This window comes from Streptomyces sp. NPDC058674, from assembly GCF_042716505.1.
In the GTDB taxonomy this organism is placed as follows: domain Bacteria; phylum Actinomycetota; class Actinomycetes; order Streptomycetales; family Streptomycetaceae; genus Streptomyces.
The window spans coordinates 69,775-126,807 of record NZ_JBHXSC010000007.1; the positions used below are offsets into that span (position 1 = coordinate 69,775).

The following is a 57,033-nucleotide window of genomic DNA, read 5'->3' on the forward strand; positions in this document are numbered from 1 at the left end:
ATCAAGGGCCAGAAGGGCGTCGCCAAGCGCGAGGGCCGTTCCGCCGAGAACGGCGCGGTCGTCTCCCTCATCGCCGACGACAACACCTCCGGTGTCCTCGTCGAGCTGAAGTGCGAGACGGACTTCGTCGCCAAGGGCGACAAGTTCCTGGCCGTCGCCAACCAGCTGGCCGCCCACGTCGCCGCCACCTCCCCGGCCGACATCGAGGCGCTCCTCGCGTCCGAGATCGAGCCCGGCAAGACGGTCCAGGCGTTCGTGGACGAGGCGAACGCCAACCTCGGCGAGAAGATCGTCCTGGACCGCTTCGCGCAGTTCACCGGCGGCTACGTGGCGTCGTACATGCACCGCACGATGCCCGACCTGCCGTTCCAGATCGGCGTTCTGGTCGAGCTCGACAAGGAGAACGCCGAGGTCGCCCGCGGCGTCGCGCAGCACATCGCCGCGTTCGCCCCGCAGTGGCTCTCCAAGGAAGACGTCCCGGCCGAGAAGGTCGAGTCCGAGCGTCGCATCGCCGAAGAGGTCACCCGCGCGGAGGGCAAGCCCGAGGCCGCCCTGCCGAAGATCGTCGAGGGTCGCATCAACGGCTTCTTCAAGGACGCCACCCTGCTGGGCCAGCCGTACGCGCTGGACAACAAGAAGTCCGTCCAGAAGGTCCTGGACGAGGCCGGTGTCACCCTGAAGCGCTTCAGCCGCATCAAGGTCGGCATCTGAGTCCGTCCGTACGCGACGGACACCGGACCCCGGTAGGGTCTGAAGCAGTCGTCCGCGCTCGCGCAGGGCGACCGCAGATCTGACGAGGAGGCCATTGCCGTAGAGGGAACCGCAAGGACCCACCGGCAATGGCCTTCTTCGTATGTGCACGAGGAGATCTCCATGAATCAGGGCGTGGACCCCCACACCGCATCCGACGACAAGAGCGACCAGGACAAGAAGGGCCGCCGCTTCATGCTGAAGCTGTCGGGCGAGGCCTTCTCAGGTGGCGGAGGGCTCGGCGTCGACCCCGACGTGGTCCACGCCATCGCGCGTGAGATCGCCGCGGTGGTCCGCGACGGCGCGGAGATCGCCATCGTGATCGGCGGTGGCAACTTCTTCCGCGGTGCCGAGCTCCAGCAGCGCGGCATGGACCGGGCCCGGTCCGACTACATGGGCATGCTCGGCACCGTCATGAACTGCCTCGCCCTCCAGGACTTCCTGGAGAAGGAGGGCATCGACTCGCGCGTGCAGACCGCCATCACGATGGGCCAGGTCGCGGAGCCGTACATCCCGCTGCGTGCCGTGCGGCACCTGGAGAAGGGCCGCGTCGTGATCTTCGGCGCCGGCATGGGCATGCCGTACTTCTCCACCGACACCACGGCCGCCCAGCGCGCCCTGGAGATCGACGCCGAGGCCCTGCTCATGGGCAAGAACGGTGTCGACGGCGTCTACGACTCGGACCCGAAGAAGAATCCGGACGCGGTGAAGTTCGACGCGCTCGAGTACAGCGAGGTGCTCTCGCGCGACCTCAAGGTCGCCGACGCCACCGCCATCACGCTGTGCCGCGACAACAAGCTGCCGATCCTCGTCTTCGAGCTGCTCGCCGAGGGCAATATCGCGCGCGCCGTCAAGGGTGAGAAGATCGGCACGCTCGTCAGCGACCAGGGAACCCGGACCTGAGCAGTCCGCTGCCGGGCCCGGCCGGGCCCGTCCGCCCCCGCCCGCCCGAACATCCATATCCGACATGCAGGAGCACGTGGTGACCGAAGAGATCCTCCTCGAGGCCGAGGAGAAGATGGAAAAGGCCGTCGTCGTCGCCAAGGAGGACTTCGCCGCGATTCGCACCGGTCGTGCGCACCCGGCGATGTTCAACAAGATCGTGGCCGACTACTACGGCGCCATCACGCCCATCAACCAGCTCGCGTCCTTCTCCGTGCCCGAGCCGCGCATGGCGATCGTGACGCCGTTCGACAAGAGCGCCCTGCGCAACATCGAGCAGGCCATCCGCGACTCCGACCTCGGTGTCAATCCGAGCAACGACGGCAGCATCATCCGGGTGACCTTCCCCGAGCTGACGCAGGACCGCCGCAAGGAGTACATCAAGGTCGCCCGCACCAAGGCCGAGGACTCGAAGATCTCGCTGCGTGCCGTCCGCCGCAAGGCGAAGGACGCCCTTGACAAGCTCGTCAAGGACAAGGAGGCCGGCGAGGACGAGGTGCGCCGCGCGGAGAAGGAGCTCGACGACACCACCGCGAAGTACGTCGCGCAGGTGGACGAGCTGCTCAAGCACAAGGAAGCCGAGCTCCTCGAGGTCTGATGAACGACTCTCCCTGGGCCACGGAGCCGGTTCCGGCGGGTCCCGCATACGATGCGCTGGTGGGCCCGCACACTCGGCCCATGCCCATCGTGCCCGATGCCGCCGGCCGTGACTTCTACGACCGGGAAGCACGCGATCGGGGGGCCGCCGCTGTCGGCGGCCCCCCGTTCCGCGCCGAGACGCCGCCGCAGGAGCCCATGCCCAGCCCCCCGCCATCGCAGGCCCCGCAGGCCGCCTCGCCCCCGCCGAAGAAGCGCGCGGGGCGGGATCTGCGTGCCGCCATAGGAGTCGGCGTCGGCCTCGGTGCGGTGATCTTCGCCTCGCTGCTGATCGTCAAGGCGGTCTTCGTCGGCGTCGTCGTCGTCGCGGTCGTCGTGGGCCTGTGGGAGCTCACCTCCCGGCTCCAGGAGAAGAAGGGCATCAAGGCGCCGCTCGTCCCGCTCGCGGTCGGCGGCGCCGCCATGATCATCGCCGGGTACGTCCGGGGGGCCGAGGGCGCGTGGGTCGCCATGGCGCTGACCGCGCTGGCGATCCTGGTCTGGCGGATGACCGAACCGCCCGAGGACTACCTCAAGGACGTCACGGCGGGCGTGTTCGCCGCCTTCTACGTGCCCTTCCTGGCCACCTTCGTGGCGATGCTGCTCACCGCCGACGACGGACCGCAGCGCGTGATGACCTTCCTGCTGCTGACCGTGGTCAGCGACACCGGGGCGTACGCGGTCGGCTGGCGCTTCGGCCGGACCAAGCTCGCGCCCCGCATCAGCCCCGGCAAGACCCGTGAGGGCCTCCTCGGCGCGGTGGCCTTCGCCATGGCCGCCGGCGCGCTGTGCATGGAGTTCCTGATCGACGGCGGTGCCTGGTGGCAGGGCCTGGTACTGGGCCTCGCGGTCGCGGTCAGCGCCACCCTGGGCGACCTGGGCGAGTCGATGATCAAGCGGGACCTGGGCATCAAGGACATGGGCACCCTGCTGCCGGGCCACGGCGGCATCATGGACCGGCTGGACTCCCTGCTGCCGACCGCTCCCGTGGTCTGGCTGCTGCTGGCGGCCTTCGTCGGCACGGGCTGATACCGTCCGGGCGGTTACCCTTGAAGGGCGCGCTGCTTCTGCGGCGCGCCTTTCGTCTTACGAGGAGTACCTGCCATGGCCCGCCCCGTCCCGGGAGAGCTCACCTTCGTCGCCCCTCGCGGAGTCAAGAAGCCGCCCCGGCACCTTGCCGACATGACCCCGGCCGAGCGTCGTGAGGCGGTCGCCGCGATCGGTGAGAAGCCGTTCCGGGCCAAGCAGCTCTCGCAGCACTACTTCGCCCGCTACGCGCACGACCCGGCGGAGTGGACGGACATCCCCGCGGCCTCCCGCGAGAAGCTCCAGCAGGAGCTGCTGCCGAACCTGATGAACGTCCTGCGGCACATCTCGTGCGACGACGACACGACCCGCAAGACCCTGTGGAAGCTGCACGACGGCACGCTCGTCGAGTCCGTGCTGATGCGCTACCCGGACCGGGTCACCATGTGCATCTCCTCCCAGGCCGGCTGCGGCATGAACTGCCCGTTCTGCGCCACCGGCCAGGCGGGGCTGGACCGCAACCTGTCCACCGCCGAGATCGTGCACCAGATCGTCGACGGCATGCGCGCCCTGCGCGACGGGGAGGTCCCGGGCGGGCCCGCCCGCCTGTCGAACATCGTCTTCATGGGCATGGGCGAACCGCTGGCCAACTACAACCGCGTCGTGGGCGCCATCCGCCGGCTCACCGACCCGGAGCCCGACGGCCTCGGGCTGTCGCAGCGCGGCATCACCGTCTCCACCGTGGGCCTGGTCCCGGCGATGCTGCGCTTCGCCGACGAGGGCTTCAAGTGCCGCCTGGCCGTCTCGCTGCACGCGCCGGACGACGAGCTGCGCGACACCCTGGTCCCCGTGAACACCCGCTGGAACGTCCGCGAGGTCCTCGGCGCGGCCTGGGAGTACGCCGAGAAGTCCGGCCGCCGGATCTCCATCGAGTACGCCCTGATCCGCGACATCAACGACCAGGCCTGGCGCGGCGACCTGCTGGGCAAGCTGCTCAAGGGCAAGCGCGTCCACGTCAACCTGATCCCGCTGAACCCGACGCCGGGCTCGAAGTGGACCGCCTCGCGGCCCGAGGACGAGAAGGCCTTCGTGGAGGCCATCGCCCGGCACGGCGTGCCCGTGACCGTACGGGACACCCGCGGTCAGGAGATCGACGGCGCGTGCGGCCAGCTCGCTGCCTCGGAGCGCTGACGACCGTTTCTGATCGATCACATTCGGCCACGGGGTACCCTGTGGCCGAACCAATTTCATATTCCGACAGGGGAGCGCCACAGCGCTGAGAGTGCGGTAACCGCCACCGCAGACCCTCTGAACCTCGCCCCGGTCATTCGGGGTAGGAAGTTCGGTCACCACTCAAGCTGTTGCGCCCTGCCCGGCGTCCGCTCGTACGGAGCGCCGGGCAGGGCCGCGTCTTCTCCTGGACATCCCAGGAGGAATTGACCAGTGAGCACCACCAGGAAGATCGCGGGCGCCGCGCTCGCGGCCGCGCTGGGCGTCACCGCGCTCAGCGCCTGCGGCGGCGACGCCGAGGACTCGTCCGCGGGCGCGGGCGACGCCCCCGCGTCCAAGACCGTCACCCTCGTCTCGCACGACTCCTTCAACGTGACCGACGCGGTCCTCAAGGAGTTCGAGCAGGAGAGCGGCTACACCGTCAAGAAGCTGAAGTCCGGAGACGCGGGCGCGGCGCTGAACCAGGAGATCCTCACCAAGGGCTCCCCGCGCGGCGACGTCTTCTTCGGCGTCGACAACACCCTGCTCTCGCGCGCCCTCGACAACGGCATCTTCACCCCGTACGAGGCCAAGGGCCTGGGCGAGGTGAAGCCGGAGTACCGGCTGGACGCGGAGCACCGGGTCACACCGGTCGACTCCGGCGACATCTGCGTCAACTACGACAAGCAGTACTTCGCCGACAAGAAGATCGCCCCGCCGCAGACGCTGGACGACCTGATCAAGCCGGAGTACAAGGACCTGCTGGTCACCGAGAACGCCGCGACCTCCTCGCCCGGCCTCGGCTTCCTGCTCGCCTCCGTCGGCAAGTACGGCGAAGACGGCTGGAAGGACTACTGGAGCAAGCTCAAGGCCAACGGCGTCGAGGTCGTCGACGGCTGGGAGCAGGCCTACAACGAGCGGTTCTCCGGCTCGGCGGGCGGCAGGAAGGCCAAGGGCGACCGCCCGCTGGTCGTCTCCTACGCCTCCAGCCCGCCCGTCGAGGTGCTGTACGGGGAGCCGCAGCCGGCCGAGGCCCCCACGGGCGTTTCCACCGGTACGTGCTTCCGCCAGGTCGAGTTCGCGGGCCTGCTGAAGGGCGCGAAGAACGAGGCGGGCGGCAAGGCGCTCCTGGACTTCCTGATCAGCAGGAAGTTCCAGGAGGACATGCCGCTCCAGATGTTCGTGAACCCGGTGACGAAGGACGCGGCCCTGCCGGAGCTGTTCACCAAGCACGGCGTGGTGGTCGAGAAGCCCGAGGCCGTGGCTCCGGAGACCATCGCGAAGAACCGTGAGCAGTGGGTCAAGGCATGGTCCTCGCTCGTCGTGAAGTAGGAACTCCCGTGGGCCCGGGGGCGGCGCCGGGGGGCGCCGCGCCGGGTCCCGGTCCCCGTGGAGGCGGGCGGGCCATGGCCGTGCGGCTCGGCCTGATGGCCGTGCCCCTCGCCTTCTTCGGGCTGTTCTTCGCCTACCCCGTCGGCGCGATCGTCGGGCGCGGGCTCACGACGGACGCGGGCTGGCAGTTCGGCCGGGCCGCCGAGGTGCTCGCCCGGCCGGACATCGCCGGCGTGCTGTGGTTCACCACCTGGCAGGCGCTCGCCTCGACCGTCCTCACGCTGCTGGTCGCGCTCCCCGGCGCGTACGTCTTCGCGCGCTTCGCGTTCCCCGGCAAGCAACTGCTGCGGGCCGTGGTCACCGTGCCGTTCGTGCTCCCCACCGTCGTCGTCGGCACCGCGTTCCTCGCGCTGGTCGGCCGCGGCGGACTGCTGGACGAGCTGTGGGGCGTCCGGCTCGACACCACCGTGTGGGCCATCCTGCTGGCCCACGTCTTCTTCAACTACGCCGTGGTCGTACGGACCGTCGGCGGCCTCTGGGCGCAGCTCGATCCCCGCCAGGAGGAGGCCGCCCGGGTGCTGGGCGCCGGACGGTTCGCCGCGTGGCGCCGGGTGACGCTGCCCGCGCTGGGCCCGGCGGTGGCCGCCGCCGCGCTGATGGTCTTCCTGTTCACCTTCACCTCCTTCGGCGTCGTGCAGATCCTCGGCGGTCCCGCGTACTCCACCCTGGAGGTGGAGGTCTACCGGCAGACCGCGCAGCTGCTGGACCTGCCCACCGCCGCCGTGCTGACGATGGTGCAGTTCGCCGCGGTCGGCCTGATCCTCGCCGTGCACGCCCGGACCGTGCGCAGGCGGGAGACCGCGCTGCGCCTCGTCGACCCCGGGGGCACGGCGCACCGGCCGCGCGGGTGGGCCCAGCGGTCCCTGCTGGGCGGGGTGCTGCTGACGGTGGCCCTGCTGATCGTCCTGCCGCTCGGGGTGCTGGTCGAGCGGTCCTTCGACGCCCCCGGCGGGTACGGCCTCGGTTTCTACCGGGCCCTCCAGGACGCCGGCGCCGGCGGCGGGACCTTCCTGGTGCCGCCGGTCGAGGCGATCTGGAACTCCCTGCGGTACGCGCTGACCGCCACCGCCATCGCCCTGTTCGTCGGGGGGCTCGCGGCGGCGGCGCTGACCCGGCGCGGCGGCAGCTTCGTGCGCGGCTTCGACGCGCTGCTGATGCTGCCGCTCGGGGTGTCCGCCGTGACGGTGGGCTTCGGCTTCCTGATCACCCTGGACCGGCCGCCGCTGGACCTGCGGACCTCGTGGATTCTGGTGCCGCTGGCACAGGCCCTGGTGGGCGTGCCGTTCGTCGTCCGGACCATGCTGCCGGTGCTGCGGGCCGTGGACGGGCGGCTGCGCGAGGCCGCCGCCGTCCTCGGCGCGTCCCCGCTGCGGGCCTGGCGGGAGGTGGACCTGCCGCTGGTGCGGCGGGCGCTGCTGATCGCGGCCGGCTTCGCCTTCGCGGTGTCGCTGGGCGAGTTCGGCGCGACCGTCTTCATCGCCAGACCGGACCGTCCGACGCTGCCGGTGGCCGTGGCGCGGCTGCTGGGGCGGGCCGGCGAGCTGAACTACGGGCAGGCGATGGCCCTGAGCACGATTCTGATGCTGGTGTGCGCGGTGTCTCTGCTGGCGCTGGAGCGGCTGCGCCCCGACAAGACCTCCGGAGAGTTCTGATGGCACTGCTGCACCTGGACGGGGTGTCGGTCCGCTTCGGTGAGCGCGCGGTCGTGGACCGCGTCGACCTGGAGGTCGCCGAGCACGAGACCGTGTGCGTGCTGGGACCGAGCGGAAGCGGCAAGTCCACCCTGCTGCGGGTCGTCGCCGGACTCCAGCCGGTCTCGGCCGGCCGGGTGCTGCTCGGCGGCGCGGACCAGGCGGACGTGCCTGTGCACCGGCGCGGGGTGGGCCTGATGTTCCAGGACCACCAGCTCTTCCCGCACCGGGACGTCGGCGGGAACGTCGCCTTCGGCCTGCGGATGCGGGGCCCCTCCCGGGGGGTGTACGGGCCCCGGGTCGCGGAGCTGCTGGAGCTGGTCGGGCTCCCGGGGGCGCAGGGCCGGGCGGTGGCCTCCCTGTCGGGCGGTGAGCAGCAGCGGGTCGCGCTGGCCCGGGCGCTGGCCCCCTCGCCGCGGCTGCTCATGCTGGACGAGCCGCTGGGACAGCTGGACCGGGGGCTGCGGGAGCGGCTGGTGGTGGAGCTCCGGGGGCTGTTCTCCCGGCTCGGCACGACGGTGCTCGCCGTCACGCACGACCAGGGCGAGGCCTTCGCGCTGGCCGACCGGGTCGTGGTGATGCGGGACGGGCGGATCGCGCAGGCGGGGACGCCCCTGGAGGTCTGGCAGCGGCCCGCGTCGGAGTTCGTGGCGCGCTTCCTCGGCTTCGAGAACGTGGTCCCGGCGACGGTCTCGGCCGGTGCCGCCGCCACCCCGTGGGGCAGGGTGGCGGTGCCCGCGGGCTCGCCGCAGGGGGAGCGGCAGGTCATGATCCGCCCGGCCGGGGTGCTCCTGGCGCAGGACGGGCTCGCGGGGATCGTGGAGTCGCGCACCTTCCGCGGCACCCACGTCGCCCTGCGGCTGCGCCCGGAGGCGGGGCCCGTGCTGGAGGCGGAGTGCGGCCTGGCCGGGGCCCCCGCCGTGGGCGACCGCGTCAAGGTGGCCTTCGCCGCGTCCGAGGTCGTCGTACTGCCCGCGCCGTAGAGGCGTCCGGCGGCCGCGGTCCGGCGGCCCGGGCCCGGCGAGGCGGGCGATGCGGGCCGAGGCGGCGGATGCGGGCGGCGGACGCGGGCCGCTCCCTACGCGCGGATGCCGTCGCAGGCGATCGCCAGGTGCCGCGGCCCGCGCAGGACCGCGTTCTGCCGGTACGGCGGCGGGTCCTCCAGCAGGCGCGGATTCTCCAGGCGGCGGGCCAGCTCGCCGAGGGCCAGTTGCGCCTCCTGCCGGGCCAGCGGGGCCCCGAAGCAGCTGTGGATGCCGCTGCCGAGGCCGAGGTGCTGGATGTCCTCGCGGTCCGGGTCGAAGCGGTCCGGGTCCTCGTACCGCTTCGGGTCGCGGTTCCCGGAGGCCAGGATCAGCCAGAGGGACGCGCCCTTGGGGATGGCGACGCCCGCCACCTCGATGTCGGCGAGCGTGGTGCGGTGCGGGATCAGCTGCACCGGCGGCTCGTAGCGCAGCAGTTCCTCGACGACGGGGACGGACAGGCCGGGGTCCTCGCGCAGCCGGGCCAGCACGTCCGGGTGGCGCAGCAGGGTCAGCATCCCGTTGGTGATGAGGTTGACCGTCGTCTCGTGCCCCGCGATCAGCAGGAGCGCCGAGGTGCTGAGCGCCTCCATCGTGGTCATGGACCCGTCCGGGCCGTCCGCGGTCGCCAGTTGGGACAGCATGTCGTCGCCCGGGTTCTTGCGCCGCTCCTCGATCAACCCGGCCAGGTACATGCCGAGTTCCATCCGGGCGTCGGTCGAGCTCCTGCCGCGTTCGGACGGGTCGGCGTCCGGGTCGGGGTCCAGACTGGCGGCGATGGCCTCCGCCCAGACGTGGAAGCGCGGTTCGTCCTCGGGCGGCACCCCGAGGAGCCGGCAGATGACCGACACCGGGAACGGGTAGGCGAACTGGTCGACCAGGTCGACGCGGTCGAAGGAGTCGGCGGCGGCGATGCGGTCGATCAGGCCGGTGACGATCCCGCCGAGCTCCGTGCGCATGCCGTGGACCTTGTGCGGGGAGTGCGGCGGGCCGAACGGCCGGTTCGTCATCCGCCGCAGCCGGTCGTGGTCCGGCGGGTCGAGCCTGAGGAAGGACGGGGGCAGCGCCGTCTCCTCCTCCGCGCCCCCGCCCAGCGGGTCGTCCCCCGTCTGCCTCAGGTTGCGGGAGTCGGAGCTGATGCGGGGGTCGTGCAGGAGGCTGCGGATCTCGTAGTAGGTGCTGACGACGTACGGGCCGTCCCCTTCGTGGGACACCGGCGTCTTGCGGAGCTCCCGGTACAGCGGATACGGATCCGCCCGGTTCGCGTAGTCGATGATCTCCCGCAGGATGGCTTGGGTCATGACAGGTCCTCCTCGCGGACCTCGGGGGAGGGCCGCGCCGGGGTCAGTGGTGCGCGGGGACGAACGTCATCCTCCGGTCGGCGGGCGAGTAGCCGCTCAGGGTGATGGTGGGACCGTGCGTGGGCACCGAGGGGTCCGGGAAGTCCGCGGACACCGCCTTGTGCCCGTCCGACCTGCGGTCCATGGTCTCGAACGGCACGGGGAACGGCGCCCCCGTCTCGATCTGCTCCTGGTAGAAGGGCAGCCAGCGGCAGTTGTCGAAGGTCACCGCCGCGATCACGCGGTCCTGGTAGCCGTAGACGCCGACGAAGCGGCGCTCCTCGCGGGACCCCTGGGTGATCATGATCTCGGTGCCCATCGGCGGCACCCCGACGGACTTGATGTTCACGCCGAACTGGGACGACCAGAATCCCGGCACCCACAGGTGCGGCAGGCGGTCCGCGCTCTCGCTGAGCATGTTGTGCGCCGCCGTCTCGGCCTGGGCGACGGCGTTGCCCCAGTGCTCCAGGGACAGGAACTGGTATCCGAAGAGCGCGTGCGGGGAACGGGCCACGTCACCCGCCACATAGATGTCGTCGGTCACGATCCCCCGGATGTCGAAGGCCCGGCAGCCCGCGTCGCAGGCGATGCCGCGGGGGCCGGCGCCCAGCCCGGACCCGGCCAGCCACTCGGTGTTGCGCTGGGCACCGAGCGAGACGACCACCACGTCGGCCTCGACGGCGCTGCCGTCCGAGAGGTGGGCGGCGCGGACCCGCCCGGAGGGGTCGCCCTCCAGGCCGGTCACCATGATTCCGGTGCGCAGGTCGACGCCGTTCTCGCGGTGCATCTGCGCGGCGACCTCGCCGATGACCCCGCCGAGCGCCCCGACCAGCGGCGCCGCACCGCGCTCGGCGACGGTGACAGGCAGGCCGCGTTCCCGGCAGGCGGAGGCGATCTCGGAGCCGGTGAAGCCGGCGCCGATGACCAGGACCCTGCGGGGGCCGGCCGCCAGGGCCCGCTCGAGGGCGGCCCCGTCGTCGCGGGTGCGCAGGACGAAGACCCCGTCGAGCGCGCCCTCCTCCTCGTTCGGCCAGGGCCGCGCCCGGACGCCGGTCGCGATCAGCAGGCGGTCGTACTCCACCTCGTCGCCGTCGCCCAGCCTGACCCGGCGCGCGGCCATGTCCAGGCCGGTGGCAGGCACCCCGAGCCGCCATTGGGCGTCGACGTCCCGGCGGCGGGGGAGCGCGGTGTGCTCCGCGGTCGCCCTGCCCAGTAGGACCTGCTTGGAGAGCGGGGGCCGGTCGTACGGTTCGTACGGCTCGTCGCCGATCATCGTCAGCGAGCCGGCGAAGCCCTTCTCCCGCATCGTCTCGGCGGCCCGCAGGCCTGCCAGCGAGGCGCCTACGACGACGATGCGGCCGTCGCGCCTGAGGCGCTCCAGGCTTCCGTCACCGCTCACCTCGCGCCTCCCGGTGCCGGCAGGCGCCCGGCGGCGGCCGGTGCGGCTTCGACGAGGATCGCCCCGACCGGGCAGGCGGCGACGGCGCGCGCGACGTCCTCGCGGTGCTGTTCCTGCGCATCCGGGTCGTACAGCAGCGACTCGTCACCGTGCATGGTGAACACGTCGGGAGCCAGGAACGCGCACTGGGCGTACCCCTGGCAGCGATTGAGGTCGACGACGAGCCTCATGAGTCATCAGCCCTTCCGTGGCCCGATTCCCCGAGTGGTCGCGTCCCCCTCCTCAGCATGCGCGAGGGCACCGGAGCACGCTACCGGATGCCGGCGCGCACGATGTAGAGGCCCACGACCAGGGCCCACGCCGGAAGGATCAGCTCGGACCAGGGGACGCCGGACCCGATGACGAGCAGGACCAGGCCCGTGACGTAGCCCAGCAGGGCCAGCGGGCGCGGGAAGATCCCCAGACGGCGTCCGATGGTCGAGGTGGCAAAGACGAACACGGCCGCCATGCGCATCGCGTAGGTGGTCAGCAGCGTGTAGGCGTACTCGCGGCCGAAGACGGTGTCCGATCCCTCGTCCAGCACGGTGCCCGCCGCGCCGGCGGCGATGAAGAGGGTGGCCACGAAGACGAAGCCGCTGCCGAGGAAGACGGTCGACACGAACCTGTCCTCGGCCTCACCGGCATGGGCGCGCAGCGCGCCCATGAACCACAGGAAGAAGATGCCGGCGAACGGCACGATCTCCAGGGCCGTCCGCACCGCCCAGCGGTCCCCGGGATCGACGGCCGCGGTCGCGCCCCCGCCCGAGGGCAGGGCGATGCGCATCAGTACGATCGCCGCCCCGAGGAGCAGCGCGAAGGCGATGCCGGCCGTGCCGGCGGCCCCGGGCGTCCGCAGCCGCTCGCTCGTGGACTCCATGCACCTCTCGCTCTCTCCCCCGTCCAGCAAGCGGCAGCCGCGGCGCGGCCGCCATCAGGGGGCGGCCGCACGGGTGAGAGGGCGTACGGGCGGACGCGCCCCGGCGCCGCCCCAGCCGGGGGACGGGGCCGTGCGCCTTGGTCGGGGACTACCGGACCGGGGACTACCGGACCGGCACCGGGACCGGGGCTTCCACCTGCTCCTCGGCGCCCTCGTGCTTGCCGTACCAGGCGACGGCCACCGCACCCGTCACGGCCAGGACGAAGCCGAGGACCGCGAGCCAGGCCAGGCCCGGCCGGGAGGCGTCGCCGAGCCACAGGACGCCGATGGCACCCGGGAGCACCGTCTCGCCCACGACCAGGGCGGCGGTCGCGCCGTTCACCGAGCCGATCTGCAGGGCGATCGTGTGCAGGTACATGCCGCCGAACCCGGCCGCCAGGATGGCGTAGAGCGCCGGGTCGGAGAGCAGCGCGCCGAGGTCGAAGGGGTCGATCCCGTTCAGGATGCGGACGCCGACGCCGAGTGCGCCGAAGCCCAGCCCGGACAGCAGGCCCGCCAGGATCGCGGCCCGACCGCCCAAGAGGCGGACGGCGACCGTGCCGCCCACCATCAGCAGGAGGGTGATTCCCAGCAGCCACCAGTGCGTGGACATCGGCGCGTGGTGGCCGCCCTCGTGGCCCGCCGCCGTCGCCAGCAGGACCAGCGCCGTGCAGACGACGCCGATCGAGGTCCACTCCTTGCGGCTCAGCCGGATGCCCAGCATCTTCACGCTGAGCACAGCCGTGATCACCAGGTTGGCGCTGATCACCGTCTGGGAGAGGAACAGCGGGAGCATCCGGGCCGCCAGGGCGCCCAGCCCGAAGCCCACGAAGTCCAGGATCGTGCCGACGATGAACTCCCAGGTCATCGCGGCTTTCGCGGTGGACGACAGATTCGGGCCGCCGTGCGCGGTGACCCCGGCCGCGGCCGGGGACATCCGGGCGGCGCGGCGCGATCCCACGGCTTGCAGGACGGATCCCGTGCCGTAGCAGATGGACGCCGCGACAGCGGTCAGCAGGCCTATGAGCACCCGAAGGCTCCGTTCACGTCTGGCAGATTTTGCGGTACCACTGCCAGACGTCAGAACGGGCCCGGAAGTTGCCTCGCGGGGTCAGCGCATTGACGCGAGCGCCGCCGGAACCTCGTCGACGGAGTCGACCAGGGTGATCCTGGCCTCCATCGCACGGCCGCGCGCCAGCGCCCGCAGCAGCGGCCACACCGGCAGGTGCTCGGTCCAGTGCTCACGGTCGACCAGGACCATCGGGGTCGGCTCGCCCCGCGACGCGTAGTAGTTGGGCGTCGCGTTGTCGAAGACCTCCTGCACGGTGCCCGCGGCGCCGGGCAGGAAGACCACGCCCGCCGTGGACCGGGCCAGCAGCCCGTCCTCCCGGGTGGCGTTCGCGAAGTACTTGGCGACGTGCCCGGCGAAGGCGTTCGGCGGCTCGTGCCCGTAGAACCAGGTCGGGATGCCCACCGAGTCGCCGCCGGCGGGCCACCGGTCCCGTACGGCGAAGGCGGCGCGGGCCCAGTCGGACACCGACGGGACGAACGACGGGGCCTTGGACAGCAGCTCCAGGGCTTCCGGCAGGGCCTCGTCCGGGGCCGGGGCCAGGTAGGCACCGAGGTTGGCGGCCTCCATCGCGCCGGGGCCGCCGCCGGTGGCCACGGTCAGCCCGGAACGGGCCAGGGTCCGGCCCAGCTCCGCCGCGCCGCGGTAGTCGGCGCCGCCGCGGGACATGGCGTGGCCGCCCATCACCCCCACCACCCGGGCACCGGCCAGGTGCTCGTCGAGGGCGTCGGAGACCGCGTCGTCGTGGATGGAGCGCAGCATCGAGGAGAAGACGTCGCCGTCCGACTTGGTCTCCTGGAACCAGGAGTACGCCAGCGCGTCCGGGGTCGCCTCGTAGCCCGCGGGCAGGCCGGCGAAGAGCTCCGCGGGCGTGTAGAGGAGACCCCGGTACGGGTTGAACGGCAGGTCCGGGACGGGCGGGTAGACCAGCGCCCCGTCGGCGCGGACCTTCACCGCGGCGTCGGGCTCCATCGGGCAGCCCAGGAACACGGCCGCCGAGGTGTCGGCGGCCAGCAGGGCGAACGTCCGCTCCAGCAGGTTGACCGACTGGATCCGGTAGCCGCTCAGCGAGCCCCGGGCCGCTACCCGGTCGAATTCGTCGAGCGTCTCGATCTCGATGTCTGCGTTGACCATTCGGCCCACACTAAGGGCTGCTCGCGTCAGCGGGTCAAGGCCATCGACGTCAGCTGCGCCACACCCCAGCTGAGCGGGACGCAGACGGCGATCAGCGCGGTGGCCCGCAAACTCGCGGCCGTACGCAGGACCTTGGCCGGGGCGCCGAGGTCGCGCAGGGCCTCGCGGCCGGGGGCCCGGGACTGCCGGGCCTCCACCGAGGATGTGAGAAGGCTCGCGGTCGCGCACAGCGCCACCAGCGCGGCGGCCGGTCCCGTCAGCGGGCCCAGCGGGACGAGGAGCCCGCCCCCGTCGCGCAGGGCCGGCGCCGTGAGGGCGCCGGCGCCGACGGCGCACAGCATTCCCAGCGCCGGCCCGAGGCGGCTCGCCTGCTCCTGGAGGCCCCGGCCGGCCAGCAGCCGCGGTGCGCCCGGGCGCACCGCCTGCACGAGCGTCCCGCAGGCGTAGGCCAGACCGGGCCCGGCCAGCACGAGGCCGACCGCGGTCAGGGACCAGCCGACGAGCATTCCGGCGCCGCCCCGGCCGGCGAACGCCTGGGTGGCGAGCCCGCACGCGGTGAGGGTGATGCCCCAGGGCAGGCCGGTCTGCGGGGCCAGCGGGGCGTGCGGGCGCAGGCAGAGGGCGGTCGCGGCGGAGGCGGCCAGCGGGACCAGGGCCAGCAGGGTCAGGGCGGCGGCGACGGGCAGCGGCCGGTCCGCGTGGAGCAGGCGCGCCCCCGCGCCGTCGAAGGGCAGCCCGGCCAGGTCCCCGCGCAGGTGGAGGAAGGCGGCCAGGGCGAGGGCGCTGCCCAGGGCGCACGAGACGGCGGTGGAGATCGCCGCGACCAGGACCCGCCGTACGGGCCCCAGCCCGGCGGCGTCCAGTCCCTCGGGGGGACGGGTCGCGGGGTCGGTGCGGGCCACGGCGACGGCGAGCTGGACGGTGGCGGCAAGCGGGACCAGCGCCCACAGCAGCCGGAGGAACGATCCGGCGGGGCGGTCCAGGGCCCCGGCGAGCACGTACAGCAGCAGGAACCCGGTGCCGGCCGACGCCGCGGCGACGAGCAGCCGCCGCAGCTGGACGAGGGGCCGGGAGCCGCGGGCTAGGCGGAGAGCGAGCACGCGGCCTGGTCCTCCGTGGTCTCGGAGCCGGGGGAGGCCGGGGAGCCGGGTGAGCCCGCCGCGTCCGCGCCGGCGGCCTCGGCGACCGCGGCGGACCGGCCGTCGAGCAGGGCCAGGCGCCGGTCGGCGGCGGCCGCCGTCTCCTCGTCGTGGGTGGCCAGCAGCACGGTGATCTCGTGGGAGCGGGCGGCGCTGGTCAGCGTACGGAGCAGCAGGGTCCGCTCGGCCCGGTGCAGCGGGGCGGTGGGCTCGTCGGCGAAGATCACCGCGGGCTGGTTGACCAGGGCCCGGGCCAGGGCGACCCGCTGGGACTCGGCACGGCTCAGGGCGGCGGGCCGCTTGCGGGCGAAGGCGCCGATGTCGAGGCGCTCCAGCCACTCGCAGGCGGCGTGCTTGGCGGTGCGGTGGGAGACCCCGGCCATGAGCAGGGGCAGGGCCGCGTTCTCCCAGACCTTGAGCTCGGGCAGCAGGCGCGGCTCGGGCCCGATCCAGCCGAACCGGTCGCGGCGCAGGCGCTCCCGGGCGAGGGCTCCCATGGTGTGCACCGGGACGCTGTTGAACCAGACCTCGCCCTGCTCGGGCGGCAGCTGCCCGGAGAGGCAGCGCAGCAGGGTTGTCTTCCCGCTGCCGCGCGGCCCGGTCACGGCCAGGATCTCGCCCTGGCCGACTGCGACGGAGACGCCGATGAGGCCGGGGGAGCCGCTGTGGGAGTAGTGCAGGGAGCGTGCCCAGAGCACGTCGTTGTCCGGTGGGGCCACCATGGCGTACACCTCTTCGGTCGACTGCGGATCGGGACCGGACCGGCCCGGCTCCCCCGTCCGGGGGAACGAAGGCGGATGCCGATCGGTCACTGGCGTCGTAGAGAGATGTAAAGAGATGAACGTCTTGTCTGTGGACAGCACACGGCCCGGACCCTCCTGTTCTCACTCGAACGGACGATCCGGGCCGTGTGGCGGGGCGTTCTAGAGCTTGGTCCACGCCTCGGTGAGCACCGAGCGCAGGATCCCCTCGATCTCGTCGAAGGTGCCCTGGTCCGCGATCAGCGGCGGGGCCAGCTGGATCACCGGGTCGCCGCGGTCGTCGGCCCGGCAGTAGAGGCCGTTCTCGAAGAGCGCCTTGGAGAGGAATCCGTAGAGCACGCGCTCCGTCTCCTCGTCCGTGAAGGACTCCTTGGTGCTCTTGTCCTTGACGAGCTCGATGCCGTAGAAGTAGCCGTTGCCGCGGACGTCGCCGACGATCGGCAGGTCGTGCAGCTTCTTCAGCGTCGAGAAGAAGGCGTCCTCGTTGTCCAGCACGTGCTGGTTGAGGCCTTCCTTGTCGAAGATGTCGAGGTTGGCCAGCGCGACCGCCGAGGAGACCGGGTGGCCGCCGAAGGTGTAGCCGTGCAGGAAGGTGTTGTCGCCCTTGTAGAAGGGCTCCGCGAGGCGGTCCGAGATGATGCAGGCACCGATCGGGGAGTAGCCCGAGGTCATGCCCTTGGCGCAGGTGATCATGTCCGGCACGTAGTCGAACTTGTCACAGGCGAACATCGTGCCGAGGCGGCCGAACGCGCAAATCGTCTCGTCGGAGACGAGCAGGACGTCGTACTCGTCGCAGATCTCGCGGACCCGCTGGAAGTACCCGGGCGGCGGGGGGAAGCAGCCGCCGGCGTTCTGCACCGGCTCCAGGAAGACGGCTGCGACGGTGTCGGCGCCCTCGAAGAGGATCTCCTGCTCGATCTGGTCGGCGCACCAGCGGCCGTAGGCCTCGGGGTCGTCGCCGTAGATCGGGGCGCGGTAGATGTTGGTGTTGACCACCTTGTGCGCGCCGGGGACCAGCGGCTCGAAGGGGGCCTTCAGGGCCGGAAGGCCCGTGATGGACAGCGCGCCCTGCGGGGTGCCGTGGTAGGCGACCGCACGGGAGATGACCTTGTACTTGGTGTGCTTGCCCTGGAGCTTGAAGTACTGCTTGGCGAGCTTCCAGGCGGTCTCGACGGCCTCGCCGCCACCGGTGGTGAAGAAGACCTTGTTCAGGTCGCCGGGGGCGTAGTGGGCGAGGCGCTCGGCGAGCTCCACGGCCTTGGGGTGCGCGTACGACCAGATCGGGAAGAACGCGAGTTCCTGCGCCTGCTTGTAGGCGACCTCGGCCAGTTCCTTGCGGCCGTGACCGGCGTTGACCACGAACAGTCCGGCGAGACCGTCGAGGTAGCGCTTGCCCTTGTCGTCCCAGATGTAGGTGCCCTCGCCCCGGACGATGGTGGGGACGGGTGCGTTCTCGTAGGACGACATGCGGGTGAAGTGCATCCACAGGTGGTCGTACGCGGTCTTGGAGAGGTCCTGGCTCACGGTTATCGGGTTCCCCACATGTAGGTCTGCTTCTTCAGCTTCAGATAAACGAAGCTTTCGGTTGATCGCACGCCGGGGAGCGCGCGGATCTTCTTGTTGATCGTCTCCAGCAGGTGGTCGTCGTCCTCGCAGACGATCTCCACCATCAGGTCGAACGATCCCGCGGTCATCACCACGTACTCGCACTCGGCCATCGCCGTCAGGGCGTCGGCCACGGGGTCGAGGTCCCCCTCGACGTTGATGCCGACCATCGCCTGGCGCCTGAGGCCCACGGTGAGCGGGTCGGTGACGGCGACGATCTGCATGACGCCCTGGTCGAGCAGCTTCTGCACGCGCTGGCGCACGGCGGCTTCCGACAGGCCGACGGCCTTGCCGATCGCTGCGTAGGGACGGCGGCCGTCCTCCTGCAGTTGCTCGATGATCGCCAGGGACACAGCATCGACCGAAGGGGACGGTTGTCTGTTCCTGGAATCTGCGCTTCGACTGACCACGACCACACTGTGCACGAGGAGTCGTCTGTTCCGCAAGACGGAACCGATGAAATCCGTTGTTTGCGTGCTCGGATCTCACTGATTTCGTAGTTCGTGGCATCCGGGCCTGTCGAATGCCTCCGCCGAGGAGCTAGGCTTGGGATTCGTCTCAATCGTTGGACATGTGATCAGGAGTGTGGCTGTAGTGACCACCGAACTGCGTCGTCTGCGCAACTACATCGGCGGGGAGTTCAAGGCCGCCGCCGACGGGCGGACCACCGAGGTGGTCAACCCCGCCACCGGCGAGGCGTACGCCACCGCCCCGCTCTCGGGCCAGGCCGACGTCGACGCGGCCATGGCCGCCGCCGCGGCCGCCTTCCCGGGCTGGCGCGACACCACCCCCGCGGAGCGCCAGAAGGCGCTGCTGAAGATCGCGGACGCCTTCGAGGCGCGCGCGGACGAGCTCGTCGCCGCCGAGTCGGAGAACACCGGCAAGCCGCTGGGCCTCACGGCCAGCGAGGAGCTGCCGCCGATGGTGGACCAGATCCGCTTCTTCGCCGGCGCCGCCCGCCTGCTCGAAGGCCGCTCGGCCGGCGAGTACATGGACGGGATGACCTCGATCATCCGCCGGGAGCCGGTCGGCGTCTGCGCCCAGGTCGCGCCGTGGAACTACCCCATGATGATGGCCGTGTGGAAGTTCGCCCCGGCCATCGCCGCGGGCAACACCGTGGTGCTCAAGCCCTCGGACACCACCCCGGCCTCCACCGTGCTGATGGCGGAGATCATCGACTCGGTCCTGCCCAAGGGCGTCTTCAACGTCGTCTGCGGCGACCGCGAGACCGGCCGCGCCATGGTCGAGCACCGCATCCCGGCGATGGCCTCCATCACCGGCTCCGTGCGCGCCGGCATGCAGGTCGCCGAGAGCGCCTCCAAGGACGTCAAGCGCGTCCACCTGGAGCTGGGAGGCAAGGCCCCGGCCGTGGTCTTCCAGGACGCCGACATCGCCAAGGCCGTCGAGGACATCGCGGTCGCCGGCTACTTCAACGCGGGCCAGGACTGCACCGCCGCCTGCCGCGTGCTCGTGCACGAGTCGATCCACGACGAGTTCGTCTCCGCCCTCGCCAAGGCCGCCGCCGACACCAAGACCGGCCGGCCCGACGACGAGGACGTGCTGTACGGCCCGCTGAACAACCCGAACCAGCTGAACCAGGTCGCGGGCTTCATCGAGCGCCTCCCCGCCCACGCCAAGGTGGAGGCGGGCGGCCACCGGGTCGGCGACAAGGGCTACTTCTACGCCCCGACCGTCGTCTCCGGCCTCAAGCAGGACGACGAGATCATCCAGCACGAGGTCTTCGGCCCCGTCATCACCGTCCAGTCGTTCACCGACGAGGCCCAGGCCCTGGAGTACGCGAACGGCGTCGAGTTCGCCCTCGCCTCCTCCGTGTGGACCAAGGACCACGGCCGGGCGATGCGGATGTCCAAGAACCTCGACTTCGGCTGCGTGTGGATCAACACCCACATCCCGCTCGTCGCCGAGATGCCGCACGGCGGGTTCAAGAAGTCCGGCTACGGCAAGGACCTCTCCGCCTACGGCTTCGAGGACTACACCCGCATCAAGCACGTGATGACCTCGCTCGACGGCTGACCGGCCGCATCGGCCAGAGCACAGCGTTGAGGGGGCGGGCAGTAGACAACATGTCTATTGCCCGCCCCCTCGTGTTCCCCCGAGGCTGTGGCCATGCCTCAACTCGCCTTCTCCCGCCGCGCGGCGCTGCGCGGCCTCGGTGCCGTGGGCCTGCCGGCCGTGCTGACCGGCTGCGGGGTCCCCGCCGCCTACGTCCCCGAGGGCCGGCGCGGGGGCCCCGACCGGTCCGAGCGGGACCGGAGTGTCACCTTCTCCAACTGGCCGCTGTACATCGACACCGACGACGAGGACGAGACCCGGCGGCCGACGCTGGAGGCCTTCTCGGAGCAGACCGGCATCGAGGTCCGGTACACCGAGGAGATCAACGACAACGACGAGTTCTTCGGCAAGGTCAGCCCGGCCCTGATGAACCGGCAGGAGACCGGGCACGACCTGGTCGTGGTCAGCGACTGGATGGCCGCCCGCTTCGTCCACCTGGGCTGGGCCCAGAAGATGGACCGCTCGGCCCAGTCCAACGTGGCCCGCCACCTCGACCCGCAGCTGCGCTCCCCCGCCTTCGACGAGGGCCGACTGCACACCGTCCCCTGGCAGTCGGGGATCACCGGGATCGCCTACAACCGCAGGGCCCTGGGCCGGGAGATCAAGTCGGTCAAGGACCTGTGGCAGCCGGACCTGGCGGGCAGGGTGACCCTCTTCTCCGGCCTCGACGAGTCCTACGCCCTGCTGATGCAGGGGGACGGCGTGGACGTCACGGCCTGGACCGAGTCCGACTTCCACCGGATGTGCGACCGGGTCGAGGCGATGGTGAAGAAGCGGCACATCCGCCGCTTCACCGGCAACGACTACACCTCCGACCTCGGCAAGGGCGACGTCCTGGCCTGTCAGGCCTACTCCGGCGACGCCATCCAGCTCCAAGCCGACAACCCGGACATCGAGTTCGTGGTCCCCGAAGAGGGGGCCGAACTGTGGGCGGAGAGCCTGCTGGTCCCCAATCTGGCCCGGCACAAGGCCAATGCCGAAGCCCTGATCGACCACTACTACGCCCCCGAGGTGGCCGCGGAGCTGGCCGCGTCCGTCAACTACGTCTGCCCGGTTCCGGCGGCCCGTGAGGTCCTCGCCGGCTCCGACGACAGGGAGACCGCCGAACTGGCCGAGAACCCGCTGATCTTCCCCGACGACGGGATGCGCAGGCGGCTCGCCGTGGCGCGGGACATCTCCTCCGCCGAGCGCCGCTCCCTGGCCAAGCGCTGGAACGCGATCGTCGGGCTCTGAGCTGCGGGCAGTGCAGAACTGAACATGTTCAGGAATTCTGCTGAACGTGTTCAGAAATGCGGGTAGGCTTCCTTGCATGAGCGAGAGAAGCGCCCTTCAGCGGCGCATCCGTGCCTGGCTGTTGCTGTTCCTCGTGTGTCTCGTCCTCAGCGGACTCACCGCCTTCCCCCTCGTCAGCGAGGTCCGCCTCGGGAACTCCCTGGTGGACAACGCGTGGCTGCGACGGGTGGGCGACGGACTGGACCGGGCCGACGCCGACTACCCCTTCCTGCTCTACGGCACCGACTGGCTCGCCTTCGCCCACCTCGTCATCGCCGTCTTCTTCTACGGGGTCTACCGCGACCCCGTCCGCAACATATGGATCGTCGAGGCCGGCATGATCGCCTGCGCCGGTGTCGTCCCGCTGGCACTGATCTGCGGCCCGATCCGCGACATCCCCTTCGGGTGGTCGCTCATCGACATCTCCTTCGGCGTCTTCGGGGTGATCCCCCTGCTGATCCTGCGCCGCGCGATCAAGCGGCTGGAGGCCCTGCCGGCCACCCCGCGGGCAGCCGCCTGACCGGCGCCGTCCGCCACCGGGGAGCCGCGTGCCGCGGGCGCTCGGCGAGCCGGGGTGTCACCGGCCGAACTCCGCGCGCACGTCCGCCAGCGCATCGACCCGGTTCGTGGTGACCGCGTCCACCCCGGCGGCGATGAGGGAGCGCATCGTCCGCTTCGTGTCCGCCGTCCAGGCCGACACCAGCAGGCCGTCCCGGTGGAGGGCGCCGGTCAGCTCCCGGCTCACCAGCCCGAAGCGGTAGTTGAGCCAGCGGGGCCGCACGGCGTCGATCAGCACCCGCCGCGGCGGCGACAGCGTGGTCCAGGTCAGCGCGATCTCCGCGCCCGGATCGGCGGCGCGGACCGCCAGCATGCTGTTCGGTCCGGCGCAGTAGTACGTCCGCTCGCGCGCCCCGCACGCGCGGACCAGGTCCACGACGGTCCGCACCGCCTCCGCCGAGGCACCCGGGAGATCGATCATCACCCGGCCCGCGCCCGCCGCCATCAGGGCCTCGCGCAGCGTCGGCACACCGCCCCCCACGAGCTCCCTGAGCTGCGGGGCCGTGACCGCGTCGAGCCGTACGTCGTGGCCCCACAGCCGCCGGAGCGACGCGTCGTGCAGCAGGACCGGCACCCCGTCGCGGGTCAGGCGTACGTCGACCTCGACCGCGTCCGCCCCGCGGGCGAAGGCGGAACGGATCGAGGGGAGGGTGTTCTCACGGACACGGTAGGGATCGCCGCGGTGGCCGACGGCAGTCAGAGTGCGCATGACCCCCATTCTCAGGGGGACTTCAGAATGCGAGCCATCCGTCGGTGTACGTGTCGATCTCCGCGGTGAGCCGCGCCTTCCCGGCCGGGTCCAGGAACGAGGCCTCCACCGCGTTCTTCGCGAGCTGCGCGAGACCGCGCTCGTCGAGGTCGAGGAGGCGGGCGGCGACCGCGTACTCGTTGTTGAGGTCAGTGCCGAACATCGGCGGGTCGTCGCTGTTGATCGTGACCAGCACGCCCGCGGCGACCATCTCCTTGACCGGGTGCAGGTCGAGGTCGGTCACCGCGCGGGTGGCGATGTTGGAGGTCGGGCAGACCTCCAGCGCGATCCGGTGCTCGGCCAGGTACGCGAGGAGCTCCGGGTCCTGCACCGAGCTGGTGCCGTGGCCGATGCGCTCGGCGCCCAGCTCGCGGATGGCGTCCCAGACGGTTCCGGGGCCCGTGGTCTCGCCGGCGTGCGGCACGCTGTGCAGGCCGGCGGCGCGGGCCCGGTCGAAGTACGGCTTGAACTGCGGGCGCGGGACGCCGATTTCGGGGCCGCCGAGACCGAAGGAGACCAGGCCCTCGGGGCGCAGGTCGACGGCGAGGCGGGTGGTCTCGGCGGCGGCCTCCAGGCCGGCCTCGCCGGGAATGTCGAAGCACCAGCGCAGGATCACGCCGAGCTCGGCCTCGGCCGCCTTGCGGGCGTCCTCGATGGCCGCCATGAAGGCCCCCTCCTCGATGCCGCGACGGGTCGAGGAGTAGGGGGTGATGGTCAGCTCGGCGTAGCGGATGTTCTGCCGGGCCATGTCGCGGGCGACCTCGAAGGTGAGGGTCCGGACGTCGTCAGGGGTGCGCACCAGGTCGACCACCGACAGGTAGACCTCGATGAAGTGCGCGAAGTCGGTGAAGGTGAAGTAGTCGGCGAGGGCCTCGGGATCGGTCGGGACCTTCGAGTCGGGGTGCCGGGCGGCGAGCTCCGCGACGATGCGCGGGGACGCGGAGCCGACGTGGTGGACGTGGAGTTCCGCCTTGGGCAGCCCCGCGATGAAGGGGTGCAGGTCGGTCATGGGGGTGCCTCCGGTAGGACGCGGGTGCGGGCAGGTCGGGCTTCATCGTAGGCACCCCGGTGACTGTCGGTGGCAGCGCTTAGCATGGCTGTACGAGAGGGGGGTGCCGCATGACCGAGAACAGTCCGGATCCGCGAGACCCGTGGGCGCCGCCCGAGCGTCCGGCGGTCGAGCTGGGCAAGACGCAGGGCACGCCCCAGGGCCCTTCCGGCCCGGCGGGCGCCTCGGGCGCCGCGGGTGCGCCGGGGCCGCCGTCCGTGCACGACCAGCCGACGCTCGCCGGGATGCCGGGGGAGTCCCTGCCGCCGTCGGCCGACACCGCGACATCCGGTCAGGCGGCGTACGGGTATCCGGCCCCGCCGGACGCGGGCGGATACGGCTACCCGGCCGCCCGGCCCGCCGTCCAGGGGTACGGCTACCCCGGGGACGCGGGATATGCCGGCCACCCGGGCTACCCGGGCCACCCGGGCGGCGGCCCGACGGGATACCCGCCGTACGGGCAGCGGATGAGCAACGGCTTCGGCATCACGGCGCTGGTCCTGGGCATCCTGGCCGTCGTCCTCGGCCTGTTCGGCTGCTTCGTGGCCTTCCTGGGCATACCCCTGGGTATCGGCGCGGTGATCTTCGGCGCCCTCGGCCGCGGCAAGGCCGCCCGCGGTGAGGCCGACAACGCCGGGCTGGCGCTGGCCGGCATCATCACGGGAGCCGTGGGCGTCGTGGCCGGCATCCTGGTCACGGTCATGTTCTTCGGGGTCCTCGCCGGCCTCCCGGGCGGCGACTCCGACTACCGGAACCCGTACACGGACTCCTCCGAGATCCGCGAAAAGGTCTGACGGGGCCGCGCGCCAAGGCCCGCACCGGCCGGCGGCCGCGTCCCCCGGGCGAGCCGGGGCCCGTGCGCGCCCCGGCCCTCCTCGATCCGGGCCACCCTGCGGAACGCCGCGTCGGCCGGCCCCCGAAGGCGTACCGGTTCGCGGAGCGCACGGAGCCCCCCGGTCACGCCGAGGCGCCGCGCAGGCGCTCGCGCGCCTCCATCAGTGCGAAGCCCAGCAGGTTCAGCCCGCGCCAGCGCGCCGGGTCCAGGGCGCGCTCGTCGTCGGCGGCCAGCCCGATGCCCCAGATCCGGTCCATGGGGCTCGCCTCGACCAGCACCCGCTTCCCGGTGGAGAGGAGGTACGACCGCAGCGCCGGATCGGAGCCGAACTTGTGCACGCTGCCCTCCACGACCAGGGCGAAGCGCTCCCGCTTCCATATCGTGTCGTCGAAGCCGCGCACCAGCCGCCCCGCCTTCTTCGCCTCCGCCGGGGTGGCCGCCTCCAGGGCGGCGCGCTCCGCCTCCGGGTCCTGGAACAGCCGGGCCTTGCCGGCCATCATCCAGTGCTCCGCCGTGGCGTACCGGACGTCACCCACAGTGAATTCGGACGGCCACCACTGGCTCAGACAGCTCGGTCCCAGGGTCCCGTCGGGCCGCGGACGGTGCCCCCAGAACGGCAGGAACTTCACCCGCTCACCGCTGCTGACCTGCTTGATCAGTTCCTCGATCGTCTCCATGCACGCGAGTCTGACAGTCGCCACGGACACTTCGTACGGGATTTCGGGCGTGCCTCGACACATGGTCGACCGATTTCGTCGCGTAATCAAAAGGCAACAACGGAATCACTTGGCCGAGGGCACCGCCTCTGCCAGGATCGGCACTCAATTCGAGCTGTAGCTCGAACTGTAGCTACGGAGAGCGTGAGAGCGTGATGGGCAACCGCTTCCAGGTCAAGGACCGCTTCGCAGACGGCGCGCAGTACATCGACGGGCGGCTCAGGCCCGGCACCTCGGGCCGGTCACACACCGTGGTCGATCCGGCCACCGGGCACGAGGTGCTCCGTTACGAACTCGCGGGCACCGCGGACGTCGACGAGGCCGTCGCCGCCGCCAAACGGGCCTTCCCGGCCTGGTCCGGCGCCACCCCCGGGGAGCGCTCGGACGCCCTGCACCGGCTGGCCGCCGTCCTCGCCGAGCAGGCGGAGGACTTCGCGTACGCCGAGTCCCTCCAGTGCGGCAAGCCGGTCAAGCTGTCGACGGAGTTCGACGTGCCGGGCACCATCGACAACACCGCCTTCTTCGCGGGCGCCGCCCGGCACCTCCAGGGCCAGGCGGCCGCCGAGTACTCGGGCGACCACACGTCCTACGTGCGCCGCGAGGCCATCGGGGTCGTCGGCTCCATCGCCCCGTGGAACTACCCGCTCCAGATGGCCGCGTGGAAGATCCTCCCGGCCATCGCCGCGGGCAACACCATCGTCTTGAAGCCCGCCGAGCTCACCCCGCTGACCTCCCTCATGTTCGCGCAGGCCGCCAAGGAGGCGGGTCTGCCCGACGGGGTGGTCAACATCGTCACCGGCGCCGGCCGGGACGCCGGCGAGCACCTGGTCGGCCACCCGGACGTGGTCATGACCTCCTTCACCGGCTCCACCGCCGTCGGCAGGCGGGTCGCGGAGATCGCGACCGCCACCGTCAAGCGGCTCCACCTGGAGCTCGGCGGCAAGGCCCCCTTCCTCGTCTTCGACGACGCCGACCTGGAGGCCGCGGCGCACGGCGCCGTCGCCGCCTCCCTCATCAACTCCGGCCAGGACTGCACGGCCGCCACCCGGGCCTACGTCCAGCGCCCCCTGCACGACGCCTTCGTCGCCCGGGTCGCCGAACTGATGGGGACCGTCCGCGTCGGCGACCCCTTCGCGCCCACCACCGACCTCGGCCCGCTGGTCTCGCACGCCCAGCGGGACCGGGTCGCCGGGTTCGTGGAGCGCGCCCGCGCGTACGCCACCGTCGTCGCCGGCGGCGAGATCCCGGGCGGCGAGCTCGCCGAGGGCGCCTACTACCGGCCCACCCTCATCACCGGGGCGGCCCAGGACAGCGAGGTGGTCCAGTCCGAGATCTTCGGACCCGTCCTCGTCGTCCTGCCGTTCGACACCGACGACGAGGGCATCGAGCTGGCCAACGACTCCCCGTACGGACTCGCCGCATCCGCGTGGAGCCGCGACCTGTACCGGGCGAACCGCGCCACCCGCGAGATCAAGGCGGGCTGCGTCTGGGTCAACGACCACATCCCGATCATCAGCGAGATGCCCCACGGCGGCTACAAGGCCAGCGGCTTCGGAAAGGACATGAGCGCCTACTCCTTCGAGGAGTACACGCAGGTCAAGCACGTGATGTACGACAACACCGCGGTGGCCGAGAAGGACTGGCACCGCACGATCTTCGGGGACCGATAGAAGCCAGCCGCCGGACCAGCGGCGCCGCACCCATCCCGAAAGGGCAACGCGCATGGAGCAGTTCGAACCCGGCCGCCTCTCCGCGGCGCAGAGCGCCGCGATGCGGCGCAGCCTCACCAGCGGGCGGGGCGCCCTGACCCGCCGCTCGCTGCTGCGCGCCTCCGGAGTCGGAGCGCTCACCCTCACAGGCCTGTCGACCCTCGGCGCCTGCGGCATCCCGCCCGCCAAGCGCGAGGGTGCCGCCGCGGCGGCCTCCGACGACCACTCGGACCGGGAGAAGGAGATCACCTTCTCCAACTGGACCGAGTACATGGACACCAGCGAGGACGAGAAGACCCGTCCGACCCTGGAGGAGTTCGCCAAGCGGACCGGCATCAAGGTCAAGTACACCGAGGACATCAACGACAACGTCGAGTTCTTCGGAAAGATCCGCCCGCAGCTCGCGGCCGGCCAGGACACCGGCCGCGACCTGATCGTCGTCACCGACTGGCTCGCCGCCCGCATGATCCGCCTGGGCTGGGCCCAGAAGCTGGACTCCTCCCGCCTCCCGCACGCCTACGCCAACCTCTCCCCGCAGTTCCGCAGCCCCGACTGGGACCCGGGGCGCGCCTACAGCTATCCCTGGACCGGCATCTCCACCGTCATCGCCTACAACTCCAAGGCCACCGGCGGCAAGACGGTCGACTCTGTCACCCAGCTGCTCGACGACCCCACCCTCAAGGGCCGGGTCGGCTTCCTGACGGAGATGCGCGACAGCGTCGGCATGACCCTGCTCGACCAGGGCAAGAACCCGGCGGACTTCACCACCGCCGACTTCGACGCGGCGGTCGGCCGGCTCCAGAAGGGCGTGGACAAGAACCAGATCCGCCGCTTCACGGGCAACGACTACACCTCCGACCTCGACAAGGGCGACCTCGCCGCCTGCCTCGCCTGGGCGGGCGACGTGATCCAGCTCCAGGCAGGCAATCCGGACATCAAGTACGCGATTCCGGCGGCCGGCTACATCACCTCCAGCGACAACCTGCTGGTCCCCGCCAAGGCCCGGCACAAGGCCAACGCGGAGAAGCTCATCGACTACTACTACGAGCTGCCGGTCGCCGCGCAGCTGGCCGCGTACATCAGCTACGTCTGCCCGGTCGAGGGGGTCAAGGACGAGCTCGCCGCGATCGACCCCGGGCTCGCGGACAACACCCTGATCGTCCCGGACCGGGCGATGACCGCCAAGTCGCACGCCTTCCGCTCCCTCACCGCCGAGGAAGAGACGGCGTACGAGGAGAAGTTCGCCAAGCTCATCGGCGCCTGACGGCTCGCGCGCCCACCGGGTCCGGCCCCGTCCGCACCCGCCCCGCCGCACGGCGCGCACCCCCCACGTCACACCCCTCACCCCACGCACACCCCACGCCGTACCCCACCCGCACTCCGCACCCTTCCGACGACACCACCGAAGGCCGCGACCCATGACTGACAAGACCGCGGGCGGCGACGTCCGCCTCGCCGGGATCAGCAAGCACTACGGCACCTTCACCGCCGTGCACCCGCTGGATCTCACCATCCCCCAGGGCTCCTTCTTCGCCCTCCTCGGCGCTTCCGGCTGCGGGAAGACCACGACCCTGCGCATGATCGCCGGACTGGAGGAGCCCTCCACCGGCACGGTCCACCTCGGCGACCGGGAGGTCACCGACCTGCCGCCGTACAAGCGCCCGGTCAACACGGTCTTCCAGAGCTACGCGCTCTTCCCGCACCTGAACATCTACGAGAACGTCGCCTTCGGCCTGCGCCGCCGCGGCATCAAGTCCGTCAAGAAGCAGGTCGACGACATGCTGGAACTGGTCCAGCTCGGCCAGTTCTCCCAGCGCAAGCCCCACCAGCTCTCCGGCGGGCAGCAGCAGCGCGTGGCCGTCGCCCGCGCCCTGATCAACCACCCCCAGGTCCTCCTCCTCGACGAACCGCTGGGCGCCCTCGACCTCAAGCTGCGCCGTCAGATGCAGCTGGAGCTCAAGCGCATCCAGACCGAGGTCGGCATCACCTTCGTGCACGTCACGCACGACCAGGAGGAGGCCATGACCATGGCCGACACGGTCGCCGTGATGAACGGCGGCCGCGTCGAGCAGCTGGGCGCCCCCGCCGAGCTGTACGAGAACCCGGGCACCACCTTCGTCGCGAACTTCCTCGGCACCTCCAACCTCATCGAGGCCTCGGTGGAGTCCGCGGGCTCCGAGGTCGTGGTCTCCGCATCCGGCGCCACGCTCAGGCTCCCCGCGGCCCGATGTTCCACCACGCCCTCCACCGGCGGGAAACTCCTGGTCGGGGTGCGCCCGGAGAAGATCTCCCTGGTCCACGCCGACGAGGAGCACACCATCGCGGCCGGCCGCAACAAGGTCCCCGGCCGGATCGCGGACTCCTCCTTCATCGGCGTCTCCACCCAGTACGTCATCGACAGCCGGGTCTGCCCCGAACTGGAGGTGTACGCCCAGAACATCGAGCGGGACGCCCGCCTCGTGCCGGGCGCCGAGGTGATATTGCACTGGAACCCGGACCACACCTTCGGACTCGACGCCGCCCAGGACATAGACGCGGGCATCGAGACGGTGGAGGAAGGCGCGTGACCGCCACCGCGGCGCCGCCCCAGGCGCCCGCCGAGGCCGAGCCCCCGGTCCACAGGGCCGCGCTGCGCAAGCGCCTGATCCCGTACTGGCTGCTGCTCCCCGGCATCCTGTGGCTGCTCGTCTTCTTCGTGCTGCCGATGGTCTACCAGGCCTCCACCTCGGTGCAGACCGGCTCGCTCGAAGAGGGCTTCCGGGTCACCTGGCACTTCCAGACGTACCTGGACGCCTTCACCGAGTACTTCCCGCAGTTCCTGCGCTCCCTGCTCTACGCCGGCACCGCCACCGCGCTGTGCCTGCTGCTCGGGTACCCGCTGGCCTACCTGATCGCCTTCAAGGCGGGCCGCTGGCGCAACCTCCTGCTGGTGCTCGTCATCGCCCCGTTCTTCACCAGCTTCCTGATCCGCACCCTGGCCTGGAAGACGATCCTGGCCGACGGCGGCCCGGTGGTCGGCGTCCTCAACGACATCGGCTTCCTGGACGTCACCAGCCTGCTCGGCATGACCCAGGGCGACCGGGTGCTGGCCACGCCGCTCGCGGTGGTCTGCGGTCTGACGTACAACTTCCTCCCCTTCATGATCCTGCCGCTGTACTCCTCGCTGGAGCGCATCGACACCCGCCTCCACGAGGCGGCCGGGGACCTGTACGCCCGCCCCGCGACGGTCTTCCGCAAGGTGACCTTCCCGCTCTCCATGCCGGGGGTGGTCTCCGGAACCCTGCTCACCTTCATCCCGGCGAGCGGCGACTACGTCAACGCCGAGCTGCTCGGCTCCACGGACACCCGGATGATCGGCAACGTCATCCAGTCGCAGTACCTGCGGATCCTCGACTACCCGACGGCGGCCGCGCTGTCCTTCATCCTCATGGCCATCGTGCTGATCGTGGTCACCATCTACATCCGCCGAGCGGGGACGGAGGACCTGGTCTGATGCGCACACCCATCACGTGGCTCCGGCGCAATCTGGTCGTCATCGCGGGCCTCGGCACGCTCGCGTACATGATCCTGCCGAACGTCGTCGTCACCGTCTTCTCCTTCAACAACCCCACCGGGCGGTTCAACTACGCCTGGCAGGAGTTCTCGCTCGACGCCTGGAAGGACCCCTGCGGCGTCGCCGACCTGTGCGGCTCCCTCTCGCTGTCGCTCCAGATCGCCCTGTGGGCCACCCTGGCCGCCACCGCCCTGGGCACCGCCATAGCCTTCGCGATGGTCCGCTACCGCTTCCGGGGGCGCGGCGCGGTCAACTCGCTGATCTTCCTGCCGATGGCCATGCCCGAGATCGTGATGGCGGCCTCGCTGCTCGCCCTCTTCCTCAACATGGGCATCCAGCTGGGCTTCTGGACGATCCTCATCGCCCACATCATGTTCTGCCTCAGCTTCGTCGTCGCCGCCGTGAAGGCGCGCGTCCTGTCGATGGACCCGCGGCTGGAGGAGGCCGCCCGGGACCTCTACGCGGGACCGGTGCAGACCTTCGTACGGGTCACCCTGCCGATCGCCGCACCCGGCATCGCGGCGGGTGCGCTGCTCTCCTTCGCGCTCTCGTTCGACGACTTCATCATCACCAACTTCAACTCCGGCAACACCGTCACCTTCCCCATGTTCGTGTGGGGATCGGCCCAGCGCGGTACGCCTGTCCAGATCAACGTCATCGGCACGGCGATGTTCGTCATCGCGGTGCTGGTGGTGCTCGCCGGCCAGATGGTCGGCAACCGCCGCAAGAAGGCACAGCCCAAGTAGCACGCAAGCAAGTCGTAGGGAGTTGGAAGACATGGCCCCAGTCGCCATGCGCACCGCTGCACGATCCCTTTCCGAAGCACTGCCGGTCTCGTACTGGCTGGACGACCCGGGCAAGCCCGCGCCCCGCCCCGCCCTCACCGGTGACGAGCACTGCGACCTGCTCGTCATCGGCGGCGGCTACAGCGGCCTGTGGACCGCGCTGCTGGCCAAGGAGCGCGACCCCGCCGGGGACGTCGTCCTGATCGAGGGCCACGAGGCGGGCTGGGCCGCCTCGGGCCGCAACGGCGGCTTCTGCGCCGCCTCCCTCACCCACGGCCTCTCCAACGGCCTGGCCCGCTGGCCCGGCGAACTGGCCCGGCTGGAGGAGCTGGGCGCCCGCAACCTCGACGCCATCGAGGCGGCCGTCGCCCGCTACGGCATCGACTGCGACTTCGAGCGCAGCGGCGAGATCGACGTGGCCACCGAGCCGCACCAGGTCGAGGAGCTCCGCGCGCTGCACGAGGAGGCGCAGCGCCTCGGCCTCGCCGGCGGCTCCCGATGGCTGGATCGCGACGCCGTGCGCGCCGAGGTGGACTCCCCGACCTTCCTGGGCGGGATCTGGGACCGCGACGGCGTCGCGATGCTCAGCCCGGCGAAGCTGGCCTGGGGCCTCAAGGAGGCGTGCCTCGGCCTCGGAGTGCGGATCTACGAGCACACGCGCGGGCTGGAACTGGCCGCCTCCGGGGCGGGGATGGCCGTGCGCACCCCGTACGGCCGGGTCTTCGCGCGGCGGGTGGCGCTCGGCACCAACATCTTCCCCTCGCTGGTCAAGCGAATCCGGCCGCTCACCGTCCCGGTGTACGACTACGCCCTGATGACCGAACCGCTGACCGAGGCCCAGCTCGACGCGGTCGGCTGGAAGAACCGCCAGGGGATCGGGGACAGCGCCAACCAGTTCCACTACTTCCGGATCACTCCCGAGCGCCGGATCCTGTGGGGCGGCTACGACGCGGTCTACCCCTACGGCGGCAGGCTCGACGCCTCCCACGACCACCGGCCCGAGACCTACCTCAAGCTCGCGGAGCACTTCTTCACCTGCTTCCCCCAGCTGGAAGGGGTCAATTTCAGCCATGCGTGGGGCGGGGCGATCGACACCTGTTCGCGCTTCTCGGCCTTCTTCGGCACCGCGCACGCGGGGAAGGTCGCGTACGCGGCGGGCTTCACCGGGCTCGGCGTCGGGGCCACCCGCTTCGGCGCCGACGTGATGCTGGACCTGCTGGCGGGAGAGCGGACCGAGCGCACGGAGCTGGAGATGGTCCGCTCGAAGCCGCTGCCCTTCCCGCCCGAGCCCTTCGCCTGGACGGGCATCAGCCTCACCAAGTGGTCCCTGGCCCGCGCCGACAGCCGCGGCGGGCACCGGAACCTGTGGCTCAAGACGCTGGACCGCCTGGGCCTCGGCTTCGACAGCTGACCCCTCCGCGGGCCGTGGTGACCCGTTTCACCACCATGGAGTAACGAAACCCGCGTCATACCCGCGCCCGGCCCCGCTCTCTCCAGGTGAGAACCCTTCACCCGATGGAACGGAGGCCGGGCGATGACGACCCCGGGGACCAAGACGGCGGTGGACTGGCTGGTATCGGCGGCCCCCGATCCCGAGGCCTGCCGGCGGCAGTGGCGGCGCAACCCCCTGGGGGTCGCCCTGCTCCCCGCCGGCCGCCGGTGGGACGTGCTGATCCTGCCCGGGGAGCTGGGGCAGGCCACCCTCGGCGTGCTGGCGCTCCTGCCCGCCCCGCCCGGCCCGGTGCTGGCCGACTCCGGCGACGCGCGGCTGGGCTTCTTCGTGCCCCCGGGCACCGCCTCGCGCTGGATCGGGACCGGCGTGCGGGGGGCGGGCCGTGGGAGCTGGATCGTCGTCCCGTACCCGGGCCGGGCGACGGACGGGGTGCGCTGGCTGGTGCTCCCGGACGGGCGGGGAACCCTCACCGACCCGGCCGTGCTGGAGCTCGCGATGCACGAGGCCGCGGCCCCGGCCGAGGGCGGAACGGGGCGGAAACCTTGACGGGGGCATTGACAAGAACATTGGTCTGGACCATGTTGGGCGCCGCTGAGCCCCTCCATCCCCCCATGCCCCGGAGGCAGTTGTGCGCAGAGCCACGTCCTTCCTCACGGCCGCCGCCCTCGCGGTGGCCGGCTTCCTCGCCGCGGGCCCGCCGGCCGCGGCGGCCGACGCCGACCTCGTCCGCAACGGCGGCTTCGAATCGGGACTCGACGGCTGGAGCTGCTCCGGCGGCAGCGGAGCCGTCGTCACCACCCCGGTCCACGGGGGCGGTTCCGCCCTCAGGGCCACCCCGGCGGGCCAGGACAACGCCCGCTGCGCCCAGACCGTCACCGTCAAGCCCGACTCGACGTACACGCTCGGCGCCTGGGTGCAGGGTGCGTACGTCTACCTCGGCGCGGCCGGGACCGGCACCACCGACGTGTCCGCCTGGACCCAGAGCCCGGGCGCGTGGAAGCAGCTGACGACCACCTTCCGCACCGGACCGGCGACGACGTCGGTGACGGTCTACACCCACGGCTGGTACGGCCAGCCGGCCCACCTCACCGACGACGTCACGGTCGTCGGCCCCGACCCCGGCGGCCCCGGCCCCGGCCAGCCCCAGCCCCCGGCCGCCCCCGCCGGCCTGACGGCCTCGGCGACCTCCTCCACCTCGGTGGCCCTGTCCTGGTCGGCGGCGACCGGGGCCACCTCGTACAAGGTCCACCGCGAGGGCGCCGCACCCGTGGCCGTCACCGGGACCTCGGCGGCCGTCACCGGCCTCGCCGCGTCCACGACGTACACCTTCCGGGTCAGCGCGGTGAACGCGGCGGGCGAGTCCGCCAAGGGCGCCCCCGTGGCGGTGACCACCACGAGCGGCGGCGGCGGTCCGGGCACCCCCGGCCTGCCCGCCCACGCCCTGGTCGGCTACCTCCACGCGAGCTTCGCCAACGGCTCCGGATACGTCCGCATGGCCGACGTCCCCGCCTCGTGGGACGTGGTCAACCTGGCCTTCGGGGAGCCGACGTCCGTCACCTCGGGCGACATCCGCTTCCAGCTCTGCCCGGTCGCCGAATGCCCCAACGTCGAGTCGCCGGCCGAGTTCAAGGCGGCCGTCAAGGCCAAGCAGGCCGCGGGCAAGAAGGTCCTGATCTCCATCGGCGGCCAGAACGGCCAAGTGCAGCTCGCGACCACGGCGGCCCGCGACACCTTCGTCTCCTCCGTCAGCCGGATCATCGACGAGTACGGGCTCAACGGCCTCGACATCGACTTCGAGGGCCACTCCCTCTCCCTGGCCGCCGGGGACAACGACTTCCGGGCCCCCACCACACCGGTGATCGTCAACCTGATCTCCGCCGTGAAGACCCTCAAGGCCAAGTACGGCCCGGACTTCGTCCTGACCATGGCCCCCGAGACCTTCTTCGTCCAGCTCGGCTACCAGTACTACGGCTCCGGGCCCTGGGGCGGGCAGGACCCGCGCGCCGGGGCGTACCTCCCGGTCATCCACGCCCTGCGCGACGACCTCACGCTGCTCCACGTCCAGGACTACAACTCGGGCCCGATCATGGGCCTCGACAACCAGTACCACTCCATGGGCGGCGCCGACTTCCACATCGCCATGACCGACATGCTGCTCACCGGCTTCCCGGTCGCGGGCAACACCGCCCGGGTCTTCCCGGCCCTGCGCCCGGAGCAGGTGGCGATCGGCCTCCCGGCGACGACCAGCGCGGGCAACGGCCACACCCCGCCCGCCGAGGTGAACAAGGCGCTGGACTGCCTGACGAAGGGGACGAACTGCGGGACCTACCGGACCCACGGCACCTGGCCCGCCCTGCGCGGCCTGATGACCTGGTCGATCAACTGGGACCGCTTCGGCGGCTGGGAGTTCAGCCGGAACTTCGACGCCTACTTCGGCGGCTAGGAAGCCGGGACCGGCCCCGGAGGGAGCGGCCCGGGGCCGGGGACCAGACGTGCCGGCGCGCCGGCGGTGCGGGCGAACTGCCGCCGCCCGCCCGGCTACTCGGGCTCCGCCGGTCGCCGGACCGGCTACTCGGGCTCCGCCGGCCGCCGGACCGGCTACTCGGGCTCCGCCGGCCGCCGGACCGGCCGGTCGGGCGATGCCGCCCACCGCACCGGCAGCAGCAGGAGCGTGCACAGCAGCAGGCTGGCGAGCACGTCCAGCGGCCAGTGCCAGCCGCGCAGGACCAGCCCGGCGGCCGTCAGCGCCGTCAGCGCCAGGGCGCAGGCGGCAGGCCAGGGGCGCCGGGTGTACGGGCCCACCAGCAGGGCGGCGCCGGCGTACGCGACGAACGCGGTGGCCGTGTGGCCCGAGGGGTAGTAGCCGGCGGCCCAGGGCTCCAGCGGGCCCGGGCGGGCGGTCCACACCTTGAGCGGCACGACCAGCGCCGGCACCAGGGCCATCGCCAGGCCTGCGGCGAGGGCGGCCGCGCGCCGGCCGTGCCGGGCGGCGTAGGCCATGGCCAGCACGAGGACGGGTACCGCGACGGGCACGTTGCCCAGGTCGGAGAGGCGCTCGGTGACCGGGTCGGGGACCGCGCGCACCAGGGCGCGGCTCAGCGCGCGGTCCGGCGTCAGCAGCGGACCCGCGACCAGGACCTGCCAGGTGGTGAGCGAGAAGAGGAGGCCGCAGAGCGCGGCGACGAGGAGAGTGGCCGGCCGTCCCGGAACAGGGGGGATGGTTCCGGGACGGCCGCCCGGACCGGGTCGCCGTGCGCCCCGGGGGGTTTGGGGCGGGCGGCTGTCCGATCGGTGAGGAGTGTGCGCGAACGCATGCCCAGTACGGTGCTGGGGAAGCCCGGCACTGGTGTCGCCCCCGATTTCCCGGGAGCGGGGTGTCTCACTCATCTGCAGAAACCGTACGGCAGAGAAAGGGGGGCCGACAGCAGGAACGCGTTCCCGCCATCGGCCCCCCACACCTTCTTCACAGTGCCCGACCGTTACCGGCGGTAGCGATCGAGCGGACGGTGCGCGTGTTCGATCAGAGGGCCGCGAACGCGGCCTCGATGACGTCCAGGCCCTCGTTCAGCAGGTCCTCGCCGATGACGATGGGCGGCAGGAAGCGGAGCACGTTGCCGTAGGTGCCGCAGGTGAGGACGAGCACGCCCTCGGCGTGGCACGCCTTCGCGAGCGCGCCGGCCGCCTCCGGGAACGGGGTCTTGGACACCGGGTCCTTGACCAGCTCGATCGCGATCATGGCGCCGCGGCCGCGGATGTCGCCGATGATGTCGTACTTCTCCTGCATGGCCGTCAGGCGGGCCTTCATCAGGGACTCGATCTTCTTCGCCGCGGCGTTGAGGTCGAGCTCCTTCATGGTCTCGATGGAGCCGAGCGCACCGGCGCACGCCACCGGGTTGCCGCCGTAGGTGCCGCCCAGGCCGCCGCCGTGGACGGAGTCCATCATCTCGGCGCGGCCGGTCACGGCGGCGAGCGGCAGGCCGCCCGCGATGCCCTTGGCGGTGGTGATCAGGTCGGGGACGATGCCCTCGTCCTCGCACGCGAACCACTGGCCGGTGCGGCAGAAGCCGGACTGGATCTCGTCCGCGACGAAGACGATGCCGTTGTCGTTGGCGAACTTCACGAGGGCCGGCAGGAAGCCCTTGGCGGGCTCGATGAAGCCGCCCTCGCCGAGCACCGGCTCGATGATGATCGCGGCGACGTTGTCCGCGCCGATCTGCTTGCTGATCTGGTCGATCGCCTGGGCGGCGGCCTCGGGGCCGCAGTTCTCGGCGCCGGTGGGCCAGCGGTAGCCGTAGGCGACCGGGACGCGGTAGACCTCGGGGGCGAACGGGCCGAAGCCCTGCTTGTACGGCATGTTCTTCGACGTCAGCGCCATGGTGAGGTTCGTGCGGCCGTGGTAGCCGTGGTCGAAGACCACGACGGCCTGGCGCTTGGTGTACGAACGGGCGATCTTGACGGCGTTCTCGACGGCCTCGGCGCCGGAGTTGAACAGGGCCGACTTCTTGGCGTGGTCGCCCGGGGTGAGCTCGGCGAGGGCCTCGCACACCTCGACGTAGCCCTCGTACGGCGTGACCATGAAACAGGTGTGCGTGAAGTCCGCGAGCTGCGCGGAGGCACGGCGCACGACGGCCTCGGCGGAGGCGCCGACGGAGGTCACGGCGATGCCGGAGCCGAAGTCGATCAGGCGGTTGCCGTCGACGTCCTCGATGATGCCGCCGCCCGCGCGGGCCGTGAAGACGGGGAGCACGGAGCCCACGCCGCCGGCGACCGTCGACAGACGGCGGGCCTGCAGCTCCTGCGACTTGGGGCCGGGGATCGCGGTGACGATGCGGCGCTCCTGCGGGACAGCGGTCATAGGGGGCTCCTGGGGGGTGTTTTCGGACGCACTCGTGTCTTTGTCCGCAGGCTAGGCCCGGGGGAGGCGCGAAGGCATGCGCCGATCGGGAGTGGTGGGGGCGTGTCCTTGTCCGCGGCGGCCATAGGAGTGGCCGGGGGGGCGCCGTGCGGACCCCGCGCGCCACGACCCCGGCGGGCGGCCGGGCACTAGATTGGGCGCCGCAGCGGGCAGGCTTTCGCAGGGGGCAGGGGTTCATGGACACGGACGGCACGCACGACGCACGCACCACCCACACGGGCCCCACCCCCAGACCCTCCGCCCCGCCCCAACACCCTCCGAAGCCGCGCCATGCCCCGGGCCGGGTCCCCGCATTGGTCGACTGGCTGCGCACGGCTCGGCCGGCCGCGGAGCCAGGCATCTGGCGATACGGCCACACGCCCCGGGCGGCAGCGGAGCCCGCGCAGACCCCGGACCGGACCCTGGCAGGCGGTGCCGCCATCTCCTTCCTGGCCTGCGTCCTCGTCTGGTCACTCATGCGCAACACCTACATCCCCTTCTGGGACGCTCCGCTGAAGCTCTTCACGCCCCACAGCTGGTGGGCCGCGAACGGCGAGCCGGTCGTGGGGACGGGCGCGGTGCAGGCCAAACCGATCTACGAGCTGCTCTTCGTCTCCGCGCTCCTCTACGGCTTCGGACGCCTGGGGAACTGGCGCACCGCCTGGAGCCGACTGGTCGTCGCACGCGGACCCTGGATCCAAGCACTGACGGTCGTGCCGGTGGCCTACGTAACGCTGCTCCTCGTACACGCCTACCAACTTCCGATCCGGCAGCTGGTGGAGGGGTTCCTCCCCTACGACCCCGTCAACGGGGACCCGGAGGCCAACCTCGCCCTCATGACGACGGCCAGGACCGTGATCGACGTAGTCCTCGTCCTGGGCTTCGCATGGCTCGGCGGTGGAGGCCGACTGCTGCGCCGGTTCGTGCCGGCCGCACCGCCCACCAGCTCCGACGCCGCTGCGCCGCCGTCGGCGGCGGGGGCCGGCCGTCCCCGGCCCGCCGGTGCCGAGAACACGGCCGACGACCCCGTGCGGTGGCCGGCCGTGCGGGCGGCCGGGTTGGGGGACGTGGCCGACCGGCTGGAGCGGGAGGTGGGGGACGGGCGGATGAACGACGTGGACTACGCCCGCATCCGGCGGGCCTGGGAGTCCGTGCGCGTCGACCCGTCCCGGCTGCGGGCCTTCGCCGACGCCGTGCGTGACAAGGGCGCCGGGGCCTGTGTGCACCCCTCCGGCGCGCGGGACCTGCCCGCGCGGGCCGCCCGGCACGACCTGCTCGCCCGGCAGGTGCTCCTCGGCACCGTCGAGGACGGCGCCCGCAACCCGTACGCCCGCCGCGGCACCGCCCTCGCCCTCGACCCCGACGTGCTCGGCACGTCCATGCTGGCCGTCGGGCCCTCCGGCAGCGGCAAGACCGCCCGACTGGTGCGCCCCGTCGTCGAGTCGCTCGCGCTCCAGGCGCTCGCCGGCCAGGCCGCCGTCGTCGCCGTCGGCGCGGCCGGGGCGCAGCTGGGGCCCGACGAGGCGTATGACGTCGTCGTGCGCGTCGGCGACCCCGCCTCCGTGTACGACCTCGACCTCTACGGCGGCGCCACCGACCCCGACGAGGCGGCCACCCTCCTCGCCGAGGCCCTCGTCGGCGACCTCGCCGGGGTCGAGGTGCGCCGCGCCGCCACCGCCCTCGCCCAGCTCCTGGGGCCCTTCCGCGCGGTGCACGGCCGCTTTCCCGCCGTGCCCGAGCTGCGCGAGCTGCTCGACCAGGTGCCGGAGGCGTTCGACGGCCTGCGGCGCAGCCTGGAGGCCGGGCAGCCGTCCATGCTCCGCGAGCTCGACGCCCGCTGCCGCCAGCACGGAGCGCACGGGGACCCCGGACCGGCGCTCGCCGACCGGGTGGCCCTGCTGGACCGGCCCGCATTCGCCGGCTTCTTCAACGTCGGGGCCCCTGACGCCGCCGGCCAGGGCAGGCCGTTCTCGCTGCGGGCCCTGGAACACCCCATCCGGGTCCGCGTCGACCTGCCCGAACGGGCGCACGCAGACGCCTCCCGGATGCTGGCCCGGCTGCTGCTCGCCCAGTTCAACGCCGCCGCCGTTGCCCGCACCGACCGCTCGCTCTTCGCCTTCCTCGCCTTCGACGACGCCTCGCACACGCTGACCCCGGAGACCGTGCGCGGGGTGCAGCGGCTGCGCTCGGCCCACGCCGGCGTGCTGCTGACCCTGCGCACGCTGGACGACGTACCGGAGGCGCTGCGGACGCCGCTGCTCGGGGCGGTCGGCTGCCGCACGGCCTTCTCCGGCGTCACGACCTGGGACGGGAAGCGCTTCGCCGAGGCCTGGGGCACCGAATGGGTGGAGACGCGCGACGTCACCCACCGGACGGTCTTCGCCGACCAGCCCCTCACCCGGGCCATCCACGCCTTCCGCAAACTCGTCACCGGCAAGGCCGTCACCACCGACGCCGTCACCGTGCGGCAGGTGGAGCGGGAGCGCTGGTCCGCCTCCGACCTGGCGCACGCCGTCCCCCCGGGGTACGCGGTGCTGTCGCTGACCTCCGTCCGGGGGGAGCGGGCGGCCCCGCTGCTGGTGAGGCTGGCCGGCACGGCGTGACGGCCCGGCGGCCCGGCGCCCCTCCGGCCCGGCGCCCCTCCGGCCCGGCGTACGGGGGCGCGTACGCCGGCGTACGGCTGCCCCGAGCCGGGCCCGGCCGCGTACGGCTCCGGCCGCCGCCGCCCCGGTAGGGCCCGAACCGTACGGGGTGGCAGAATCGAAGGGAGCCGTTCGTACGGCACGTCGAAATCGGCAGCCGGCCCGTCCGGCGCCGCCCCGGCGCCGTCTTTGCCGCCCCCTCCGCTAAGGCCCCTGGTAACCGATGCCGCTCACCCTCGCCTCACTCGTCCAGCACTCCGCGCTCAAGCTCAGCGTGCGCGCCGGGGAGGGCCGCCTGGACACCCCCGTGCGCTGGGCCCACGTCAGCGAGCTCGCCGACCCCGTCCCCTACATGGACGGAGGGGAGCTGCTGCTGATCACCGCGATGAAGCTGGACGCGGAGGACCCGCAGGAGATGGCCCGCTACGTCCGCCGCCTCGCCGCCGCCGGGGTCGTCGGCATCGGCTTCGCGGTCGGCGTCAACTACGAGGCGGTCCCCGAGGCCCTGGTCGAGGCCGCGCGGGCCGAGGACATGCCGCTGCTGGAGGTCCCCCGGCGGACCCCGTTCCTCGCCATCAGCAAGGCCGTCTCCGCCGCGCTCGCCGCCGACCAGTACCGGGCCGTGACCGCCGGCTTCGAGGCCCAGCGGGACCTGACCCGCGCCGCGCTCTCCGCCGACGGCCCCGCCGAGCTGCTGGCCCGGCTGGCCGCGCACGTGCACGGCTGGGCGGCCCTGTACGACACCTCGGGCGCGGTGGTCGCCGCCGCCCCGGAGTGGGCCGCCCGCCGCGCCGCCCGGCTCACCCCCGACGTGGAGCGGCTGCGGGAGCGCCCCGCGCCCGCCAGCGCCGTGGTCGGCGGCTCCGACGACCGGGTCGAGCTCCAGTCGCTCGGCACCGGCCGCCGGGCCCGGGGCGCGCTCGCCGTCGGCACCGGCGCCCCGCTGGGCACCGCCGAGCGCTACGCGGTCCACTCCGCGGTCGCGCTGCTCACCCTCACCACGGAGCGCTCGCGCTCGCTCCACGACGCCGAGTCCCGGCTGGGCGCGGCGGTGCTGCGGATGCTGCTGGCGGGGGAGGCGGAGCATGCCCGGACCGTCGCCGGGGACCTGTACGCGGGCCTGCTGGAGGCGCCGTTCCGGCTGATCGCGGCCGAGCCGGCGCTGCCCGGTACGGCCCAGCCGGAGGGGCTGGCGCAGCTCGCCGACGCCGTGGAGTCGGCGGCCGCCCGTACGGGGGAGCCGCTGCTGGTGGTCCCCGAGCCGGGCCGGCTCGTCGTCCTGGCCGCCGACGGGGGCTCCGCCGTACAGGCCTGCGCCGAGCACGCGGAGGCTCTGGAGGCGCGGCGCGGCCGCGATGCGGCCGTCCCCGAGCCGGACGAGCTGGTGGTCGGGCTGTCCGGGGCGGCCGGTCCCGGCGGCGTGGCGGCGGCCCTGACCCAGGCCGACCAGGCCCTCGCCGTGGCCCGGCGCCGCGGCCGGCCGATGGTGGAGCACGAGGAGATGACGGCCGGCTCCGTGCTGCCGCTGCTCGCCGACGACGCCGTACGGGCCTTCGCGGACGGCACCCTGCGGGCGCTGCGGGAACACGACGCGACCGGTCGCGGCGACCTGGTGGCCTCGCTGCGGGCCTGGCTCTCCCGGCACGGCCAGTGGGACGCGGCCGCCGCCGACCTCGGCGTGCACCGGCACACGCTGCGCTACCGGATGAAGCGGGTCGAGGAGATCCTCGGCCGCTCCCTCGACGACCCCGACGTCCGGATGGAACTGTGGCTCGCCCTGAAGGCCACGTCCGCTCCGGCCCGGACAGTGTCTGACAAATGATCACGGGTTGGTTCGCGGAGCCAGAGGACCAGGGAGGGCCAGGACGACTCCGGCGCGGTAGCGGTCGGCGAGCTTGTCGAACCCGGCTGCGATCGCGCGGAACTGCTTGAGGCGGGCGAAGCACCGTTCGACCACGCTGCGGTCGCGGTAGACCTCCTCGTCGAAGGCGGGCGGGTGGCCGGTTCCTGACGGCAGGGGGCTGGTCTACGCTGCCGAGGCGCGGACCGTCCGGGTCGGCGGGCAAGGAGAGGCAGACATGCCGCAAGCAGGACACGCCGCGCCCCCGGCCGGGGGGCAGGTGCGGCGGGCGCTCAGCGTGGCGGAGGAGGCCGGCCGCTTGGATGCGGTGCGGCGCTACGACATCCTCGACACCCCTCCGGACGGTGCGTTCGACCGCGTAGCGGCGTTGGCGGCCCGGCTGTTCAAGGTGCCGGTGGCGAGTGTGACGATCGTGGATGAGGACCGGATCTGGTTCAAGGCCGTCCACGGCCTGGAGGGCGTGAGCGAGATCGGGCGGGAGCCCGGCCTGTGCGGCTCGGCGGTCCTGTCGGATGAGACGTTGGTGATCCCCGACACTCTCATCGACCCGGTCGCCTGTGACAACGCTCTGGTCACCGGTCCGATGGCGGTCCGGTTCTACGCCGCGGCGCCGATCATCACCGGCGACGGGTACCGGCTGGGCACCGTCAACATCCTCGACACCAAACCGCGCCTGATCACCGAGGAGGACACCGCCACCCTCGCGGATCTGGCCGCGATCGTCCTCGATGAGCTGGAGATGCGCCTTTCGGCTCTGAACGCGCTGCGCATCGAGCAGGAGCGGCGCATCGAGCAGGAGGAGGCCCGGCAGCGCGCGGAACAGGACAAGGTGTCCATCGCGGCGTTCGCCGCCGCGTTGCAGCGCACTCTGCTGCCGCCGGCGCTGCCGGTGGTGCCGGGCCTGGAGCTGGCCTGCCACTACGCCACCGCCTCCCCGCAGGACGTGGGCGGCGATTTCTACGACGTCTTCGCCCTGGACGGCAAGAGGTGGGCGTTCTTCCTCGGGGACGTGTGCGGCAAGGGTCCCGAAGCCGCCGCCCTGACCTCCCTGACCCGCTACACCCTGCGCGCCGCCGCCCTGATCGACCCCGACCCCGACGTGGTCCTCACCTCGCTGAACACGGCGCTGCTCCTCGATGCGGCCGTCGGCAGCCGGTTCTGCACCGCCGTCTTCGGCGTCCTTGAGCCGCACGAGCAGGGAGGCTTTGCCGTCACGGTGGCCACCGGCGGGCACCCCCCGGCCTACCACCTGCGCGGGCAGGGGACGGTGGAGGCGGTGCAGCCCAAGGGCGGCATGCTCATCGGCGCCATCGCAGGCGCACACTTCGCCTCCCACAGCATCCACCTCGCCCCAGGCGAAGGACTGCTGCTCTACACCGACGGGCTGACCGAGGCCCGCCTTGCGGACGGCGAGATGATAGGTGACGAGGGCCTGACCGGCTTCCTTGCCGCCCGCACCGCGACCGTCAGTGCGACGGCGGTCATCGAGGACACCATCGCCCTCATCGACGCCACGCCCCACGGCGCCGGTGACGACGTCGCCCTGCTGGCCCTGTCCGTCCCCCTCGCCGACGCCGCGGCAGACGGCTTCACCGCCGCGGCCACCGCCCACACCATCGCCCCTGCCGGCGAGATGCCGGAGAGCCGACCGTGACCGACTTCCGCCTCACCGCCCAGCACACCGACGGTGATCTCGCCGTGGCCTGCGTCTCCGGGGACCTCGACTTCGACACCGCCCCCCACGTGCGCAGCCAGGCACTGGCCCTGATCGAGCAGGGCCACCGCCACCTGCTCCTGGACCTCGAAGCCGTCACCTTCTGCGACTCCTCCGGTTTCAACGCCCTGATCGGCATCTACCGCTGCGCGAAGGAAGCGGAGGGCAGTGTGACCCTGGCCGCCGTTCCCGACCGGCTCCAGCGGCTGCTGAACCTCACGGGCCTGAGCACCCTGCTGCCCGCCTACCCCACCACAGCCCAGGCCCTCAACGCCCATGCCCTCGGTCGGAACACAGCCATCGCGTAACCCCATGAGGTGCCCGCCGCAGACGACGGCGGGCCCGTCCACGTGCTCCGCTCGGTGCCCTCGACGGTGCACCGCGTGCTGACCCGGTTCGGTCTGGCCCGCCTGTCCCCTCTGGACCGGGCCACCGGCCGTGTCATACGCCGCTGGTCAGGCCGGCCCGGCCGCCCGGTCCGGTCCCGGCCGCCCGCCCGCGCGGGGAGCCGGACAGTGACAAACCGGCGAAGCCGCGCGACGGGCCGCTCCACCCCGGACAAACGACGAATCCGCGCCCGCGTCCTACGGTGGTGGGGACAACGACCCACCGCACACTCCGAAGGGCCGGGATTCGCATGACTTCCACCCACGCCTTCTGGCTCGCCGGCCGCCTCGCCACCGGCGAGGACAGCTTCGACGTCCACTCCCCGTGGGACGGCCGCCTGGTCGCCTCGGTCAGCGTGCCCACCGAGGCGCAGGTCGAAGAGGCCGTGGCCGCGGCGTACGCCGTGACGGCGGAGTTCTCCGCGACGCCCGCCCACGTTCGGGCCGCGGCCCTGGACCACGTGTCCAAGCGGCTCACCGAGCGCACCGAGGAGATCGCGCAGCTGATCTCCGCCGAGAACGGCAAGCCGATCAAGTGGGCGCGCGGTGAGGTCGGCCGTGCGGTGTCCGTGTTCCGTTTCGCCGCGGAAGAGGCCCGCCGCTTCAACGGCGGAGACGCCCAGCGCCTCGACACCGACGCCGGCGGTGTCGGTCGCCTCGCCCTGACCCGCCGCTTCGCCAAGGGCCCGGTCCTCGGCATCGCGCCCTTCAACTTCCCGCTGAACCTGTGCGCCCACAAGGTGGCCCCGGCCATCGCCGTCGGCGCGCCGATCATCCTCAAGCCCGCCCCGGCCACCCCGCTCTCCGGGCTGATCCTGGGCGAGCTGCTCGCCGAGACCGACCTCCCGGCCGGCTCCTGGTCGGTCCTGCCGGTGGCCAACGACAAGATGCCGGCCCTGGTGAAGGACGAGCGCCTGCCCGTCATCTCCTTCACCGGCTCCGACACCGTCGGCTACGCCATCCAGCAGTCGGTGCCCCACAAGCACTGCACCCTGGAGCTCGGAGGCAACGCCGCGGCCGTGGTCCTCGCCGACTGGTCCTCCGAGGCCGACCTCGACTGGGCCGCGACCCGCATCGCGACCTTCTCGAACTACCAGGCCGGCCAGTCCTGCATCTCCGTCCAGCGCGTGATCGCCGACGCCTCCGTCTACGACCGCCTGGTCGACAAGGTCGTCGCCAAGGTCCGGGCGCAGGTCACCGGCGACCCGTCCGACTCCGCCACCGACGTCGGCCCCCTCGTCTCCGAGGACGCGGCCAAGCGCGTCGAGTCCTGGGTCGAGGAGGCCGTCTCCGCGGGGGCCAAGCTCCTCACCGGCGGCAAGCGCGACGGCGCCTCGGTCGAGCCCACCGTCCTCGCGGAGGTCCCGGCCGGCGTCAAGCTCGCCACCGAGGAGGTCTTCGGCCCGGTCCTGACGCTGAAGAGGGTCGAGAACACCGACGAGGCCTTCGCCGCCGTCAACGACTCCAAGTTCGGCCTGCAGGCCGGCATCTTCACCCACGACGTCCAGGTCGCCTTCCGCGCCCACCGCGAGCTCGAGGTCGGCGGTGTGATCATCGGCGACGCGCCGTCCTACCGCGCCGACCAGATGCCGTACGGCGGCGTCAAGCAGTCCGGCGTGGGCCGCGAGGGCGTCCGCTACGCGATGGACGACTACACGTACGAGCGAGTCCTGGTCCTGACCGGCCTCGACATCTGACCTCGTACGGCCAATGAGCCGACGGCCGGAGCCCACTGTGCGGGGGCTCCGGCCGTCCCCCTTTTCCGGCGCGCCCGCACGGGGTACGACTCTCACGTAGCACCGGCAGGTCTTCCCTGAAGTCCCCGACTCCGGCGGCGAGGTGGGTACCCGCATGTCCGCAACACAGCCCAGCGGCACACAGCCAGGCACACAGCCAGGCGCACAGTCCGGCCGGCGGCCGGAGGAGCAGCCCGGCCCGCCCCCGGCCACCCGGCCCGGCGCCCGGCCCAAGGTGACCGAGCGCGAGGCACGGCAGGTCGCGGAAGCGGCCCGCGAGCAGGACTGGCGCAAGCCCAGCTTCGCCAAGGAGCTCTTCCTCGGCCGTTTCCGGCTCGACCTGATCCACCCCCACCCGCTCCCCGCCGACGAGGACGTCCGGCGCGGCGAGGCCTTCCTCGCCCGGCTGCGGGAGTTCTGCGAGACCGAGGTCGACGGCGCCCGCATCGAGCGCGAGGCCAAGATCCCCGACGAGACCGTGCGCGGGCTCAAGGAGCTCGGCGCCCTCGGCATGAAGATCGGCACCGAGTACGGGGGCCTCGGCCTCACCCAGGTCTACTACAACAAGGCGCTCGCCCTGGTGGGCTCGGTCAGCCCGGCCGTCGGAGCGCTGCTCTCCGCCCACCAGTCGATCGGCGCGCCCCAGCCGCTCAAGATGTTCGGAACCCGCGAGCAGAAGGACGCCTACCTGCCGCGCTGCGCCACCAGTGCCATCAGCGCGTTCCTCCTCACCGAGCCCGACGTCGGCTCCGACCCGGCGCGGCTGGCCACCACGGCGGTCCCGGACGGGGACGACGCCTACGTCCTGGACGGGGTGAAGCTGTGGACCACCAACGGGGTCGTCGCGGACCTCCTCGTCGTCATGGCCCGCGTGCCCCGGAGCGAGAACCACCGCGGCGGCATCACCGCCTTCCTCGTGGAGGCCGACTCGCCGGGCATCACCGTCGAGCACCGCAACGCCTTCATGGGCCTGCGCGGCCTGGAGAACGGCGTCACCCGCTTCCACCGGGTCAGGGTGCCCGCCGACCAGCGCATCGGCGCCGAGGGAGCCGGCCTCAAGATCGCACTGACCACCCTGAACACGGGCCGGCTCTCGCTGCCCGCCATGTGCGTCGGCGCCGGCAAGTGGTGCCTGAAGATCGCCCGCGAGTGGTCCGGCGTGCGCGAGCAGTGGGGGCGGCCGGTCGCGCGGCACGAGGCCGTCGGCGCCAAGATCTCCTTCATCGCCGCGACCACCTTCGCCCTCGAGGCCGTCGTGGACCTCGCCTCCCAGATGGCCGACGAGGACCGCAACGACATCCGCATCGAAGCCGCCCTCGCCAAGCTCTACGGCTCGGAGATGGCCTGGCTGATGGCCGACGAGCTGGTGCAGATCCGCGGCGGCCGCGGCTTCGAGACCGCCGACTCCCTCGCCGCCCGCGGCGAGCGGGCCGTCCCCGCCGAGCAGATGCTCCGGGACCTGCGCATCAACCGCATCTTCGAGGGCTCGACGGAGATCATGCACCTGCTGATCGCCCGGGAGGCCGTCGACGCCCACCTGGCGGTGGCCGGCGACCTCATCGACCCGGAGAAGGACCTCGGCGACAAGGCGAAGGCGGGCGCCCGCGCCGCCGGCTTCTACGCCCGCTGGCTTCCGAAGCTCGCGACCGGCGCCGGCCAGGTCCCGGGCGCCTACCGGGCCTTCCATCCGGGCGGCCACCCCGACCTCGCCGCCCACCTGCGCTACGTGGAGCGCAGCGCCCGCAAACTCGCCCGGTCGACCTTCTACGCCATGTCCCGCTGGCAGGGCCGCATGGAGACCAAGCAGGGGTTCCTCGGCCGGATCGTCGACATCGGCGCCGAGCTCTTCGCGATGAGCGCGGCCTGTGTCCGCGCCGAGCACCTGCGCGCCACCGGAGCGCACGGCCGCGAGGCGTACCAGCTCGCCGACGCCTTCTGCCACCAGTCGCGGCTGCGCGTCGAGGAGCTCTTCGGCCGGCTCTGGTCCAACACCGACGACCTCGACCGCAAGGTCGTCGAGGGCGTCCTCACCGGTACCTACGCCTGGCTGGAGGAGGGCGTCCTGGACCCCTCCGGGGACGGGCCCTGGATCGCGGACGCCGCACCCGGCCGCTCCGTCCACGAAAACGTGCACCGTCCCCTGCGCTGACCTGCGATCATCGGAAGCAGTCGGATGGACGTACGAGTACGAGCACGAGGCGGGCGCCGATGTCGACGGCCAGCGAAGACCGCACCAGCCGGCGCCTGGCCCGGTGCGTGGCGCTCGTCCTGCGCCACGCACCGGACCACGTCGCCGTCGACCTCCTCGGCCGGCTCGACGGGCCCGCCCGCAAGTACCTCACGCGGGACGAATGGCTGCCCGCCTCGGCCGTGACGCTCCTGCTGCGCCACGGCACCGGGCAGGACCGGCACTACATCGCCCGCAACCCCCGCGTCGTCGGGCGGCCGCTGCCCGGCCTGCCCGGCCCCGCGCGGTACGCGGCCCGGCCCGGGCCGTCGCCCGAACTGCTGGCCCAGGTGGGCCCGGGGCCGTTCGCCCAGGGCGAGCTGACCGCGCTCCTGCGGCGCCACGGCCGCCGGCCCCGGATACCCCTCACCCTGCTGCGGATGCCGCATGCCCCGGTCGATCCGGCGGCGCTCCTGCGCGAGCACGCCCGCGCACCGCTGCCCCCCGGGGCCGTCGAGGCCCTGCTGATGGCCGGCGGGCTGTCGCCGGAGACCGGCCGGGCCCTGCTCGGCGGCGGCGCGCCGGACGCGCAGCCGCACTCCTGGCACCGCCCGGCCGTGCGTGCCGTCCGGATGGGGCTGCTCACCTTCGAAGAGCTCGTCGCCCACGTCGCCCCCGCACGCCGCACCCTGCTGCTCGCGCACCCTCCCGGGCACGCGGCCCGCGGCCTGCGCTGGAACCTGCCCGAGACGGCGGGCATGCGGACCGCCGTGGGCCGGGCCCTGCGCCCCCTCGGGAACGACCCCCGGCTCTGGGCCGAACTGCTCCGCCACGCGCGGACGGCCGCGGTCACCCTGCCGGAGCTGGTGGACGGCCTGGTCGGCGGCGCCCTTCCGGAACCGGCGGGCTCCCCGCCCGACGGGCCGGAGGCCGCCCGGCTCGAAGCCGCGGTCCACTCGCTGGCCCCGAGGGCCGAGGACCCGTACGGGGGCGTGGAGCGCGAACTGGCCCTGGCGAGCCTCGCGGTCCCGATGGAGTCCGCCGAGGAGGACATCCGGTGGGTGCGGGACTGCCTGGCACGCCGGCTGCTCGACGGCGCCGACGTGGTCCGGCACAAGCTGCCCGCCTGCTGGGCCCTGGACGAGGACCACTGGCTGGGGGAGAGCCCCACCCCCGACCGGTACGACCGGTCCGGGCCGGTGCTGGCCGCGCGGGCGGAGGCCGACCGGCTGTTCGCGCTGGCCCTCGGCGAGGACCCGGGCGCCTGGTGGTCGGTGGCCCGCGCGCTTCCCGAGTTCGCCGGGACCCTCCCGCACCTCCTCCTGCGCGTGACCGACGGGGGCTCTGTGTCCACGCACCCCTGAGTTGCGGCAACAATGGGGGCATGAGCGACCGCCCAGCCCCCCTCGCCGATCCGCACCTCCTCTTCGACCCCGCGGCCGGCCGCCGGGACACCGTCATCCTCGGCTCGACCGGATCGATCGGCACCCAGGCCATCGACCTGGCCCTGCGCAACCCGGACCGGTTCCGCGTGACCGCCCTCTCCGCCGCCGGCGGGCGGGTGGGGCTGCTGGCCGAGCAGGCCCGGCTGCTGCGGGTCACGGCGGTGGCGGTGGCCCGCGAGGACGTCGTACCGGCCCTGAAAGAGGCGCTGAGCGCCCAGTACGGCGCCTGCGAACCGCTGCCCGAGATCCTGGCCGGACCCGACGCGGCCGCCGAGCTCGCCGCCTCCGAGTGCCACACCGTGCTCAACGGCATCACCGGTTCCATCGGCCTCGCGCCCACCCTCGCGGCCCTGCGGGCGGGCCGGACCCTGGCCCTGGCCAACAAGGAATCGCTCATCGTCGGCGGCCCCCTGGTCAAGGCCCTCGCGAAGCCCGGCCAGATCATCCCCGTCGACTCCGAACACGCGGCGCTCTTCCAGGCGCTGGCCGCCGGGACCCGGGCCGACGTGCGCAAGCTCGTCGTCACCGCCTCCGGCGGGCCCTTCCGCGGCCGCACCCGCGAGGAGCTGGCCGGCGTCACGGTCGAGGACGCACTGGCCCACCCCACCTGGGCGATGGGCCCGGTGATCACCGTCAACTCCGCGACCCTGGTCAACAAGGGGCTGGAGGTCATCGAGGCGCACCTGCTCTACGACATCCCCTTCGAGCGCATCGAGGTCGTGGTCCATCCGCAGTCCTACGTCCACTCGATGGTGGAGTTCACGGACGGCTCCACGCTGGCCCAGGCCACCCCGCCGGACATGCGCGGCCCCATCGCGATCGGTCTGGGCTGGCCCCAGCGCGTCCCGGACGCCGCCCCCGCCTTCGACTGGACCAAGGCGTCGAGCTGGGAGTTCTTCCCGCTCGACACGGAGGCCTTCCCGGCCGTGGGCCTGGCCCGGCACGTCGGCGGCCTCGGAGGCACCGCCCCGGCCGTGTTCAACGCCGCCAACGAGGAGTGCGTCGAGGCGTTCCTGGCCGGACGGCTGCCGTTCACGGCAATCATGGATACCGTCTCTGCCGTGGTCGATGAGCACGGGACGCCGGAGTCGGGAACCTCCCTGACCGTCCGGGACGTCCTCGAGGCGGAGGCCTGGGCGAGGGCCCGGGCGCGGGAGATGGCGGCTCGTGCCGCCGTGGAGGCGAGCGCATGACGGTTCTGATGACGGTGCTCGGGGTCGCGATCTTCGCGTTCGGCCTGCTGGTCTCCATCGCGTGGCACGAGCTGGGACACCTGTCGACGGCGAAGCTGTTCGGCATCCGGGTGCCGCAGTACATGGTCGGCTTCGGCCCGACCGTCTGGTCCCGGCACCGGGGCGAGACCGAGTACGGGATCAAGGCCATCCCGATGGGCGGCTACATCCGCATGATCGGGATGTTCCCGCCCGGCGGGGACGGCAAGGTGACGGCGCGCTCGACCTCGCCGTTCCGCTCGATGATCGAGGACGCGCGCTCGGCGGCGTACGAGGAGCTCCGGCCCGGCGACGAGCAGCGGCTCTTCTACACGCGCAAGCCGTGGAAGCGCGTGATCGTGATGTTCGCCGGACCCTTCATGAACCTGATCCTGGCCGTGGCGATCTTCCTCACCACGCTGATGACCTTCGGGCTCAACACCCAGACCACCTCCGTCGCCTCGGTGTCGGACTGCGTCATCCAGCAGAGCGAGAAGCGCGACACCTGCGCCGCGGGAGACCCGGCCGCCCCGGCCAAGGCGGCCGGCCTCCGGGCCGGGGACAGGATCGTCGCCTTCAACGGCCGCGAGGCCGAGGACTGGTCCGCCCTCCAGAAGGACATCCGCGCCACCGTCGGCCCCGCCACGATCACCGTCGTGCGGGCCGGCCAGCGGATCGACCTGCAGGCGAACCTGATCGAGAACAAGGTCGCCAAGACCGACGGCAGCGGCAGGTACGTCAAGGACCAGTACGTCACCGCCGGCTTCCTGGGCTTCGCCCCCGCCTCCGGCTACGTCCCCCAGACCTTCGGCCAGTCCGCCGAGCACATGGGCGAGATGATGCAGGCCGGCGTCGCCTCGCTGGTGCAGCTGCCGTCCAAGGTCCCGGACCTGTGGAACGCGGCCTTCAACGGCGCCGACCGCGCCCAGGACAGCCCCATGGGCGTCGTCGGAGCCGCGCGGGTCAGCGGGGAGATCTTCAACCTCGACCTGCCGGCCACGCACATCCTGGTGATCTTCCTCAACCTGCTGGCGGGCTTCAACCTCTCGCTGTTCCTCTTCAACATGCTCCCGCTGCTGCCGCTGGACGGCGGGCACATCGCCGGGGCCCTGTGGGAGTCGCTCCGGCGCGGTCTGGCGCGGTTGTTCCGGCGCCCCGACCCGGGCCCGTTCGACGTGGCGAAGCTGATGCCCGTCGCCTACGTGGTGGCCGGCGTCTTCATCTGCTTCACGCTGCTGGTGATGGTCGCCGACGTGGTCAACCCGATCAAGATCACTTAGCCGCGGCGGCGGACGTACACCACGCGCACCGGAGCCGGGCACGCATCGTGCCCGGCTCCCTACGTTCGGGTGGCGCACCCCCTCGGATGCGCGGGGCACGCGCGGGTTGGCGTAATCTCGAAGGCTGGAGCCCGCCGATCTCGGGACCTTGATCCACACCTTGGGGTTGCACAGCAGATGACTGCCATCTCTCTCGGAATGCCGGCCGTGCCGACGAAGCTTGCCGACCGCAGGGTCAGCCGCAAGATCCAGGTCGGTTCCGTGGCCGTCGGAGGCGACGCACAGATCTCGGTGCAGTCGATGACCACCACCCGCACGTCCGACATCGGTGCCACGCTCCAGCAGATCGCCGAGCTCACCGCCGCCGGCTGCAACATCGTCCGCGTGGCCTGCCCCACCCAGGACGACGCCGACGCCCTCGCCGTCATCGCGAAGAAGTCGCAGATCCCGGTCATCGCCGACATCCACTTCCAGCCCAAGTACGTGTTCGCCGCGATCGACGCCGGCTGCGCCGCGGTCCGCGTCAACCCGGGCAACATCAAGCAGTTCGACGACAAGGTCAAGGAGATCGCGCGGGCCGCCAAGGACGCGGGCACCCCGATCCGCATCGGCGTCAACGCCGGCTCCCTCGACGCCCGGCTGCTGAAGAAGTACGGCAAGGCCACCCCGGAGGCACTGGTCGAGTCCGCGCTGTGGGAGGCCTCCCTCTTCGAGGAGCACGGCTTCAGCGACATCAAGATCTCGGTCAAGCACAACGACCCGGTCGTCATGGTCAACGCCTACCGCCAGCTCGCCGCCGCCTGCGACTACCCGCTGCACCTCGGCGTGACCGAGGCGGGTCCCGCCTTCCAGGGCACCATCAAGTCCGCCGTCGCCTTCGGCGCGCTGCTCTCCGAGGGCATCGGCGACACCATCCGCGTCTCCCTCTCGGCCCCGCCGGTCGAGGAGATCAAGGTCGGCATCCAGATCCTGGAGTCGCTGAACCTCAAGCCGCGCCGCCTGGAGATCGTCTCCTGCCCCTCCTGCGGCCGCGCCCAGGTGGACGTGTACAAGCTGGCCGAGGAGGTCACGGCGGGCCTGGAGGGCATGGAGGTCCCGCTGCGCGTCGCCGTCATGGGCTGCGTCGTGAACGGCCCCGGCGAGGCCCGCGAGGCCGACCTGGGCGTCGCCTCCGGCAACGGCAAGGGCCAGATCTTCGTGAAGGGCGAGGTCATCAAGACCGTCCCCGAATCGAAGATCGTCGAGACCCTCATCGAAGAGGCGATGAAGATCGCCGAGCAGATGGAGAAGGACGGCATCACCTCCGGCGAGCCCACGGTGGCCATCGGCGTGTGAGGCCCCGGACACCGCCCCGGCCCCGTTCCCGCAGCTCGGGGGCGGGGCCGGGGCTTTTTCGCGACCGCTGGCGCGCGGCATCCTCCACCGGTGCCGGGTACAGTGCGGAGATCAGCAGACTTGCATGGTGAGGCCCCAGTGTTGACCCAGACCTCCACCCGGGTCCTCGAACCCAGTGATCTCGACGCCGCGCTCGCGATCCTCGGGCGCGAGCCGGTCGCGAACGCCTTCGTCACCTCGCGGGTCCAGGTCGCCGGACTCGATCCCTGGCGGCTGGGCGGCGAGATGTGGGGCTGGTACGCCGACGGCGAGCTCCGATCGCTCTGCTACGCGGGTGCCAACCTGGTCCCCGTGTGCGCGGAGCCGGACGCCGTACGCGCCTTCGCCGACCGGGCCCGCCGCACCGGCCGCCGCTGCTCCTCCATCGTCGGGCCCGCGGAGGCCACCCGGCTGCTCTGGCGGCTCCTGGAGCCCGCCTGGGGGCCCGCCCGCGACGTCCGCTCCCACCAGCCGCTCATGACCATCGAACAGCCGTCCGCCACGGTCGCGGCCGACCCGCTGGTCCGCCGCGTCCGCAAGGACGAGATGGACATGATCATGCCCGCCTGCGTGGCCATGTTCACCGAGGAGGTCGGCATCTCGCCCATGGTCGGCGACGGCGGCCTCCTCTACCAGGCCAGGGTCGCCGAGCTCGTCGGCAGCGGCCGCTCCTTCGCCCGCGTCGAGGACGGCAAGGTCGTCTTCAAGGCGGAGATCGGCGCCGCCACCCCCCGCGCCTGCCAGATCCAGGGCGTCTGGGTGGACCCCGACTTCCGCGGACGCGGACACTCCGAGACCGGCATGGCCGCCGTCGTCGCCTACGCCCTGCGCGACGTGGCCCCCGTGGTCAGCCTCTACGTCAACGACTTCAACACCGCCGCGCGCGCGTCCTACCGCCGCGTCGGCTTCCGCGAGGTCGGCGCCTTCATGAGCGTGCTGTTCTGACCGCCTCCGGCACCGCGGCGGGACCGCCCGTGCCATACCGGCACGCCCCTACCGCGAAGTAAGGTCGCCGCATGCTGCCTACCGGACTCCGCATCGGCCCCTTCGACCTCGCCGCCCGGGTGGACGAGGCCCTGCGCGTGCAGGCCGTCGCGTTCGGGCTCAGCGAGGAGGAGGTCGGCATCCGGCGCTACATCGTGCAGCGCCACATGGCCTGCCACGGCGCCCGCGCGCTCGGGGCGTTCACCGACGACGGCGCGCTCACCGGCTTCGTGTACGGGATGCCCAACGACCGCTCGCACTGGTGGTCCACCATCGTCGAGCCGCACCTGCGGACCGGCGGACACGAGCACTGGCTTGACGACTCCTTCGTGATCACCGAGCTGCACGTCCACCCCGGCTTCCAGGGCCACGGCGTGGGACGCGCACTGATCACCGCCCTCACCGACGACGCCGCCGAGCCGCGCTCGATCCTCTCCGCCATCGACACCGACAGCCCGGCCCGGGGGCTGTACCGGGCCCTCGGCTACAGCGACCTCGCCCGCCGCGTCCACTTCCCGAGCGCGAGCCTCCCGTACGCCGTCATGGGCGCCGTGCTGCCCCTGCTGCGCCGCTGAAGTCGTTTCCGCCCGCGGCCCGGCCGCCGGTAGCCTCCCCGCATGTCTACGCAACACGTGCAGCGCATGTCCCGCCTCATGGCCAAGACCCTCCGCGAGGACCCGGCGGACGCCGAGACCCTCAGCCACCGGCTCCTGGTCCGCGCCGGCTACGTCCGGCGCAGCTCGGCGGGCGTGTGGACGTGGCTGCCGCTCGGCAAGCGCGTCCTGGACAACGTCTCGCGCGTCGTCCGCGAGGAGATGGACGCGATCGGGGCCCAGGAGGTGCTGCTGCCGGCGCTGCTCCCCAGGGAGCCGTACGAGGTCAGCGGGCGCTGGTCGCAGTACGGCGACCTGCTGTTCCGGCTCAAGGACCGCAAGGGCGCCGACTACCTGCTCGGCCCCACCCACGAGGAGATCTTCACCCTGCTGGTGAAGGACCAGTGCACCTCGTACAAGGACCTGCCGGTCACGCTCTACCAGATCCAGACCAAGTACCGCGACGAGGCCCGGCCCCGGTCCGGGGTGCTGCGGGGGCGCGAGTTCCAGATGAAGGACTCGTACTCCTTCGACGTGTCGGACGAGGGGCTGGAGGAGTCGTACCGCCTGCACCGCCAGGCGTACGTCCGCATCTTCGAGCGGCTCGGCCTGGACCACCGGATCGTGTCCGCCGTCTCGGGGGCGATGGGCGGTTCGGCCTCGGAGGAGTTCCTCGCCCCGGCCGAGGCCGGCGAGGACACCTTCGCGGACTGTCCGGCCTGTGACTACGCGGCCAACACCGAGGCCGTCACCTTCGCCCTGGCCCCCGTCTCCGCGGAGCACCCGGCGGCGGAGGAGGTCGACACCCCCGACACCCCGACCATCGAGACCCTGGCCGCGCACCTGGGCGTCCCGGCCTCCGCGACCCTGAAGAACCTGCTGGTCAAGGTGGACGGCGAGATCGTGGCGGTCGGCGTCCCCGGGGACCGGGAGGTCGACCTCGGCAAGCTCGGCGAACACCTGGCCCCCGCGGTCGTCGAACTCGTCACCGCCGAGGACTTCGCGGACCGGCCCGACCTCGTACGGGGTTACGTCGGACCGCAGGGCCTGGACAAGGTCCGCTACCTGGCCGACCCCCGGGTGGCGCCCGGCACGGCCTGGGTCACCGGCGCCAACCGGGTGGACACCCACGCGCGGAACGTGGTCTGCGGCCGCGACTTCGAGGTGGACCGGTACCTGGACGTGGTGGTCGTGGAGCCGGGCGACCCCTGCCCCTCCTGCGGGACCGGGCTGCGGCTCGACCGGGCGATCGAGATCGGGCACATCTTCCAGCTCGGCCGGAAGTACGCGGACGCCTTCGGGCTCGACGTCCTCGGCCGCGAGGGCAAGCCGGTCCGGGTGACCATGGGCTCGTACGGCATCGGGGTCTCGCGTGCGGTGGCGGCGCTGGCCGAGCAGACGGCGGACGAGCGCGGACTGCGCTGGCCGGCGGCGGTCGCCCCCGCCGACGTGCACGTGGTGGCGGCGGGCAAGGCCGTGCCGCTGGCGCTGGCGGAGCGGGCGGCGGACGCGCTGGCGCGAGCGGGCCGGCGCGTCCTGCTGGACGACCGGCCCGGGCTGTCGCCGGGCGTCAAGCTCACGGACGCGGAGCTGATCGGCGTCCCGTGGATTCTGGTGGCGGGCCGCCGCTCGGCCGAGGACGTGGTCGAGCTCCAGAACCGCGCCACGGGCACCCGTGAGGAGCTCCCGCTGGCGGAGGCCCTCGCCCGCCTGACGCGGTAGCCGGGTGCGGCGCCGTTGCGGGGGCTCCGCCCCCGACAACCCCGCGCCTCGAACGCCGGCGAGGCCGGTACGTCAGCCCCGGCGTTGCAGGTACGGGTCCGGGCAGAGCCCGGGGAACGGGGGAAGCCGGGTAGGGGGCGGGCTCCGCGCAGCGGCCTACCCGCGCGGCCGGTCCGGGTCCGCCGGCGGCGCGTCCAGGTAGAG

49 protein-coding genes, 1 pseudogene and 1 riboswitch (2 of these 51 cut by a window edge) are annotated in these 57,033 nt (G+C 72.3%); of the genes and pseudogenes, 33 read left to right on the plus strand and 17 right to left on the minus strand.

Translation table 11 applies throughout. The features are described 5' to 3' along the window. The 8 genes from tsf to ACFWU6_RS06090 form a co-directional block, all read left to right on the plus strand. A protein-coding gene (gene tsf / locus ACFWU6_RS06055; protein ID WP_266940845.1) for a translation elongation factor Ts crosses the window boundary here: on the plus strand, nt 1–711 show its 3' portion. Its footprint begins 126 nt before the window's first position; the window shows 711 of its 837 coding nt (coding positions 127–837); the start codon falls outside the window, past its left edge; it ends in the stop codon at nt 709–711. A gap of 162 nt (nt 712–873) precedes the next feature. Next, nucleotides 874–1,653, plus strand: coding sequence for a UMP kinase (gene pyrH / locus ACFWU6_RS06060; protein WP_150517609.1), 780 nt, complete (start codon nt 874–876; stop codon nt 1,651–1,653). A 79-nt stretch (nt 1,654–1,732) separates the two neighbouring features. Then, the gene (frr, locus tag ACFWU6_RS06065) at nt 1,733–2,290 is read left to right on the plus strand and encodes a ribosome recycling factor (RefSeq protein WP_383800871.1); all 558 of its coding nucleotides are present in this window, start codon (nt 1,733–1,735) and stop codon (nt 2,288–2,290) included. After that, nucleotides 2,290–3,357, plus strand: a complete 1,068-nt coding sequence (locus ACFWU6_RS06070; protein ID WP_383800874.1) for a phosphatidate cytidylyltransferase — start codon at nt 2,290–2,292, stop codon at nt 3,355–3,357. Before frr ends, ACFWU6_RS06070 begins: the two co-directional genes overlap by 1 nt. Before the next feature lie 75 nt (nt 3,358–3,432). Continuing rightward, on the plus strand, nt 3,433–4,545 hold the full coding sequence (gene rlmN, locus ACFWU6_RS06075; protein ID WP_383800876.1) for a 23S rRNA (adenine(2503)-C(2))-methyltransferase RlmN: 1,113 nt from the start codon (nt 3,433–3,435) through the stop codon (nt 4,543–4,545). A gap of 58 nt (nt 4,546–4,603) precedes the next feature. After that, a riboswitch (TPP riboswitch) is annotated at nt 4,604–4,712 on the plus strand. An 85-nt stretch (nt 4,713–4,797) separates the two neighbouring features. Continuing rightward, nucleotides 4,798–5,895: a thiamine ABC transporter substrate binding subunit gene (locus ACFWU6_RS06080; RefSeq protein ID WP_383800879.1), complete on the plus strand. Its 1,098-nt coding sequence runs from the start codon at nt 4,798–4,800 to the stop codon at nt 5,893–5,895. Nucleotides 5,896–5,990: 95 nt separating this feature from the next. Continuing rightward, entirely contained in the window at nt 5,991–7,607 is a 1,617-nt protein-coding gene (locus tag ACFWU6_RS06085) for an ABC transporter permease (RefSeq protein WP_383800881.1), read from the plus strand. Continuing rightward, complete coding sequence (locus ACFWU6_RS06090) at nt 7,607–8,629, plus strand: ABC transporter ATP-binding protein (protein WP_383978787.1); 1,023 nt, start codon at nt 7,607–7,609, stop codon at nt 8,627–8,629. Before ACFWU6_RS06085 ends, ACFWU6_RS06090 begins: the two co-directional genes overlap by 1 nt. Nucleotides 8,630–8,724: 95 nt before the next feature. Here the strand turns inward: ACFWU6_RS06090 and ACFWU6_RS06095 are convergent, their stop codons facing one another. From ACFWU6_RS06095 to ACFWU6_RS06140, 10 genes are all read right to left on the minus strand, one after another. Further along, nucleotides 8,725–9,969 carry a cytochrome P450 gene (locus tag ACFWU6_RS06095; protein ID WP_383978790.1) on the minus strand — a complete coding sequence of 415 codons (1,245 nt, stop codon included), beginning with the start codon at nt 9,967–9,969 and terminating at the stop codon, nt 8,725–8,727. 43 nt (nt 9,970–10,012) lie between these two features. Beyond that, complete coding sequence (locus ACFWU6_RS06100) at nt 10,013–11,407, minus strand: NAD(P)/FAD-dependent oxidoreductase (protein WP_383978793.1); 1,395 nt, start codon at nt 11,405–11,407, stop codon at nt 10,013–10,015. Continuing rightward, complete coding sequence (locus ACFWU6_RS06105) at nt 11,404–11,637, minus strand: ferredoxin (protein ID WP_383800892.1); 234 nt, start codon at nt 11,635–11,637, stop codon at nt 11,404–11,406. Before ACFWU6_RS06105 ends, ACFWU6_RS06100 begins: the two co-directional genes overlap by 4 nt. 80 nt (nt 11,638–11,717) lie before the next feature. Continuing rightward, nucleotides 11,718–12,323: a hypothetical protein gene (locus ACFWU6_RS06110; RefSeq protein ID WP_383800895.1), complete on the minus strand. Its 606-nt coding sequence runs from the start codon at nt 12,321–12,323 to the stop codon at nt 11,718–11,720. A 163-nt stretch (nt 12,324–12,486) separates the two neighbouring features. Then, nucleotides 12,487–13,392, minus strand: a complete 906-nt coding sequence (locus tag ACFWU6_RS06115; RefSeq protein ID WP_383978796.1) for a hypothetical protein — start codon at nt 13,390–13,392, stop codon at nt 12,487–12,489. 81 nt (nt 13,393–13,473) lie between these two features. Then, nucleotides 13,474–14,565: an LOG family protein gene (locus ACFWU6_RS06120; RefSeq protein WP_383800899.1), complete on the minus strand. Its 1,092-nt coding sequence runs from the start codon at nt 14,563–14,565 to the stop codon at nt 13,474–13,476. A 26-nt stretch (nt 14,566–14,591) separates the two neighbouring features. Further along, entirely contained in the window at nt 14,592–15,665 is a 1,074-nt protein-coding gene (locus ACFWU6_RS06125; RefSeq protein WP_383978799.1) for a hypothetical protein, read from the minus strand. Next, complete coding sequence (locus tag ACFWU6_RS06130) at nt 15,647–16,426, minus strand: ABC transporter ATP-binding protein (protein ID WP_383978802.1); 780 nt, start codon at nt 16,424–16,426, stop codon at nt 15,647–15,649. Before ACFWU6_RS06130 ends, ACFWU6_RS06125 begins: the two co-directional genes overlap by 19 nt. A 201-nt stretch (nt 16,427–16,627) precedes the next feature. Further along, a complete protein-coding gene (locus ACFWU6_RS06135) occupies nt 16,628–18,007 on the minus strand; it encodes an aspartate aminotransferase family protein (RefSeq protein WP_267717557.1) in 1,380 nt (459 codons plus the stop codon). After that, nucleotides 17,992–18,495, minus strand: coding sequence for an Lrp/AsnC family transcriptional regulator (locus ACFWU6_RS06140; protein WP_069922162.1), 504 nt, complete (start codon nt 18,493–18,495; stop codon nt 17,992–17,994). The genes ACFWU6_RS06135 and ACFWU6_RS06140 overlap by 16 nt, the downstream gene beginning before the upstream one ends. Nucleotides 18,496–18,664: 169 nt before the next feature. Here ACFWU6_RS06140 and ACFWU6_RS06145 point away from each other — a divergent pair, with 169 nt between their 5' ends. The 3 genes from ACFWU6_RS06145 to ACFWU6_RS06155 all read left to right on the plus strand — a co-directional run bounded on the left by ACFWU6_RS06145 (nt 18,665) and on the right by ACFWU6_RS06155 (nt 21,935). Next, nucleotides 18,665–20,104 carry a gamma-aminobutyraldehyde dehydrogenase gene (locus ACFWU6_RS06145; protein WP_383978889.1) on the plus strand — a complete coding sequence of 480 codons (1,440 nt, stop codon included), beginning with the start codon at nt 18,665–18,667 and terminating at the stop codon, nt 20,102–20,104. Between the two features lie 93 nt (nt 20,105–20,197). Continuing rightward, a complete protein-coding gene (locus ACFWU6_RS06150; RefSeq protein WP_383978806.1) occupies nt 20,198–21,376 on the plus strand; it encodes a PotD/PotF family extracellular solute-binding protein in 1,179 nt (392 codons plus the stop codon). A 76-nt stretch (nt 21,377–21,452) separates the two neighbouring features. Beyond that, the gene (locus ACFWU6_RS06155; protein ID WP_383978809.1) at nt 21,453–21,935 is read left to right on the plus strand and encodes a hypothetical protein; all 483 of its coding nucleotides are present in this window, start codon (nt 21,453–21,455) and stop codon (nt 21,933–21,935) included. 57 nt (nt 21,936–21,992) lie between these two features. On the opposite strand, the gene ACFWU6_RS06160 is transcribed toward ACFWU6_RS06155, so the two are convergent. Together ACFWU6_RS06160 and ACFWU6_RS06165 are read right to left on the minus strand one after the other, a co-directional pair. Next, nucleotides 21,993–22,682 (minus strand): glycerophosphodiester phosphodiesterase, encoded by a 690-nt coding sequence (locus ACFWU6_RS06160; protein WP_383978812.1) that lies wholly within the window; start codon nt 22,680–22,682, stop codon nt 21,993–21,995. A gap of 22 nt (nt 22,683–22,704) precedes the next feature. Then, entirely contained in the window at nt 22,705–23,730 is a 1,026-nt protein-coding gene (locus ACFWU6_RS06165; protein ID WP_383978815.1) for an adenosine deaminase, read from the minus strand. A 110-nt stretch (nt 23,731–23,840) separates the two neighbouring features. On the opposite strand from ACFWU6_RS06165, the gene ACFWU6_RS06170 reads away from it, so the two are divergent. Beyond that, nucleotides 23,841–24,563, plus strand: coding sequence for a DUF4190 domain-containing protein (locus ACFWU6_RS06170; protein ID WP_383978818.1), 723 nt, complete (start codon nt 23,841–23,843; stop codon nt 24,561–24,563). A 163-nt stretch (nt 24,564–24,726) separates the two neighbouring features. On the opposite strand, the gene ACFWU6_RS06175 is transcribed toward ACFWU6_RS06170, so the two are convergent. Then, nucleotides 24,727–25,281 (minus strand): NADAR family protein, encoded by a 555-nt coding sequence (locus tag ACFWU6_RS06175; protein ID WP_383978821.1) that lies wholly within the window; start codon nt 25,279–25,281, stop codon nt 24,727–24,729. 194 nt (nt 25,282–25,475) lie between these two features. Between ACFWU6_RS06175 and ACFWU6_RS06180 the strand changes: the two genes are divergently transcribed. From ACFWU6_RS06180 to ACFWU6_RS06215, 8 genes are all read left to right on the plus strand, one after another. Further along, nucleotides 25,476–26,990, plus strand: a complete 1,515-nt coding sequence (locus tag ACFWU6_RS06180; RefSeq protein WP_383978892.1) for a gamma-aminobutyraldehyde dehydrogenase — start codon at nt 25,476–25,478, stop codon at nt 26,988–26,990. 52 nt (nt 26,991–27,042) lie between these two features. Further along, entirely contained in the window at nt 27,043–28,293 is a 1,251-nt protein-coding gene (locus tag ACFWU6_RS06185) for a spermidine/putrescine ABC transporter substrate-binding protein (RefSeq protein ID WP_383800927.1), read from the plus strand. Between the two features lie 154 nt (nt 28,294–28,447). Beyond that, on the plus strand, nt 28,448–29,596 hold the full coding sequence (locus ACFWU6_RS06190; protein WP_383800930.1) for an ABC transporter ATP-binding protein: 1,149 nt from the start codon (nt 28,448–28,450) through the stop codon (nt 29,594–29,596). After that, nucleotides 29,593–30,522 carry an ABC transporter permease gene (locus ACFWU6_RS06195; protein ID WP_383800933.1) on the plus strand — a complete coding sequence of 310 codons (930 nt, stop codon included), beginning with the start codon at nt 29,593–29,595 and terminating at the stop codon, nt 30,520–30,522. The genes ACFWU6_RS06190 and ACFWU6_RS06195 overlap by 4 nt, the downstream gene beginning before the upstream one ends. Further along, nucleotides 30,522–31,328, plus strand: a complete 807-nt coding sequence (locus ACFWU6_RS06200; RefSeq protein ID WP_383800936.1) for an ABC transporter permease — start codon at nt 30,522–30,524, stop codon at nt 31,326–31,328. Before ACFWU6_RS06195 ends, ACFWU6_RS06200 begins: the two co-directional genes overlap by 1 nt. A gap of 31 nt (nt 31,329–31,359) precedes the next feature. Further along, nucleotides 31,360–32,778: an NAD(P)/FAD-dependent oxidoreductase gene (locus tag ACFWU6_RS06205; protein WP_383978824.1), complete on the plus strand. Its 1,419-nt coding sequence runs from the start codon at nt 31,360–31,362 to the stop codon at nt 32,776–32,778. 123 nt (nt 32,779–32,901) lie between these two features. Then, on the plus strand, nt 32,902–33,366 hold the full coding sequence (locus ACFWU6_RS06210) for a hypothetical protein (RefSeq protein WP_383978827.1): 465 nt from the start codon (nt 32,902–32,904) through the stop codon (nt 33,364–33,366). Between the two features lie 82 nt (nt 33,367–33,448). Then, entirely contained in the window at nt 33,449–35,263 is a 1,815-nt protein-coding gene (locus ACFWU6_RS06215) for a chitinase (RefSeq protein WP_383978830.1), read from the plus strand. Nucleotides 35,264–35,418: 155 nt separating this feature from the next. On the opposite strand, the gene ACFWU6_RS06220 is transcribed toward ACFWU6_RS06215, so the two are convergent. Together ACFWU6_RS06220 and gabT are read right to left on the minus strand one after the other, a co-directional pair. After that, nucleotides 35,419–36,207, minus strand: coding sequence for a phosphatase PAP2 family protein (locus tag ACFWU6_RS06220; RefSeq protein ID WP_383978833.1), 789 nt, complete (start codon nt 36,205–36,207; stop codon nt 35,419–35,421). Between the two features lie 133 nt (nt 36,208–36,340). After that, nucleotides 36,341–37,675, minus strand: a complete 1,335-nt coding sequence (gene gabT, locus ACFWU6_RS06225; protein ID WP_383800949.1) for a 4-aminobutyrate--2-oxoglutarate transaminase — start codon at nt 37,673–37,675, stop codon at nt 36,341–36,343. A gap of 236 nt (nt 37,676–37,911) precedes the next feature. Between gabT and ACFWU6_RS06230 the strand changes: the two genes are divergently transcribed. Both ACFWU6_RS06230 and ACFWU6_RS06235 read left to right on the plus strand, forming a co-directional pair. Then, nucleotides 37,912–40,317 carry an ATP/GTP-binding protein gene (locus ACFWU6_RS06230; protein ID WP_383978837.1) on the plus strand — a complete coding sequence of 802 codons (2,406 nt, stop codon included), beginning with the start codon at nt 37,912–37,914 and terminating at the stop codon, nt 40,315–40,317. Nucleotides 40,318–40,579: 262 nt separating this feature from the next. Then, nucleotides 40,580–42,178 (plus strand): PucR family transcriptional regulator, encoded by a 1,599-nt coding sequence (locus tag ACFWU6_RS06235; RefSeq protein ID WP_383800955.1) that lies wholly within the window; start codon nt 40,580–40,582, stop codon nt 42,176–42,178. On the opposite strand, the pseudogene ACFWU6_RS06240 reads toward ACFWU6_RS06235, so the two are convergent. Beyond that, nucleotides 42,166–42,358 (minus strand): annotated as a pseudogene (locus ACFWU6_RS06240) (IS5/IS1182 family transposase); the annotation flags it as partial. The gene ACFWU6_RS06235 and the pseudogene ACFWU6_RS06240 sit on opposite strands and share 13 nt — an antisense overlap. A 76-nt stretch (nt 42,359–42,434) precedes the next feature. On the opposite strand from ACFWU6_RS06240, the gene ACFWU6_RS06245 reads away from it, so the two are divergent. From ACFWU6_RS06245 to ACFWU6_RS06295, 11 genes are all read left to right on the plus strand, one after another. Continuing rightward, nucleotides 42,435–43,871 carry a PP2C family protein-serine/threonine phosphatase gene (locus ACFWU6_RS06245; RefSeq protein WP_383978839.1) on the plus strand — a complete coding sequence of 479 codons (1,437 nt, stop codon included), beginning with the start codon at nt 42,435–42,437 and terminating at the stop codon, nt 43,869–43,871. Continuing rightward, nucleotides 43,868–44,239 (plus strand): STAS domain-containing protein, encoded by a 372-nt coding sequence (locus ACFWU6_RS06250; protein ID WP_383800961.1) that lies wholly within the window; start codon nt 43,868–43,870, stop codon nt 44,237–44,239. Before ACFWU6_RS06245 ends, ACFWU6_RS06250 begins: the two co-directional genes overlap by 4 nt. A 329-nt stretch (nt 44,240–44,568) precedes the next feature. Continuing rightward, a complete protein-coding gene (locus ACFWU6_RS06255) occupies nt 44,569–46,014 on the plus strand; it encodes an aldehyde dehydrogenase family protein (RefSeq protein ID WP_383978842.1) in 1,446 nt (481 codons plus the stop codon). 154 nt (nt 46,015–46,168) lie between these two features. Next, entirely contained in the window at nt 46,169–48,202 is a 2,034-nt protein-coding gene (locus ACFWU6_RS06260; protein WP_383800966.1) for an acyl-CoA dehydrogenase family protein, read from the plus strand. Nucleotides 48,203–48,261: 59 nt separating this feature from the next. Further along, nucleotides 48,262–49,584 carry a hypothetical protein gene (locus ACFWU6_RS06265; protein ID WP_383800969.1) on the plus strand — a complete coding sequence of 441 codons (1,323 nt, stop codon included), beginning with the start codon at nt 48,262–48,264 and terminating at the stop codon, nt 49,582–49,584. 20 nt (nt 49,585–49,604) lie between these two features. Further along, entirely contained in the window at nt 49,605–50,858 is a 1,254-nt protein-coding gene (gene dxr, locus ACFWU6_RS06270; RefSeq protein WP_383800972.1) for a 1-deoxy-D-xylulose-5-phosphate reductoisomerase, read from the plus strand. After that, nucleotides 50,855–52,156, plus strand: coding sequence for a M50 family metallopeptidase (locus ACFWU6_RS06275; RefSeq protein WP_383800975.1), 1,302 nt, complete (start codon nt 50,855–50,857; stop codon nt 52,154–52,156). The genes dxr and ACFWU6_RS06275 overlap by 4 nt, the downstream gene beginning before the upstream one ends. Nucleotides 52,157–52,333: 177 nt before the next feature. After that, nucleotides 52,334–53,491: a flavodoxin-dependent (E)-4-hydroxy-3-methylbut-2-enyl-diphosphate synthase gene (gene ispG, locus ACFWU6_RS06280; protein ID WP_383800978.1), complete on the plus strand. Its 1,158-nt coding sequence runs from the start codon at nt 52,334–52,336 to the stop codon at nt 53,489–53,491. 138 nt (nt 53,492–53,629) lie between these two features. Next, nucleotides 53,630–54,475: a GNAT family N-acetyltransferase gene (locus ACFWU6_RS06285; RefSeq protein WP_383800981.1), complete on the plus strand. Its 846-nt coding sequence runs from the start codon at nt 53,630–53,632 to the stop codon at nt 54,473–54,475. Between the two features lie 71 nt (nt 54,476–54,546). Further along, on the plus strand, nt 54,547–55,089 hold the full coding sequence (locus tag ACFWU6_RS06290) for a GNAT family N-acetyltransferase (protein WP_383800984.1): 543 nt from the start codon (nt 54,547–54,549) through the stop codon (nt 55,087–55,089). Between the two features lie 42 nt (nt 55,090–55,131). Further along, entirely contained in the window at nt 55,132–56,829 is a 1,698-nt protein-coding gene (locus ACFWU6_RS06295) for a proline--tRNA ligase (RefSeq protein WP_383978845.1), read from the plus strand. A 156-nt stretch (nt 56,830–56,985) separates the two neighbouring features. On the opposite strand, the gene ACFWU6_RS06300 is transcribed toward ACFWU6_RS06295, so the two are convergent. After that, nucleotides 56,986–57,033: the 3' end of an SPFH domain-containing protein gene (locus ACFWU6_RS06300; RefSeq protein WP_383978848.1), read on the minus strand. The gene runs 963 nt beyond the window's last position; the window shows 48 of its 1,011 coding nt (coding positions 964–1,011); its start codon lies beyond the right edge, outside the window; the stop codon is at nt 56,986–56,988.

Bases quoted from the DNA above. Each gene is read 5' to 3' on its own strand.
- pyrH (WP_150517609.1), top strand. From the start codon at position 874: ATGAATCAGGGCGTGGACCCCCACACCGCATCCGACGACAAGAGCGAC.
- ACFWU6_RS06070 (WP_383800874.1), top strand. From the start codon at position 2,290: ATGAACGACTCTCCCTGGGCCACGGAGCCGGTTCCGGCGGGTCCCGCA.
- rlmN (WP_383800876.1), top strand. From the start codon at position 3,433: ATGGCCCGCCCCGTCCCGGGAGAGCTCACCTTCGTCGCCCCTCGCGGA.
- ACFWU6_RS06085 (WP_383800881.1), top strand. From the start codon at position 5,991: ATGGCCGTGCCCCTCGCCTTCTTCGGGCTGTTCTTCGCCTACCCCGTC.
- ACFWU6_RS06090 (WP_383978787.1), top strand. From the start codon at position 7,607: ATGGCACTGCTGCACCTGGACGGGGTGTCGGTCCGCTTCGGTGAGCGC.
- ACFWU6_RS06095 (WP_383978790.1), bottom strand. From the start codon at position 9,969: ATGACCCAAGCCATCCTGCGGGAGATCATCGACTACGCGAACCGGGCG.
- ACFWU6_RS06105 (WP_383800892.1), bottom strand. From the start codon at position 11,637: ATGAGGCTCGTCGTCGACCTCAATCGCTGCCAGGGGTACGCCCAGTGC.
- ACFWU6_RS06110 (WP_383800895.1), bottom strand. From the start codon at position 12,323: ATGGAGTCCACGAGCGAGCGGCTGCGGACGCCCGGGGCCGCCGGCACG.
- ACFWU6_RS06120 (WP_383800899.1), bottom strand. From the start codon at position 14,565: ATGGTCAACGCAGACATCGAGATCGAGACGCTCGACGAATTCGACCGG.
- ACFWU6_RS06130 (WP_383978802.1), bottom strand. From the start codon at position 16,426: ATGGTGGCCCCACCGGACAACGACGTGCTCTGGGCACGCTCCCTGCAC.
- ACFWU6_RS06150 (WP_383978806.1), top strand. From the start codon at position 20,198: ATGCCTCAACTCGCCTTCTCCCGCCGCGCGGCGCTGCGCGGCCTCGGT.
- ACFWU6_RS06155 (WP_383978809.1), top strand. From the start codon at position 21,453: ATGAGCGAGAGAAGCGCCCTTCAGCGGCGCATCCGTGCCTGGCTGTTG.
- ACFWU6_RS06160 (WP_383978812.1), bottom strand. From the start codon at position 22,682: ATGCGCACTCTGACTGCCGTCGGCCACCGCGGCGATCCCTACCGTGTC.
- ACFWU6_RS06165 (WP_383978815.1), bottom strand. From the start codon at position 23,730: ATGACCGACCTGCACCCCTTCATCGCGGGGCTGCCCAAGGCGGAACTC.
- ACFWU6_RS06170 (WP_383978818.1), top strand. From the start codon at position 23,841: ATGACCGAGAACAGTCCGGATCCGCGAGACCCGTGGGCGCCGCCCGAG.
- ACFWU6_RS06175 (WP_383978821.1), bottom strand. From the start codon at position 25,281: ATGGAGACGATCGAGGAACTGATCAAGCAGGTCAGCAGCGGTGAGCGG.
- ACFWU6_RS06180 (WP_383978892.1), top strand. From the start codon at position 25,476: ATGGGCAACCGCTTCCAGGTCAAGGACCGCTTCGCAGACGGCGCGCAG.
- ACFWU6_RS06185 (WP_383800927.1), top strand. From the start codon at position 27,043: ATGGAGCAGTTCGAACCCGGCCGCCTCTCCGCGGCGCAGAGCGCCGCG.
- ACFWU6_RS06190 (WP_383800930.1), top strand. From the start codon at position 28,448: ATGACTGACAAGACCGCGGGCGGCGACGTCCGCCTCGCCGGGATCAGC.
- ACFWU6_RS06200 (WP_383800936.1), top strand. From the start codon at position 30,522: ATGCGCACACCCATCACGTGGCTCCGGCGCAATCTGGTCGTCATCGCG.
- ACFWU6_RS06205 (WP_383978824.1), top strand. From the start codon at position 31,360: ATGGCCCCAGTCGCCATGCGCACCGCTGCACGATCCCTTTCCGAAGCA.
- ACFWU6_RS06210 (WP_383978827.1), top strand. From the start codon at position 32,902: ATGACGACCCCGGGGACCAAGACGGCGGTGGACTGGCTGGTATCGGCG.
- ACFWU6_RS06220 (WP_383978833.1), bottom strand. From the start codon at position 36,207: ATGAGTGAGACACCCCGCTCCCGGGAAATCGGGGGCGACACCAGTGCC.
- gabT (WP_383800949.1), bottom strand. From the start codon at position 37,675: ATGACCGCTGTCCCGCAGGAGCGCCGCATCGTCACCGCGATCCCCGGC.
- ACFWU6_RS06230 (WP_383978837.1), top strand. From the start codon at position 37,912: ATGGACACGGACGGCACGCACGACGCACGCACCACCCACACGGGCCCC.
- ACFWU6_RS06235 (WP_383800955.1), top strand. From the start codon at position 40,580: ATGCCGCTCACCCTCGCCTCACTCGTCCAGCACTCCGCGCTCAAGCTC.
- ACFWU6_RS06245 (WP_383978839.1), top strand. From the start codon at position 42,435: ATGCCGCAAGCAGGACACGCCGCGCCCCCGGCCGGGGGGCAGGTGCGG.
- ACFWU6_RS06255 (WP_383978842.1), top strand. From the start codon at position 44,569: ATGACTTCCACCCACGCCTTCTGGCTCGCCGGCCGCCTCGCCACCGGC.
- ACFWU6_RS06260 (WP_383800966.1), top strand. From the start codon at position 46,169: ATGTCCGCAACACAGCCCAGCGGCACACAGCCAGGCACACAGCCAGGC.
- ACFWU6_RS06265 (WP_383800969.1), top strand. From the start codon at position 48,262: ATGTCGACGGCCAGCGAAGACCGCACCAGCCGGCGCCTGGCCCGGTGC.
- dxr (WP_383800972.1), top strand. From the start codon at position 49,605: ATGAGCGACCGCCCAGCCCCCCTCGCCGATCCGCACCTCCTCTTCGAC.
- ACFWU6_RS06275 (WP_383800975.1), top strand. From the start codon at position 50,855: ATGACGGTTCTGATGACGGTGCTCGGGGTCGCGATCTTCGCGTTCGGC.
- ispG (WP_383800978.1), top strand. From the start codon at position 52,334: ATGACTGCCATCTCTCTCGGAATGCCGGCCGTGCCGACGAAGCTTGCC.
- ACFWU6_RS06290 (WP_383800984.1), top strand. From the start codon at position 54,547: ATGCTGCCTACCGGACTCCGCATCGGCCCCTTCGACCTCGCCGCCCGG.
- ACFWU6_RS06295 (WP_383978845.1), top strand. From the start codon at position 55,132: ATGTCTACGCAACACGTGCAGCGCATGTCCCGCCTCATGGCCAAGACC.